48 protein-coding genes, 3 tRNA genes, 2 rRNA genes and 1 pseudogene (1 of these 54 only partly in view) are annotated in these 57,671 nt (G+C 35.1%); 28 read left to right on the forward strand and 26 right to left on the reverse strand.

Annotated elements, in window-relative coordinates:
• The 4 genes from A9D35_RS14735 to A9D35_RS14750 form a co-directional block, all read left to right on the forward strand.
• Positions 1 to 1,554: ribosomal RNA gene (locus A9D35_RS14735) — 23S ribosomal RNA — on the forward strand (it extends 1,279 nt beyond the left edge of the window).
• 167 nt (positions 1,555 to 1,721) lie between these two features.
• Positions 1,722 to 1,829: ribosomal RNA gene (gene rrf / locus A9D35_RS14740) — 5S ribosomal RNA — on the forward strand.
• A gap of 593 nt (positions 1,830 to 2,422) precedes the next feature.
• Complete coding sequence (locus A9D35_RS14745) at positions 2,423 to 3,313, forward strand: hypothetical protein (RefSeq protein WP_066224300.1); 891 nt, start codon at positions 2,423 to 2,425, stop codon at positions 3,311 to 3,313.
• Positions 3,314 to 3,421: 108 nt separating this feature from the next.
• Positions 3,422 to 4,618, forward strand: coding sequence for an IS256 family transposase (locus A9D35_RS14750; protein WP_038527458.1), 1,197 nt, complete (start codon positions 3,422 to 3,424; stop codon positions 4,616 to 4,618).
• 83 nt (positions 4,619 to 4,701) lie between these two features.
• On the opposite strand, the gene A9D35_RS18430 is transcribed toward A9D35_RS14750, so the two are convergent.
• Positions 4,702 to 5,646, reverse strand: coding sequence for a GNAT family N-acetyltransferase (locus A9D35_RS18430; protein ID WP_083191723.1), 945 nt, complete (start codon positions 5,644 to 5,646; stop codon positions 4,702 to 4,704).
• A gap of 492 nt (positions 5,647 to 6,138) precedes the next feature.
• Here A9D35_RS18430 and A9D35_RS14760 point away from each other — a divergent pair.
• Positions 6,139 to 6,211: transfer RNA gene (locus A9D35_RS14760), tRNA-Gly, on the forward strand.
• A gap of 31 nt (positions 6,212 to 6,242) precedes the next feature.
• Here the strand turns inward: A9D35_RS14760 and pepE are convergent.
• Entirely contained in the window at positions 6,243 to 6,950 is a 708-nt protein-coding gene (gene pepE, locus A9D35_RS14765) for a dipeptidase PepE (RefSeq protein ID WP_066226143.1), read from the reverse strand.
• Positions 6,951 to 7,061: 111 nt separating this feature from the next.
• On the opposite strand from pepE, the gene A9D35_RS14770 reads away from it, so the two are divergent.
• From A9D35_RS14770 to A9D35_RS14790, 5 genes are all read left to right on the forward strand, one after another.
• The gene (locus A9D35_RS14770) at positions 7,062 to 7,853 is read left to right on the forward strand and encodes a carboxypeptidase-like regulatory domain-containing protein (RefSeq protein WP_066224303.1); all 792 of its coding nucleotides are present in this window, start codon (positions 7,062 to 7,064) and stop codon (positions 7,851 to 7,853) included.
• A gap of 3 nt (positions 7,854 to 7,856) precedes the next feature.
• Positions 7,857 to 8,627 (forward strand): peptidase associated/transthyretin-like domain-containing protein, encoded by a 771-nt coding sequence (locus A9D35_RS14775; RefSeq protein WP_235817907.1) that lies wholly within the window; start codon positions 7,857 to 7,859, stop codon positions 8,625 to 8,627.
• 60 nt (positions 8,628 to 8,687) lie between these two features.
• Entirely contained in the window at positions 8,688 to 9,191 is a 504-nt protein-coding gene (locus A9D35_RS14780; RefSeq protein ID WP_066224306.1) for a DUF6702 family protein, read from the forward strand.
• Between the two features lie 63 nt (positions 9,192 to 9,254).
• Positions 9,255 to 11,561: a M1 family metallopeptidase gene (locus A9D35_RS14785; protein ID WP_066224309.1), complete on the forward strand. Its 2,307-nt coding sequence runs from the start codon at positions 9,255 to 9,257 to the stop codon at positions 11,559 to 11,561.
• Between the two features lie 76 nt (positions 11,562 to 11,637).
• Positions 11,638 to 11,937: a Sec-independent protein translocase subunit TatA/TatB gene (locus A9D35_RS14790; protein ID WP_066224311.1), complete on the forward strand. Its 300-nt coding sequence runs from the start codon at positions 11,638 to 11,640 to the stop codon at positions 11,935 to 11,937.
• Between the two features lie 56 nt (positions 11,938 to 11,993).
• Here A9D35_RS14790 and A9D35_RS14795 read toward each other — a convergent pair whose 3' ends face one another.
• The 5 genes from A9D35_RS14795 to A9D35_RS14815 all read right to left on the reverse strand — a co-directional run bounded on the left by A9D35_RS14795 (position 11,994) and on the right by A9D35_RS14815 (position 15,809).
• Positions 11,994 to 12,329, reverse strand: a complete 336-nt coding sequence (locus A9D35_RS14795; protein ID WP_174545275.1) for an avidin-fold protein — start codon at positions 12,327 to 12,329, stop codon at positions 11,994 to 11,996.
• 17 nt (positions 12,330 to 12,346) lie between these two features.
• The gene (locus A9D35_RS14800; RefSeq protein WP_066224317.1) at positions 12,347 to 12,988 is read right to left on the reverse strand and encodes an O-methyltransferase; all 642 of its coding nucleotides are present in this window, start codon (positions 12,986 to 12,988) and stop codon (positions 12,347 to 12,349) included.
• Positions 12,989 to 13,182: 194 nt separating this feature from the next.
• Positions 13,183 to 13,632: a hypothetical protein gene (locus A9D35_RS14805; RefSeq protein ID WP_066224319.1), complete on the reverse strand. Its 450-nt coding sequence runs from the start codon at positions 13,630 to 13,632 to the stop codon at positions 13,183 to 13,185.
• A 255-nt stretch (positions 13,633 to 13,887) separates the two neighbouring features.
• On the reverse strand, positions 13,888 to 14,556 hold the full coding sequence (gene msrA / locus A9D35_RS14810; RefSeq protein WP_066224322.1) for a peptide-methionine (S)-S-oxide reductase MsrA: 669 nt from the start codon (positions 14,554 to 14,556) through the stop codon (positions 13,888 to 13,890).
• Between the two features lie 110 nt (positions 14,557 to 14,666).
• Positions 14,667 to 15,809 (reverse strand): acyl-CoA dehydrogenase, encoded by a 1,143-nt coding sequence (locus tag A9D35_RS14815; RefSeq protein WP_066224325.1) that lies wholly within the window; start codon positions 15,807 to 15,809, stop codon positions 14,667 to 14,669.
• A gap of 95 nt (positions 15,810 to 15,904) precedes the next feature.
• On the opposite strand from A9D35_RS14815, the gene A9D35_RS14820 reads away from it, so the two are divergent.
• The 9 genes from A9D35_RS14820 to A9D35_RS14860 all read left to right on the forward strand — a co-directional run bounded on the left by A9D35_RS14820 (position 15,905) and on the right by A9D35_RS14860 (position 23,240).
• Entirely contained in the window at positions 15,905 to 16,975 is a 1,071-nt protein-coding gene (locus tag A9D35_RS14820; RefSeq protein ID WP_066224328.1) for an anhydro-N-acetylmuramic acid kinase, read from the forward strand.
• 65 nt (positions 16,976 to 17,040) lie between these two features.
• Positions 17,041 to 18,267 (forward strand): Glu/Leu/Phe/Val dehydrogenase dimerization domain-containing protein, encoded by a 1,227-nt coding sequence (locus A9D35_RS14825; protein WP_066224331.1) that lies wholly within the window; start codon positions 17,041 to 17,043, stop codon positions 18,265 to 18,267.
• A gap of 9 nt (positions 18,268 to 18,276) precedes the next feature.
• Positions 18,277 to 19,674 carry a sodium:proton antiporter NhaD gene (gene nhaD / locus A9D35_RS14830; RefSeq protein ID WP_066224333.1) on the forward strand — a complete coding sequence of 466 codons (1,398 nt, stop codon included), beginning with the start codon at positions 18,277 to 18,279 and terminating at the stop codon, positions 19,672 to 19,674.
• Positions 19,675 to 19,734: 60 nt separating this feature from the next.
• A complete protein-coding gene (locus A9D35_RS14835) occupies positions 19,735 to 20,436 on the forward strand; it encodes a MotA/TolQ/ExbB proton channel family protein (protein ID WP_066224335.1) in 702 nt (233 codons plus the stop codon).
• A gap of 1 nt (position 20,437) precedes the next feature.
• Complete coding sequence (locus tag A9D35_RS14840; protein ID WP_066224337.1) at positions 20,438 to 20,833, forward strand: ExbD/TolR family protein; 396 nt, start codon at positions 20,438 to 20,440, stop codon at positions 20,831 to 20,833.
• Position 20,834: 1 nt separating this feature from the next.
• Positions 20,835 to 21,719, forward strand: coding sequence for an energy transducer TonB (locus A9D35_RS14845; protein WP_066224339.1), 885 nt, complete (start codon positions 20,835 to 20,837; stop codon positions 21,717 to 21,719).
• 3 nt (positions 21,720 to 21,722) lie between these two features.
• The gene (locus tag A9D35_RS14850) at positions 21,723 to 22,940 is read left to right on the forward strand and encodes a bifunctional folylpolyglutamate synthase/dihydrofolate synthase (protein ID WP_066224342.1); all 1,218 of its coding nucleotides are present in this window, start codon (positions 21,723 to 21,725) and stop codon (positions 22,938 to 22,940) included.
• 64 nt (positions 22,941 to 23,004) lie between these two features.
• Positions 23,005 to 23,079 (forward strand) — tRNA-Val (locus A9D35_RS14855).
• Positions 23,080 to 23,165: 86 nt separating this feature from the next.
• Positions 23,166 to 23,240, forward strand: a tRNA-Val gene (locus A9D35_RS14860).
• A gap of 57 nt (positions 23,241 to 23,297) precedes the next feature.
• On the opposite strand, the gene A9D35_RS14865 is transcribed toward A9D35_RS14860, so the two are convergent.
• Together A9D35_RS14865 and gldJ are read right to left on the reverse strand one after the other, a co-directional pair.
• Positions 23,298 to 24,581, reverse strand: a complete 1,284-nt coding sequence (locus tag A9D35_RS14865) for a UDP-N-acetylmuramoyl-tripeptide--D-alanyl-D-alanine ligase (RefSeq protein WP_066224345.1) — start codon at positions 24,579 to 24,581, stop codon at positions 23,298 to 23,300.
• A gap of 70 nt (positions 24,582 to 24,651) precedes the next feature.
• Positions 24,652 to 26,331: a gliding motility lipoprotein GldJ gene (gene gldJ, locus A9D35_RS14870; protein ID WP_174545276.1), complete on the reverse strand. Its 1,680-nt coding sequence runs from the start codon at positions 26,329 to 26,331 to the stop codon at positions 24,652 to 24,654.
• A gap of 264 nt (positions 26,332 to 26,595) precedes the next feature.
• On the opposite strand from gldJ, the gene porU reads away from it, so the two are divergent.
• The 8 genes from porU (at position 26,596) to ctlX (ending at position 37,359) form a co-directional block, all read left to right on the forward strand.
• Complete coding sequence (gene porU / locus A9D35_RS14875; RefSeq protein ID WP_066226147.1) at positions 26,596 to 30,477, forward strand: type IX secretion system sortase PorU; 3,882 nt, start codon at positions 26,596 to 26,598, stop codon at positions 30,475 to 30,477.
• A 33-nt stretch (positions 30,478 to 30,510) separates the two neighbouring features.
• Positions 30,511 to 31,548, forward strand: coding sequence for a type IX secretion system outer membrane channel protein PorV (gene porV / locus A9D35_RS14880; protein ID WP_066224352.1), 1,038 nt, complete (start codon positions 30,511 to 30,513; stop codon positions 31,546 to 31,548).
• A gap of 107 nt (positions 31,549 to 31,655) precedes the next feature.
• Positions 31,656 to 32,138 carry a cytidine deaminase gene (cdd, locus tag A9D35_RS14885; RefSeq protein WP_066224356.1) on the forward strand — a complete coding sequence of 161 codons (483 nt, stop codon included), beginning with the start codon at positions 31,656 to 31,658 and terminating at the stop codon, positions 32,136 to 32,138.
• 89 nt (positions 32,139 to 32,227) lie between these two features.
• A complete protein-coding gene (pdhA, locus tag A9D35_RS14890) occupies positions 32,228 to 33,226 on the forward strand; it encodes a pyruvate dehydrogenase (acetyl-transferring) E1 component subunit alpha (RefSeq protein WP_066224358.1) in 999 nt (332 codons plus the stop codon).
• A gap of 2 nt (positions 33,227 to 33,228) precedes the next feature.
• On the forward strand, positions 33,229 to 34,872 hold the full coding sequence (locus tag A9D35_RS14895; RefSeq protein WP_066224363.1) for a pyruvate dehydrogenase complex dihydrolipoamide acetyltransferase: 1,644 nt from the start codon (positions 33,229 to 33,231) through the stop codon (positions 34,870 to 34,872).
• 156 nt (positions 34,873 to 35,028) lie between these two features.
• Positions 35,029 to 35,709, forward strand: a complete 681-nt coding sequence (locus A9D35_RS14900; protein WP_066224366.1) for an SDR family NAD(P)-dependent oxidoreductase — start codon at positions 35,029 to 35,031, stop codon at positions 35,707 to 35,709.
• A gap of 3 nt (positions 35,710 to 35,712) precedes the next feature.
• A complete protein-coding gene (locus A9D35_RS14905) occupies positions 35,713 to 36,360 on the forward strand; it encodes an HAD-IA family hydrolase (protein ID WP_066224368.1) in 648 nt (215 codons plus the stop codon).
• 63 nt (positions 36,361 to 36,423) lie between these two features.
• On the forward strand, positions 36,424 to 37,359 hold the full coding sequence (gene ctlX, locus A9D35_RS14910) for a citrulline utilization hydrolase CtlX (RefSeq protein ID WP_066224372.1): 936 nt from the start codon (positions 36,424 to 36,426) through the stop codon (positions 37,357 to 37,359).
• On the opposite strand, the gene A9D35_RS14915 is transcribed toward ctlX, so the two are convergent.
• Complete coding sequence (locus tag A9D35_RS14915) at positions 37,360 to 39,435, reverse strand: tetratricopeptide repeat-containing sensor histidine kinase (protein ID WP_066224375.1); 2,076 nt, start codon at positions 39,433 to 39,435, stop codon at positions 37,360 to 37,362. It abuts the gene before it with no gap.
• A gap of 457 nt (positions 39,436 to 39,892) precedes the next feature.
• Between A9D35_RS14915 and argS the strand changes: the two genes are divergently transcribed.
• Positions 39,893 to 41,671, forward strand: coding sequence for an arginine--tRNA ligase (gene argS / locus A9D35_RS14920; protein WP_066224378.1), 1,779 nt, complete (start codon positions 39,893 to 39,895; stop codon positions 41,669 to 41,671).
• Positions 41,672 to 41,758: 87 nt separating this feature from the next.
• Here argS and A9D35_RS14925 read toward each other — a convergent pair whose 3' ends face one another.
• The 16 genes and pseudogenes from A9D35_RS14925 to A9D35_RS14990 form a co-directional block, all read right to left on the reverse strand.
• On the reverse strand, positions 41,759 to 42,808 hold the full coding sequence (locus A9D35_RS14925) for a DUF481 domain-containing protein (protein WP_066224381.1): 1,050 nt from the start codon (positions 42,806 to 42,808) through the stop codon (positions 41,759 to 41,761).
• 159 nt (positions 42,809 to 42,967) lie between these two features.
• Entirely contained in the window at positions 42,968 to 44,551 is a 1,584-nt protein-coding gene (locus A9D35_RS14930) for a DHA2 family efflux MFS transporter permease subunit (RefSeq protein ID WP_066224384.1), read from the reverse strand.
• Between the two features lie 3 nt (positions 44,552 to 44,554).
• Complete coding sequence (locus A9D35_RS14935; protein ID WP_066224385.1) at positions 44,555 to 45,643, reverse strand: HlyD family secretion protein; 1,089 nt, start codon at positions 45,641 to 45,643, stop codon at positions 44,555 to 44,557.
• 14 nt (positions 45,644 to 45,657) lie between these two features.
• Positions 45,658 to 46,980, reverse strand: coding sequence for a TolC family protein (locus tag A9D35_RS14940; protein WP_066224386.1), 1,323 nt, complete (start codon positions 46,978 to 46,980; stop codon positions 45,658 to 45,660).
• Positions 46,970 to 47,590: a TetR/AcrR family transcriptional regulator gene (locus A9D35_RS14945; RefSeq protein WP_066224388.1), complete on the reverse strand. Its 621-nt coding sequence runs from the start codon at positions 47,588 to 47,590 to the stop codon at positions 46,970 to 46,972. The genes A9D35_RS14940 and A9D35_RS14945 overlap by 11 nt, the downstream gene beginning before the upstream one ends.
• Before the next feature lie 403 nt (positions 47,591 to 47,993).
• Positions 47,994 to 49,517, reverse strand: a complete 1,524-nt coding sequence (locus A9D35_RS14950; RefSeq protein ID WP_066224390.1) for a carbon-nitrogen hydrolase family protein — start codon at positions 49,515 to 49,517, stop codon at positions 47,994 to 47,996.
• A 74-nt stretch (positions 49,518 to 49,591) separates the two neighbouring features.
• The gene (locus tag A9D35_RS14955) at positions 49,592 to 50,044 is read right to left on the reverse strand and encodes a tRNA (cytidine(34)-2'-O)-methyltransferase (RefSeq protein ID WP_066224394.1); all 453 of its coding nucleotides are present in this window, start codon (positions 50,042 to 50,044) and stop codon (positions 49,592 to 49,594) included.
• A 65-nt stretch (positions 50,045 to 50,109) separates the two neighbouring features.
• On the reverse strand, positions 50,110 to 50,253 hold the full coding sequence (locus A9D35_RS18790; RefSeq protein WP_162841021.1) for a hypothetical protein: 144 nt from the start codon (positions 50,251 to 50,253) through the stop codon (positions 50,110 to 50,112).
• Positions 50,254 to 50,352: 99 nt separating this feature from the next.
• The gene (gene trpA, locus A9D35_RS14960; protein ID WP_066224396.1) at positions 50,353 to 51,117 is read right to left on the reverse strand and encodes a tryptophan synthase subunit alpha; all 765 of its coding nucleotides are present in this window, start codon (positions 51,115 to 51,117) and stop codon (positions 50,353 to 50,355) included.
• 258 nt (positions 51,118 to 51,375) lie between these two features.
• The gene (locus A9D35_RS14965; RefSeq protein WP_066224401.1) at positions 51,376 to 51,654 is read right to left on the reverse strand and encodes a GIY-YIG nuclease family protein; all 279 of its coding nucleotides are present in this window, start codon (positions 51,652 to 51,654) and stop codon (positions 51,376 to 51,378) included.
• A 403-nt stretch (positions 51,655 to 52,057) separates the two neighbouring features.
• Positions 52,058 to 53,239, reverse strand: coding sequence for a tryptophan synthase subunit beta (gene trpB, locus A9D35_RS19715; protein ID WP_066226151.1), 1,182 nt, complete (start codon positions 53,237 to 53,239; stop codon positions 52,058 to 52,060).
• 42 nt (positions 53,240 to 53,281) lie between these two features.
• Positions 53,282 to 53,881 (reverse strand): annotated as a pseudogene (locus tag A9D35_RS19720) (phosphoribosylanthranilate isomerase); the annotation flags it as partial.
• 1 nt (position 53,882) lies between these two features.
• Complete coding sequence (gene trpC, locus A9D35_RS14975) at positions 53,883 to 54,668, reverse strand: indole-3-glycerol phosphate synthase TrpC (protein WP_066224403.1); 786 nt, start codon at positions 54,666 to 54,668, stop codon at positions 53,883 to 53,885.
• A gap of 4 nt (positions 54,669 to 54,672) precedes the next feature.
• Complete coding sequence (gene trpD / locus A9D35_RS14980) at positions 54,673 to 55,665, reverse strand: anthranilate phosphoribosyltransferase (protein WP_066224406.1); 993 nt, start codon at positions 55,663 to 55,665, stop codon at positions 54,673 to 54,675.
• A gap of 2 nt (positions 55,666 to 55,667) precedes the next feature.
• Positions 55,668 to 56,234, reverse strand: a complete 567-nt coding sequence (locus A9D35_RS14985; RefSeq protein WP_066224411.1) for an anthranilate synthase component II — start codon at positions 56,232 to 56,234, stop codon at positions 55,668 to 55,670.
• Between the two features lie 23 nt (positions 56,235 to 56,257).
• On the reverse strand, positions 56,258 to 57,661 hold the full coding sequence (locus A9D35_RS14990) for an anthranilate synthase component I family protein (protein WP_066224414.1): 1,404 nt from the start codon (positions 57,659 to 57,661) through the stop codon (positions 56,258 to 56,260).
• Between the last annotated feature and the right edge of the window lie 10 nt (positions 57,662 to 57,671).

A 57,671-nucleotide genomic window follows, 5' to 3' on the forward strand; every position in this document is an offset into this window, starting at 1 on the left:
ATGTAGGCATAAGTAACGATAATGCGGGCGAGAAACCCGCACTCCGAAAGACTAAGGTTTCCTCAGCTATGCTAATCAGCTGAGGGTTAGTCGGGACCTAACGCGAACCCGAAAGGGGTAGTGGATGGACAACAGGTTAATATTCCTGTACCTGCTCTTACTAAAAGTGACGGAGGCGTAAATTTGGTGCGAACTGACGGAATAGTTCGTTGAAGCCAGTGGTAACACGGCGATAGTACACTGAGACTACGGTCAAGGTGATAATCCAGAGTAGCGACTTCCAAGAAAAGCAAAAGAAGCAGCCCGTACCCTAAACCGACACAGGTAGTTGGGATGAGAATTCTAAGGAGCTCGAGAGATTCATGGTTAAGGAACTAGGCAAAATAGACCCGTAACTTCGGGAGAAGGGTCGCCCATCTTCGGATGGGCCGCAGTGAAAAGGTCCAGGCGACTGTTTATCAAAAACATAGGGCTATGCTAAATTGAAAAATGACGTATATGGCCTGACACCTGCCCGGTGCTGGAAGGTTAAGTGGTGGGCTTAGCAGTAATGCGAAGGTCTAAAATGAAGCCCCAGTAAACGGCGGCCGTAACTATAACGGTCCTAAGGTAGCGAAATTCCTTGTCGGGTAAGTTCCGACCTGCACGAATGGTGCAACGATCTGGACACTGTCTCAACCATGAGCTCGGTGAAATTGTAGTATCGGTGAAGATGCCGATTACCCGCAGTGGGACGAAAAGACCCCGTGCACCTTTACTATAGCTTAGTATTGGTTTTGGATAAGTAATGTGTAGGATAGGTGGGAGACTTTGAAGCGGCATCGCCAGGTGTTGTGGAGTCATTGTTGAAATACCACCCTTTGCTTATCTAGAGTCTAACCTTCATTGAAGGGACAGTGCTTGGTGGGTAGTTTGACTGGGGTGGTCGCCTCCAAAAGAGTAACGGAGGCTTCTAAAGGTTCCCTCAGCACGCTTGGTAACCGTGCGTAGAGTGCAATGGCATAAGGGAGCTTGACTGAGAGACCTACAAGTCGATCAGGTACGAAAGTAGAGCATAGTGATCCGGTGGTTCCGCATGGAAGGGCCATCGCTCAAAGGATAAAAGGTACGCCGGGGATAACAGGCTGATCTCCCCCAAGAGCTCATATCGACGGGGGGGTTTGGCACCTCGATGTCGGCTCGTCACATCCTGGGGCTGGAGAAGGTCCCAAGGGTTGGGCTGTTCGCCCATTAAAGTGGCACGCGAGCTGGGTTCAGAACGTCGTGAGACAGTTCGGTCTCTATCTACTGTGGGCGTTAGAAATTTGAGTGGATCTGACTCTAGTACGAGAGGACCGAGTTGGACCAACCTCTGGTGTATCTGTTGTTCCGCCAGGAGCATTGCAGAGTAGCTACGTTGGGAAGGGATAAGCGCTGAAAGCATATAAGCGCGAAACCCACCACAAGATGAGATTTCTTTAAAGGGTCGTGGGAGATGACCACGTTGATAGGCTATAGGTGTAAAGGCAGTAATGTCATAGCCGAGTAGTACTAATAACCCATAGGCTTATTGTACGCCTGTTTTTTTAAAAGAGTACAAGATTTATTATATTATTATTTATGTTCAAGACGTTAATCGTCCTTTTTCAATATGTTAACTTATTAGAAGTGAGTAGTGAGAAATTAGCATTGAGATTAGACTCAATACTAATTACTAAAATCTCAATACTAGTTTAACAGTTTAAGGTGATTATAGCGATGGGGCTCACCTCTTACCATTCCGAACAGAGAAGTTAAGCCCATTAGCGCCGATGGTACTGCATTTGTGGGAGAGTAGGTCGTTGCCTTTTTTAGAAATCCTCAACATTTTTTTTGTTGAGGATTTTTTTTGGTTTATAATTATCTTCTTTTTCCTATGAATCAATTCCCCTTTTCTTTTATTCAAAAGGAAATTCCTCCAATTATATCCTATAGGTAGCCATATATACATTATCTACTACCGCTTGTATATAAGTTCAGTATTTAGTTAAATTATTTCTTATATTTATGTATATATGTTTAGAAGCTTTTAAAAGGTTATTATTTTAATGATGCTCTTATTAACATATCTTTTCTTTTGACTCCCTAAGTCAAACTGGTTTTTGCAACTAATTTTAAACATTAGATGTTATGAAATCAATAATCGGTACATTCCAATTTTTATTTTTTCAAACCGTTAAATTTTCAGAATAGTTTTCATGCATGTTTTCTGTTTTCAATGTTCAACTTGAAAGCATTTTTGAATTTAAGGATCTTTATAGAATAATATATTAAACCTAGATAAGAGCTAGTTATTAATTATTCAAAGTCTTCTAGATTTATTCAGAATCTATTTTTCTATTAGCAGAATGATATGATGTTTAAAAGAGTTAGTATTTATTAATATAATTAACACATAGAAATTATGAAAACAAGACATTTAGTATTAGTAATCATTTCTCTTTTTATAGGGAGTAATGTACAAGCTCAATTTTTAAAGAAATTGAAGAAAAAGGTTCAAGAAGTAACCGAGAATGTAGTGATACAGAAAACCGCAGATAATGTTGCTGAAAAGGCTGGTGATGGTGTAGATGGTATTTTTGATGCGGCATTTGGTAAAATGAATGGGAAAAATAGTGAAGCTTTAGGTGGATTTGCGGGCATGGAAATAGTAGATTCCAAAATCCTACCAGATATCTATGATTTTAATTGGAAATATGTCATGAATATGGAGATTCCGAACGGTAAAGCTATGGAATTGATTTATTATTTGAAGGAAGATGCTAAGTATTTTGGTATGAGTCCTAATTTAAAGTCATCTAAAAAAGATGATATGTTTATGGTTATGGATACAAAATTGGAAGTAAACGCTATGTTTACTAACAGTGGTAATAAAAAAGTAGGAATGGTGATGGGGCTGCCAGATTTTAATGATATGGATGATGAAGATGAAGATCTCATTTCAAACTATGATTTTGTAGAATTACCGGCTAAAGTGATTAATGGCGTAGAATGTCAAGGATTTAAAATGGAAAATTCATCGACAGAAATGGTTGTTTATGCTGATATGAATTCTCCCGTTAGTTTAAGTAGTGTTTATGGCATAAATACTAAGTCGTTACCAAAAGGCTTTAACCCAAAATGGTTAGACAAGGTTAAAAATAGCTTAGTAATGGAATTAACTTATACCGACAAAAAAAATAATCGGTCAACTAAAATGAATTGCGTTGCAATAGAAAAGGAACGTAAGATTATCGATGTTCAATCGTATACATTTAACGATTTTAATAAGGAAAGTCTAGCCGATAAAGATTAAGCTAGTTTTAAAAAAGGTAGTATCTCATAAACTGTGTAAGTTTTAAAATCTCAGGTTAAATATTAATCTGAGATTTTTTTATTCATTAATTTTAACTTTTACACACTTATGAAACCAGAAGATTTATTAAACGAAGACTTTTTAAAACAATTCAAGAATGCACCAGAGCTAACATCCTTTTTAGAACAGTTGCACAAACGTGGTATTGAGAAGTTACTAGAAGGGGAACTAGATGCCCATTTAGACTACGATAAGCACAAAAAAAGCAAAGCAGCCAACCTTCGAAATGGTTACACTAAAAAGAAATTAAAATCCGTTTTAGGAGAAACAGAGATTCAAGTTCCTCGAGACCGTGATAGTTCGTTTAATCCTTTAATTGTAAAGAAAAGAGAAAGTACAACAGAAGGCATCGAAAATATTATTATATCGCTTTATGCCAAAGGCATGAGTAACAGTGATATTGAAGAACAAATACGTGAGCTGTACGATTTTAATATTTCTACATCCACTATTTCAAGGATTACAGATAAGATTACAGAAGATGTTATTGCTTGGCGGAACAGGCCTTTGGAGGCCACTTACCTAATTGTTTGGATGGATGGCATCGTATTTAAAGTTAGGGAAAACTCTAAAGTCATAAACAAGACTATTTATATTGCAGTAGGCCTGAGAACAGATGGCAAAAAGGAAGTCCTAGGATTATGGTTAGGTAAAAATGAATCTTCAGCCTTTTGGATGAGTGTTTTAACCGATATTAAAGCTCGAGGAACTCAAGATATACTTATCACAGCTACCGATAATTTAAATGGATTTACGGATACTATTAAAACTATTTTTCCGAAATCAACGACTCAAATTTGTGTTGTGCATCAAATAAGAAATTCGTGTCGTTACGTGGTCTGGAAGGACAAAAAGGAATTTACTCGTGACATGAAGCAAATCTATACTGCTCCTACAAAAGAAGCTGCAAAAGCTGCTTTAAATGACTTCAAAACTAAATGGGATTCTAAATATTCTTACGCCATTAAAAGTTGGGAAAATAATTGGGATGAGCTTACAGTATTCTTTGATTTTCCTATTGAAATAAGAACCATAATCTACACCACAAATCTTATAGAAAACCTAAATGGAAAGATACGGAAATACACAAAAAACAAACTCTCGTTTCCAACCGATGAAGCAGTTATGAAATCCGTGTTTTTAGCTTTGAGAGAAAGCACTAAAAAATGGACCATGCCAATCAGAAATTGGGGAGTGATACTAAATCAATTTTTAGCTATATTTGAAAACAGGATTAAGTTATAAATAACCTAACCCTGAAATTTTGAACTTACACACTTTTTAGGATAGTGTCTTAAAAAAGCCCAGATTTAATATTGGGCTTTTTTTTAATCTTCTATTAATTTGTACATCATAAAATGTTGTCCAATTTTGGGGATATCGAAAGGTTGGCTCGAAATGGTATATCCATTATTTTTATAAAATTTTACGGCAACTTCTCTTGCATTTAGCCAAATAAGAGTCCCATTGTTTTGCTTTACTATAGATTCTCCAGTTTTCACTAATGCTTGTCCGTATTGTAAGCTACGATATTGCGGCAGAACAGCCATACCACGTAACTGAAATTGTCTGGTAGAATTAAAGGTTTCGTTTTTATTTTTCATGAAAGTAACAACCCCTACTATATCTGTTTTAAAATACATACCTAAATGGATCGTAGAAGGGTGATCGTCGTTTAAAAAGGCACAATCTTCTATAGGGCGTCCAGGACGTAATACGGGTTGTCGCACGCTATAGGTGTCTTTAGCACTTATTATTTTGATACTAATTAACGGGTTTCCTATTTTATACAATTTTGCGGGCATGCCGTCATAAATACCAGTATTACTTGGTAGTAAACCACATTTTAATAGGACCTTTTCTGAGGCTACATTATGTAGATGAGCATGTGCGTAAATAGTTGTTAGTTTTAGCGTGTTAAAACCATAGTCTAAAGCCGCATGAGTACTTTCTGTAGCGAATCCTTGTCCCCAGTATTTTTTATAGAATCTATAGCCTACTTCAACATAGTTGTCTTCGGGGTGAAATTTAAGTCCACACCAACCTATACATTCATCTGTATCTTTTAAACAAACCGCCCAACGCCCCATGTTGTGTTTGGCGTATTCGCTATAATTCTTTAAAAATATTTCAGCCTCTTTTATAGTGTTAAAAGTGGTATCACCTGTATATTTAATAACGTCAGGATCGGCATTCATTTTAAATAAATGAATGGCATCTTCAGGAATAAAGTGTCTTAAATATAATCTTTCGGTTTCTGTTACTAGATTCATAACTCAAACATAATTATTTTTAGGCATCCATTTCAAATTTAAACGCTATAAACATATAACTTTGGATTCGTTATGGAAAATCGGATAGATTATGGATGAAAATTAAAGGTTATTTTTCAGTTCGACCTAAAACTACATTATATTTTTTAAAAAATAATTTGAAATTTAGATTAAAAAAACAAATAATCTTACCTCATTTTGTGGTTTGTTTTATTCAGATGTACACTACTTTAATGGTTTTAAAAAGGTAACTGCAGAACCCATAAAAAAAACTATAGAGATGAAAGTGTTGAACTATAGGTTTTTAAGTTGAGTACTGATGATATAAGGAATGAAGTTTAGAAATGAATAATTATAAAATCCATAAAACAAATTATTATCACCTAATTCTTGTCAACTGAATTTGCTTAACTAAGGTGATATTATTTTTAAAAAATCTTTAATTTTTTCTTGGAAATAAATATTTAGTTTAACTATATTTGCACCGGTAATGCGAGAGTAGCTCAGTTGGTAGAGCGTCAGCCTTCCAAGCTGAATGTCGCCGGTTCGAACCCGGTCTCTCGCTCAAAAAGCTTCATCAAAAGATGAAGCTTTTTTTATTTTAGGCTATTTAGTTCAGAACCAGATGCTAACTCATAAGGAGTTTTGTTAAGTTCAAAAATTCGTGCACTTAAAGTCCCTTTTAAAGTAATAGAATCTCCTTTTACTTGTAACCAACTACCTTCTCTTATGCCCACTACAGGTTGTGTATTAAAACACATAAATTCCTTAATTCGTGTTTCTCGGGTTTCTCCCATATGTTTACTGTTTGTATCGGGGTCTAAATAATGCGGGTTTATATTAAACGGAACCAATCCTAAGGTTTTAAAACTTGGCGGATAAACAATAGGCATATCATTCGTGGTATTCATGGTTAAGCCACAAATATTACTTCCTGCACTTGTACCTAAATAAGGAGTTCCATGCTTAACCGCTGTTATAAGGGCTTGTAAGCTGTTTGTTTTATATAATTCGTTTACTAGGACGAAAGTATTGCCTCCACCAACAAAAATGGCTTCAGCTTGCTCTATAGCTGTTATTGCGTTTTTAAAGGTGTGGAGTCCTACAACGTCAATATTAATTTTAGAGAACGCTTGGCGAGCAGTTTCTGTATAAGCATCATGAGTCATCCCGCCGGGCCTAGCAAAAGGTACAAATAAAATTGTGTTTACATCTTTAAAATGTATTTGTAAATCCTTTAATATATATTCTAAGTACCCACTACCATAAATAGTAGACGTACTTGCTATAATCATATTTTTCATCATCGATAATTTATCGTAAATTTAGGTAATACATGGTTTTAACAAAAATTTAAATGCCACAAATATAGGAGTAACCCTCGAAGTCGTTAACTTTATTAAAAATTGATTTATATGAAAAAATTATTACTTATTCTTCTTATGTTGACTTCGGCGGCAGCCTTAACAGCCCAAAATATTAAACGCGTAGAAGTTTCAGGGCGTATTATAGTTGTAAACACCGAAGATGTTGAAGGTGTGACGGTATACAACACATCTACAAACGTAGGTACAGTTACAGATAGTAAAGGAGAGTTTAAAATAGAAGCCGGAATATTAGATGAAATAGAAATTTCAGCACTGCAATTCGACCCTATAAAAGTAAAAATAGATTTAGAGGTAATAGAAACAAAACAACTTACAGTGTTTCTGGTAGAACATATAAATCGTTTAAATGAGGTTGTTATTTTTCCTTATGGATTAACAGGGGTGTTGTATAAAGATTTAGATAAAATACAGACTTTTAGTCCAGATGTAGAATCGATAAATATGGCTTTTGGAGATATTACAGCCTACGAATTCTCGGATGATTACCATTCTAAAGTAGATAATAAAATAATGAGACAGGGCGAATTTTATAATGGTGTTAATCTAGTAACAATCGCCAATACATTTTTAAAACCCTTGTTTAAAAAGAAGGAAAGTAAGACTAGTCAAATTATAGATGAAACTGAAGCTGGTTTGGGGATTAGAGGAATTTATTCGCATTCATTTATCACCGAAAATTTTGGAATTCCTGGACCGCGCGTTGACGAGTTTATAAGCCATGTAGATGAAAATATCGATCCTAAATTACTTGAGCCGGGACAAGAAATGCAATTAATAGAATATCTTTCTAAAGAAAGTAAAGTGTTTTTAAATCAATAAGCATTGCAATTTAAAATCATTATTCTAAGTGTTTTATTCTTTTTGTTGAATATAATTAGAATACAAGCTCAAACCGTTAATATTCAAGGGAATGTTACTGGGGTTGACGACTTAGAAAATATACACGTTATTAATAAAACCTCTCAAACCTACACCATAACGAATGCTATTGGTGAGTTCGAGATTTCAGGAAAACTAAACGATACTTTGGTGTTTTCTGCCATTCAATATATTGGGGTAGAAGTACTCATAGATGAGACTGTTTTGATAAACAAAACACTAACTGTAAACTTACAAGAGCATGTAAATACTTTAGATGAAGTAATAGTTGGTAAAATCCTTACAGGAGATTTGCTTTTAGATGTCGGGAATTCTACGGCCGAACCCGAGATTAACTTTTACGATGTTGGTATTCCTGGCTATCAGGGGAAACGAAGAACACAACCCGAGCGCAGGTTGCATGAAGCACAAACAGGAGGTGGTTTTATTCCTTTAAACCCTATTTTAAATGGTATTTCCGGACGAACCAAAATGCTAAAACAACATGTAGCTTTCGAGCGAAACGATGCGCTTGTTACTAAAATAAAACAACGTTATGCAGAACATTTTTTTAAAGAACATCCTCTAGATGAGTCTAAACAGATGGATTTTTTATATTTCTGTTCAGACGATCCTAATTTTATGAAGCGTTGTAAGGGTAAAAACGATATCGAGATTGAAATGTATTTAAAAGAGAAGTACGTTCAGTATTTAAACAATATAAATGGCAATTAATCCGGTATAGCCTAAAACAACGCAAGGAAATTAATTACATTTGCCCACTAAATTAAATTCATGAAAGCGTTAAAATATCTTCTTGTATTAGTTTTAATACCTGTTTTCGCATTTACAGTGGTTCATAAATACTATGTAAGTATTACAGAAGTACAGTATGTTAAGGAAGAGAAATCTGTACAAATAATTTCACGTATTTTTATAGACGATTTAGAAAATGTGCTGCGTCAACGCTACGATAAAACGCTTACTCTAGCGGGAGAAAATGAATCTGAAAAGGTAGATGTTTATTTGGCCAAGTATTTAAAGGAAAAAATACATATCAAGATTAATGGAAAACCGGCCACGTTACATGTTTTAGGAAAAACCTACGATCTCGATGTGGCTGTATGTTATATAGAAATTCCAAACGTTGAAAATATTTCTGAATTCGAAATAAAAAATCAAGTCCTTTATGATCTTTTTGAGGAACAACAAAATGTGGTAAGACTAGATATTAACGATAAGAAAAAAAGTTTTATTCTTATAACACAAAATAATAAAGGGTTGTTAAAATTTGATTAAACAACCGTATAAAAGTTTAAAAGTATTAATTTTCGAACCAATTTTTAGCAAAGCAAACAAAATATGAAAAAACTAAAGTATCTATTTTTATCGGCTGTATTTATATCGGCAGGCGTCATGGCTCAAGAGCAAAAGCAGCCCGAGCGCAAACCTGGGCACACTAACACAAATAAATTTAAGCAGTTATACGACGAGTTCTCTACACCAAATATGTTTAGAACGGCTTCGGGAGCTCCAGGTCCAGCCTATTATCAGCAACAAGCCGATTATAAAATGGATATTACGTTAAACGATAAAGATGCTAAGCTTTCTGGTAACGAAACCATTACCTATACTAATAATTCTCCAGATGTTCTAACGTACTTATGGGTGCAGTTAGATCAAAATGTAAGAGCCAAAGATTCTAAATCGCCATTAATAGAAAGTAGTAATGTTTATGCGGCGCAACAACCAAAAGGTTTTGTGTCTAGTTATATGGAAGACCCTTTTGATGGTGGATTTAACATACAAGAGGTAAAAGATATTCATGGTAAAGATTTACCGCACATGATTAATAGAACCATGATGCGTGTAGAATTACCACAACCGTTAAAGTCGGGAGAAAAATTTTCGTTTTCTATTAAATGGTGGTACAATATAAATAACCATGTGGAAGGTCGCGGACGTTCTGGTTACGAATACTTTCCAGAAGATGGAAATAGAGCATATGTAATTGCCCAATTCTACCCAAGAATGGCAGTTTATAATGATGTTGAAGGCTGGCAAAATTCGCAATTCTGGGGAAGAGATGAATTTGCTTTACCATTTGGAAATTTTGAAGTCAATATCACTGTTCCTGCAGACCATATTTTAGATGGTACAGGAAAGTTAATGAATAGAAAAGAGGTGTTCTCTAAAGATATGATGAAGCGTTTTGAAAAAGCTGAAAAATCTTTTAAAGAACCTGTTGTTATCGTAACACAAGAAGAAGCTGAAGCAGCAGAAAAACAGTTTAGTAATAAAACAAAAACCTGGAAACTGTACGCAGAAAATGTTCGTGATTTTGGTTTTGCAACCTCAAGAAAATTTATTTGGGATATGATGGCTGTTAAAATTGGCGATAAGAATGTCATGGCCGTATCTATGTATCCTAAAGAAGGAAATCCGTTATGGGAGCAATGGTCTACCAAAGTGGTGGCTAGCACTTTAAAATCGTATTCTAGAATGACATTCGATTATCCATATCATAAAGCCATTTCGGTACACGCTAAAAATCAAGGCATGGAATATCCAATGATTTGTTGGAATTACGGTCGACCAGATAAAGATGGAAAATATAGCGACAGAACAAAATTTGGGATGATGAGTGTTATTATTCACGAAGTAGGACACAACTTTTTTCCTATGATTGTAAATAGCGACGAGCGCCAATGGACTTGGATGGATGAAGGGTTAAATACCTTTACCCAATATGTAGCCGAACAAGATTTCGGGAAGGAATATCCTTCGGCCTTATCTGCAGGACAAACCGCTTACCCGTCACGAAGAGGACCAGCAGCAAATATTGTACCTTACATGGGCGGTGATCAAGATTATATCGCTCCAATTATGACCAAAGGTTTAAATACATATCAGTTTGGAAATAATGCTTATGGAAAACCTGCTACAGCCTTAAATATTTTAAGACAAACGGTAATGGGGCCAGAATTATTCGATTATGCTTATAGAGAATATGCACAACGTTGGATGTTTAAACACCCAACACCAGAAGATTTCTTTAGGACTATGGAAGACGCTTCAGCATTCGATTTAGATTGGTTCTGGAGAGGTTGGTTTTATACTACAGATTATGTAGATATAGGAGTTAAAGATGTGAAGAAATTCTTTGTGTCTTCAGAAGTTAACGCGGAAACTAAAGCACAAGCTAAACGTTACGGAATGTCTGTAAACGATTTACCAGCTTATGTGTATATGGTAGAAGAAGGTAGCGAAGAGTTTAATGAGTCTCTTAAAAACGGAAATCCTATAGACAACTCGAAAACATTAAACGAGTACGTTATGGATAATTTTACACCAGACGAGCGTAAAAAATTAAAAAACCCGAAATACTTTTACGATGTAACTTTCGAAAAACCAGGTGGTTTGGTAATGCCAATCATTGTAGAGTACAAATATGCCGATGGTACTTCGAAAACCGAAACATATCCTGCTCAAATTTGGAGATTAAACGATAAGGAAGTAAGTAAATCTATAGCTTCGGAAAAAGAGATTGTAGGAATAACAGTAGATCCTAATCTAGAAACTGCCGATGTAGATACATCAAACAATTCTTGGCCAAGACAAACTAAGCCAAGTGAATTTGATGCCTTTAAAGCAAAATCTAAAAATTAATATAAAATTTTAAAGCCAACTTTTATAAAGTTGGCTTTTTTTTATTTTGTAACCAAACAGTTAGTATATTTGTAACGTGATACAGCAACCTATATTCTTATTTATTAGTGGCGCAGAAATAATGTTCGTATTATTTATTGTAGTCATGGTATTTGGTGCCGATAAGGTGCCCGAAATCGCACGTGGTTTAGGTAAAGGCATTAAGGAAATTAAAAATGCCACTAACGACATTAAAAACGAAATCACTAAAACGGCAGATAAAAGTGGTATAGATACCTCGTCTATTTCTAATGTTACAAAAGACGTAAAAGAAGAATTAGATAAAGTAAAAGACGATTTAAAAGATTTTACTGGTTCTGTACGCCGGAATATGTAGTGGCGATATTTCACCATCTATCTCCTATAAAGTTTAATACATAGTGATTTTTTGGTCTAGATTTCTTCTAACACAGAAGTTCCCGAAGTCTGGTCTCCCGAAGTCCATTTCCAATGCTCATAAAGGCGTATTTTCCCATTAGTCATAAGTTCTGGCACAGATTTACATATTCCAGTCATTAATTCACCCTTTGTATTTACTTGGTGATACCGCATGTCTATAACGCCATTGGCATCTACTAAACCTATTAAATGTCCTTTAACTATTTGACCACCGTGGTAGTTAGACGTTAAAATGTTACCCACCTGCTTATATTCAAAAATAGTATCGCTAGAAGTTCCACCGTTTTCAGAATTCTCAATAGGTCTAAATTTTTTATTGTTATAAAACATATTAATAATAAATAGCTTTATTTTTTTCTACTTATGGTTAATCCATCACGCACAGAAAGCAATACGGTTTCAATTCTAGAATCCTCCTTTAATAATGTATTGTATTCTAAAACGGCCTTTGTAGAAGTATCTTTTGGATTTAAAGGCTCGATCACTTTGCCGCTCCAAAGCACATTATCAGATAAAATTATACCTCCAGGATTTAGTTTTTCCAAAATCAAGTGAAAATAATTCGGGTAATTCTCTTTATCGGCATCAATAAAAACCAAATCGAAAGTTACATCAAGCTCTGGAATAATTTCTAAAGCAGGACCTAAATGCTGATGAATCTGATCACCATATTCCGAAGCATCAAAATATTTCCGCTGGAAATCGAATAATTCTTCATTCACATCAATCGTATGTAGCGCACCCGATTCCTGAAGTCCTTCTGCCAAACATAAAGCAGAATATCCCGTATACGTTCCTATTTCTAGAATGTTTTTTGGACGTATCATTTTCGAGATCATACTTAAAATTCGCCCTTGGTAATGTCCGCTTAACATGCGTGGCTGCAATATTTTCTGATATGTTTCTCGCGTTAATTGCTGCAACAATTGTGGTTCATCTTCGGTGTGTTGTACCACATAATTATCAAGTTCTTCCGGAATAAAATGCATGTTTAAAATGTTCTAAAGGTTGCTTTCTTTTCTATTTGGGCGTTACTTTTCTGTATTCTAAAAAAAAGAATACATAAAAGTCGGGCTTTCCGCTATATCTTTTTAAACCCCAAAAAGTTTAAAAAGGATGCCGCTGCAATCCCTAACGCAAAATTACCAATTGTTTTATAATAGCTTCAGGTAATACACTAAAATTAGTTATTACTGTAGTCTTGAATTTGAACTTTTTTCCCTCGCCTTAAAAATAAATCTAGAATTTCGTATGGCGATTTTGCTAAATCTATAGCTACATAAATCTGATAAGCCGGTTTTAATTTGTCTTTACGTTCTTTATAAATCACTCGGTCGTACCAAACAATAGTCGATGCATCTGATATTGTGGTTAAATCTTGTTTCGAAATTTTACTCCTAGGATACGCTCTAGAAATAGCTGTCGATTCAATATTTAAATAGGTTTTGTCTATAACTTCTCGAGAAAAAATGTTCGGATTAACCATATCTGGCTGATTGAATTGGATCCAATTGACCACTTGTTCTATAGTTTGTAATTCGTTAATAGCGGCATTTGTGTAGTTTTTAACTTGAAACTGGGCTAGTGTTTGTAGTCCAATCAATAAAAAAATACCACTTAAAAAATATTTCATAGCATCAGTTTTTCTTGTAGAGTCACAAGTTATTCGTGTCTCTTTTAAAAATCAAAAATACGCATTTATATAGGGAAATAAGAATGACTATTGAGGCCTATAAAAATCATATAAAATAAAAACGCTTCAGTACTATTAGTACTGAAGCGTTAGAAATATATATAGACGCGTATCGCGGATAATTCTTTATATTATATACGTGCGTTTTTATTATGTTAGATGTTAAGAAACTATTAAAATCTAATAAAATATAAGTTATTTGTGGTTTTCCTTTAGTAATTCAGGGAATTTCGCCTTGAAAGCGTTAAGTCTAGGTATAGATACATTTTGAATATAGCCATTATTTGGATGATGTTTCTTATAATCTTGGTGATAAGCCTCTGCTTTCCAGAATTTTAAAAACGGATATACTTCAGCATCAACTTTTTTATTTAATGTTTTCTCTAATTCCGATTTTTTCTGTGTTATAATTTGTTTCTGTTCATCGTTCTGATAAAAAATAATAGAGCGGTATTGCGAACCGTGATCCGGACCCTGACCATTAACTTGTGTAGGGTCTTGCGAGCCGAAGTACACATCTACTAAGGTTGAAAAAGTCACTTTTGCAGGATCGTAAATAACTTCAACAGACTCGGCATGACCTGTTTTTCCAGTATTACTTGCTTCGTAAGTTGGATTTTTTGTGTGTCCGCCAGCATATCCAGAAATAACCTCCTTTACGCCATAAACGCTTTCATAAATAGATTCTACACACCAAAAACATCCACTTGCAAAATACGCGCGTGCTTCATGCTTTGTAGAACGTACTTCTATAGGTTGTGCATTTATTATAGCATCTTGTTTCGGATTTGTCTGTGCCTCGTGCTTGCAACTAAAGGCAAACATTGTAATTAAAGTTAGTAAGGTGAGTTTTATAGATTTCATATCATTTTTTATAGTCTGTCGGAATAGTTTGGAAAACCTTAATGCCCTGATATAAAAAAAGCCTAACAGATTAGTGTTAGACTTTTAGGTATATTTAGTACTTATATGATTTATGCATCAATAAGGCGTCGTGAAATTACAATCTTTTGTATCTCGGAAGTACCTTCATAAATTTGAGTAATTTTAGCATCACGCATTAAACGTTCTACGTGATATTCCTTTACAAAACCATTACCACCATGTATTTGCACGGCTTCTACAGTTGTGTCCATCGCCACTTGAGAAGCGAAAAGTTTGGCCATGGCTCCAGAGTAGGTATAATCATTTTTATTGTCCTTATCCCAAGCCGCTTTCATACATAAATGGCGAGCCGCTTCAATTTGAGTAGCCATATCTGCCAATTTAAATGCTATAGCCTGATGGTTACATATTTCTGTGCCAAATGTTTTACGCTCTTTAGAATATTTTAAGGCCAATTCGTATGCGCCAGAAGCGATTCCTAATGCCTGTGATGCAATCCCGATACGTCCTCCAGCAATAGTTTTCATGGCAAATTTAAATCCAAAACCATCTTCACCAATTCTATTTTCTTTTGGTATTTTAACATCGTTAAATTGTAACGAGTGGGTGTCGCTACCACGAATTCCTAATTTATCTTCTTTTGGCCCTACGTGAAATCCTTCCCAACTTTTTTCAACTATAAAAGCATTAATACCTTTATGTTTTTTACCGATATGAGTTTGTGCCATAACCAAATAAAAATCGGCAGAATTTCCGTTAGTAATCCAGTTTTTTGTCCCATTTAAAAGGTAATAGTCATCATGTTCTATGGCAGTGGTTTTTTGTGATGTTGCATCGCTACCAGCTTCTGGTTCGCTTAAGCAAAAGGCGCCAATAGCTTGGCCTGTAGCTAATTTGGTAAGGTATTTTTCTTTTTGGGCCTCTGTACCAAATTGTTCTAATCCCCAACATACCAACGAATTGTTTACCGACATGACTACAGAAGCCGAGGCGTCTATTTTTGAAATTTCCTCCATTGCAAGCACATACGAAATAGAATCTAATCCGCTCCCACCATATTTGGGGTCTACCATCATACCTAAAAAACCGAGTTCTCCCATTTTTTTTATTTGTTCTTTAGGGAATTCTTGTTTATTATCGCGTTCTATTACGCCAGGTAACAATTCAGTTTGAGCAAAATCGCGAGCAGCATCTCGAATCATGATGTGTTCTTCAGTAAGGTTGAAATCCATAATAACTTGCAATTAATTGTTAATTTGTTAAAATTTGTTCTCAAATATATATTAATATTGGTAAATATTCAATAGAAGTGATTAAAATTTGAAATATGATAAAAAATAATTTTAAGGTTATTGGCGTGATGTCTGGGACATCTTTAGATGGAATAGACCTAATATATGCCAGTTTTAATAAATCTACACACTGGGAATATGCAATAATATATTCTGAAACAGTGGCTTATAGCTCGTATTGGTTATCGGTTTTAAAACAGCTTGTTTCAAATTCTAAAAAAGAACTTCAAGACATAGACCAAGCTTATACTGATTATTTAGCAATTCAAATTCAGCAATTTATCGGGAGGTATGAGATTACCGATATAGATGCGGTATGTTCTCATGGACATACAGCTTTGCATGAACCCGATAACGGATTTACGTACCAAATAGGAAATTTACCAAAATTAGCGAGTTTATTAAACGAAACCGTGGTTTGCGATTTTAGAGTTCAGGATGTAAAGTTGGGCGGGCAAGGCGCTCCCTTAGTACCGATAGGTGATGACATTCTGTTTTCAAACTACGATTTTTGTTTGAATTTGGGAGGATTTGCCAATGTGTCTACAGAAGTTTCGGGCGACCGTATTGCCTTCGATGTGTGTCCTATAAATATTGTATTAAACCATTACACACAAAAAATAGGATTAGCTTTTGATGATGGAGGGAAACTTGCTTCTACTGGGACGGTTAATACAAGTTTATTACAACAATTAAATGGATTAGCTTTTTATAAAGCAGAGTATCCGAAATCTTTAGGCTTAGAATGGGTTATACAAGAAGTGTTTCCGTTAATAGATAAGGAAGACCTTCCTGTTCAAGATATATTACGGACCTTTGTAGAGCATTTTGCTATTCAAATTTCAAACATTTTACCAAAATCTAAAGAAGCCACATTATTAATTACGGGAGGTGGTGCCTACAATACCTTCTTAATAGAACGCTTGAAAACTTTGTCGGGCTGTAAAATTATAATCCCAGAACCTGCATTAATCGAATATAAGGAGGCTCTTATTTTTGGTTTATTGGGTATTTTAAAATTACGAGGAGAAATAAATTGTTTAAAAAGTGTAACAGGAGCTAAAAAAAATCATGTTTCTGGAGTAATTTATTCTGGTTCAAAATAATTGAAAAATTAAATTTTTAGGTAGTTTAGTTTTTTATATTTGTTATTATATTTTTTATGTTATAAATGAAAGATTTACTTCAGAAGTACGAAAATAAGAGTCCGGAAATAGTTTTTCATTGGAAAGATCCCGAAACAGAAGCAGAAGGGTGGACTGTTATTAACTCGTTACGTGGTGGAGCAGCAGGAGGTGGGACGCGTATGCGAAAAGGCTTAGATATGAATGAAGTCTTATCCTTAGCGAAAACGATGGAAATAAAATTCACAGTTTCAGGACCGGCCATTGGAGGTGCAAAGTCTGGAATTAATTTCGATCCTAAAGATCCGCGTAAAAAAGGCGTGTTGGAACGTTGGTATAAAGTGGTGTCTCCTCTATTAAAAAGTTACTACGGTACAGGAGGCGATTTAAATGTAGATGAGATTCATGAAGTGATTCCTATTACCGAAGAAAGTGGTGTTTGGCATCCGCAGGAGGGTGTTTTTAACGGACATTTCAAACCAACAGAAGCCGATAAAATAAATAGAATAGGGCAATTACGACAAGGGGTTATTAAGGTTTTAGAAAATCCGAATTATTCGCCTTGTGTTTCTAGAAAGTATACGGTAGCTGATATGATTACCGGATTTGGAGTTGCAGAAGCTGCTAAACATTTTTACGATGTTCATAATTCATCAATTGTTGGAAAACGTGTCGTTATTCAAGGATTTGGAAACGTAGGTGCTGCGGCAGCTTTCTACTTCGCGAAAATGGAGGCTAAAGTTGTTGGTATTATCGATATCTCTGGCGGATTAATTAATGAAGAAGGGTTTTCTTTTGAAGCGATTCGCGAATTGTATTTAAATAAATCTGGAAATACGATTCAGAGTGCCGAGTTAATTCCTTTTGAAGAGATAAACGAGAAAATCTGGTCTATAAAATCAGAAGTTTTTGCACCTTGTGCAGCCTCACGTTTAGTTACCAAAGCTCAGATCGATAATTTAATAAATAGCGGATTAGAAGTTATTAGCTGTGGGGCAAATGTACCGTTTGCAGATCAAGAAATCTTCTTTGGGCCAATTATGGAATATACCGATAATAAAATAAGTTTAATTCCTGATTTTATCTCGAATTGCGGCATGGCACGAGTGTTTGCTTACTTTATGGAACGTAAAGTGCAAATGACAGATGAAGCCATTTTTAACGATACATCTCAAACCATTAAAAACGCCATTCACGGCGTACACAAAAATAATCAAACAAAAACCAAGATTAGCGAAACAGCTTTTCAAATAGCTTTAAACCAACTTTTATAAACAAAACCAATGGAAATTGTAATCATCTTAGTTTTCGTCTTAGGGTATTTAGCCATTACTCTAGAGCATAATTTAAAAATTGATAAACTGATACCGGCTTTGGTCATGATGGCCCTTTGTTGGGCTTTAATTGCATTAGGAATAGATAATTTTTCCCAGTGGTTTGATTCTGGTCAACATGCAATTTTAGACACCTTTGGCTTATTGAATCATGAAGAAAAGATTCATCTTATGGATGAAACTTTATTACATCATTTAGGAAAAACAGCCGAGATTCTAGTGTTTTTATTAGGTGCCATGACCATCGTAGAAATTATAGATTACTTTGATGGATTTTCAACCATAAAAACCTTTGTAAAAACAAAAAGCAAGCGTAAAATATTATGGATTTTTGCTTTCCTTGGATTTGGACTTTCTGCGATTATCGATAATTTAACAGCAACGATCGTACTTATTTCAATCTTACAAAAAATTGTAAAAGATAAGGAAGTAAGAATGTATTATGCAGGTTTAATTATTATAGCCGCAAATGCGGGAGGGGCATGGTCTCCAATTGGAGATGTAACAACAACCATGCTTTGGATTGGTAAAAAGGTTACTACAGGGCATTTATTAGCATATTTATTTGTGCCTTCATTTTTATGTATGTTTGTGCCTACTTTAATAGCATCTTTTTTACCTGCTTTTAGAGGTGATTTAGCGCCATCAACAGAGGAATTAGATAGCAAACCTAAAAGTAAATACAGTGCTAGAATGTTGTATTTAGGTCTGGCAGGAATAATTTCGGTTCCAATTTTTAAAACAGTAACGCATTTACCTCCGTATGTGGGAATGATGTTAGCCTTAGGGATTGTTTCTGTATTCGCCGAAGTTTATAGTAAAACCAAATTTTCTATTACAGAAATAGATTCGGAAAGTAATGACACTGTTGGGCATCATAGTCCAGTTCACAGTTCGTTATCTAAAATAGAATTGCCAAGTATTTTATTCTTTTTAGGAATTTTAATGGCTGTGGCAGCTTTAGAGTCCTTAGGTATTTTGTTCGATTTTGCCTCAGGTTTAAAATCAACTTTACCTATGTTAGGAACAGAGTTGCATCATTCAGGTGTATCAGATTTAGTAATATTGTTACTAGGAGTTGGGTCTGCAGTTATAGATAATGTACCTTTGGTGGCAGCGAGTTTAGGAATGTTCTCTGAACCAACAGATAATGAACTTTGGCACTTTATTGCTTATTCTGCAGGAACAGGAGGTAGTATGTTAATTATTGGTTCGGCGGCAGGAGTTGTTGCTATGGGAATGGAGAAAATTGACTTTTTCTGGTACCTTAAAAAAATATCATGGCTAGCCTTAATCGGATTTGTTGTAGGATCTGCAGCCTTCATGATAACAAGAACTTTATACTAATTATACTTAAGTAAAAATTAAATCGTTATATAATTTATCTAGTAAAATCTTAAAAAATTTATGTTAAACGCCCTTTTTCAAAACCCTACAGACGGAGTTGAAGTCCTTACAGACGCAGAACCTGTAAAGAAAACCCTTTCAATTGTCGAATTAATTAGCAGCGGAGGAGTAGCTGGTCAAGTTATTATAGGTGTCCTATTCATCTTGCTTGTTGTTGCTATCTATATTTATTTTGAACGTTTATTTGCGATTAAAGCAGCATCTCAAATAGATCGAAATTTCATGAACGAAATTAAAGACCATGTTAGTAATGGTAAAATTGACTCTGCCCAAAGCCTTTGTGCCCAGGTAAATACTCCAGTTTCTAGATTAATAGGAAAAGGAATCACCAGAATAGGAAAACCTTTGGAAGATATTAATACAGCTATAGAAAACGCTGGTCGATTAGAAGTTTACGGTTTAGAAAAGAATGTAAGTGTTTTAGCTACAATTTCTGGAGCCGCACCAATGATTGGATTCTTAGGAACGGTAATCGGGATGATTCTTTCTATTTTTGAAATTGCTAATTCTGGAGGACAAATCGATATTAAATTATTGGCCGACGGATTATATACTGCGATGACTACTACAGTAGCGGGATTAATTGTTGGTATTGTAGCTTATATTACGTATAATCATTTAGTAGTAAAAACAGACAAGGTTGTCTATCAAATGGAATCTAATTCATTAGAATTTTTAGATCACTTAAACGAGCCAATTTAATATGAATATTAGAGGAAGAAATAAAGTGACGCCAGAATTCAATATGTCGTCTATGACAGATATTGTATTCTTGCTACTTATCTTTTTTATGTTGGCTTCTACCTTGGTAACCACAAACGCTATAGATGTGTTGTTGCCAAAAGCAAGTGGAAAAACCGAAAATAAACAAACAATTGCCGTTAGCATTAAAAAGGATTTAACTTATTATATCGATCAAAAACGTGTTGGAGAAAGTGTTCTAGAATACGAAATTAAAAACGCGTTAGCCAAAGAAACGAAACCTACAATCGTATTACGAGCAGAAGAATCTGTGCCTGTAGAACACGTGGTTAAAGTGATGGATATTGCAAATAGAAATAAATTTAAAGTGATTTTGGCCGTAAGACCAAATAATTAATATGAAATACCTACAAACTAAACACGAGCGCAATTCTGCTAAAATTACACTATTAATTAGTGTAATCGTTCTGTTGTTATTGTTTGTAGTGGGGCCTCCTTATATGGATCCGCCCGAAGAATATGGTATTGCAGTTAATTTTGGTACTACCGACTTTGGTAGCGGTAACATTCAGCCCGACGCACCTATTAAATCTGAACCGGTTAAGGTGAATAAAATCCCAGAAGAAGTTGTTGAACCGGAACCCGTAAAACCAGCCCCAGCAGAAGCTTCGCAAGTAAAAGAAGAGGTTTTAACCGAAGATAATAGTGAAGCTGTAGCCATTAAAAAACAAAAGGAAGCAGAAGCTAAGGCTAAAAAAGAAGCCGAAAATAAAGCTAAAGCAGAGGCAGATGCGAAAGCTAAAGCAGAAGCCGAACGTGTTGCTAAAGAAGAACGAGAAAAAGCAGAGAAGAAAAAGAAATTAGATGCTTTAATGGGAGGTGTAATGAAATCTGAAGGCGCAGGAAAAGGTAGTGAGGGTAACGATGATAAAGTTGGCGATAAAGGTCAGTTAGACGGAGATCCTTATGCTGCAAGTTATTTTGGAGGGTCAGGTTCTGGAAGCGGAGGTGTTGGCTATGGATTAAACGGAAGAGGTAAAGCATCATTTAAAACGATTAAACAAGATTGTAACGAATCTGGTTTAGTGGTTGTTCGTATAGAGGTTAATAGACAAGGAGAGGTAACCAAGGCTGAACCAGGCGTAAAAGGTACCGAGAATAATAGTCCTTGTTTAATGGAGCCAGCCCAAAAAATAGCCATGTCTCATAAGTGGCGACCAGACCCTAATGCACCCGTAAGGCAAATAGGTTTTGTAAGTATAGATTTTAGTTTAGGTCAATAAATTATGACATATCAGGAAACCGTACAATGGATGTTTACACAACTTCCCATGTATCAACGTCAAGGAGAATCAGCGTTTAAAAAGGATCTTACAAATACCTTAAAACTTGCCGAACATTTAAATCATCCTGAAAGGCATTTTAAAACCATTCATGTTGCTGGTACAAACGGTAAGGGTTCTACCAGTCATATGTTAGCATCTGTTCTTCAAGAAGCAGGTTATAAAGTAGGCTTGTATACCTCTCCGCATTTAAAAGATTTTCGTGAACGGATTAGAATAAATGGTATCGAGGTGTCGGAGGACTTTGTTACAGAATTTATTGCATTAAATAAAACGTTTTTCACGACTCAAAATTTATCTTTTTTTGAAATGACCGTTGGTATGGCCTTCGATAATTTTAACAAGCAGCAAGTCGATATTGCAGTTATAGAAGTCGGTTTAGGAGGGAGAATAGATTCTACGAATATTATTACACCAGAAGTTTCTGTAATTACTAATATTGGATTAGACCACACACAATTTTTAGGAACCACCTTAGAAGAAATTGCTTCGGAAAAAGGTGGGATAATAAAACCAGGAGTTCCTGTTGTTATCGGAGAAACCCATAGAGAAACCGAAGCTGTGTTTAGAAAAATAGCCAAAGGAAAGTCTTCAAACATTCTATTTGCAGATCAAGCTATTCGACAAATTCCTATAAGCGATTTAAAGGGAATTTATCAGGCTAAGAATATTAAAACCGTATTACAGACCGTAGATGTTTTAAGAGAATTAGGATACACTATTACAGAAGATAGTGTGAAACAAGGGTTGTTATTTGTTACAAAAAATACCGGTTTAAAAGGGAGGTGGCAAGTATTGCGTGAGCATCCAAAAGTAGTTTGCGATACAGGGCATAATAAAGAAGGACTTTTAGAGGTAATGAAGCAGCTTCAAAATGAAGATTATAATGGCTTACATATGGTGTTTGGTGTTGTAAATGATAAGGATGTACCGTCTATTTTACCTTTATTACCAAAAGAGGCCATTTATTATTTTTGTAAACCCGATGTACCAAGAGGTATGGATTCTGAGGTTTTAAAAACTTATTTTTTAGAAGAAGGATTTAATGGTTCGAGTTATAATTCTGTAAATGAAGCTTATAAAGCTGCTTTAAAGGATGCTAAAAAAGACGATTTTATTTACATTGGAGGAAGTACTTTTGTAGTCGCAGAAATAATTTAAAAAAAAACAAAAAAAAGTTTTTGTAGTATCAAAAACAGGCTTATATTTGCACACCTATTAAATAGGGCGCATAGCTCAGTTGGTTCAGAGCACTTGGTTTACACCCAAGGGGTCGGGGGTTCGAATCCCTCTGCGCCCACAACAGCTTCTCGACATGAGAAGTTTTTTTATGATTTTTTAGCTAGTAAAAAATCAATTGGTATTGAAACACCTAATATAATATTAGGGCGCATAGCTCAGTTGGTTCAGAGCACTTGGTTTACACCCAAGGGGTCGGGGGTTCGAATCCCTCTGCGCCCACAAATAAATAAAAAAGCTTCTCATTTTTTGAGAAGCTTTTTTTGTTTTTAAAGGATTTTATATAAGATCGAGAATACGTTCTAATTTCATACCTCTAGATGCTTTTATCAATACGTTAGTATCTGTTATGTGTATTAGATTTAAAGTGTTTTTAAAATCTTCAAAGGTTTCAAACGATTCTATTTTACGCGAAGTGAATGTTGTAGTCTTAAATAGTTTACCAATAATATAAATCTTGTCTATGTGTAAATTGGTTACTAAATCCACAATAGCCTGATGTTCTACTTTGGCTGTGTTGCCTAATTCAAACATATCGCCTATAATTGCTATTTTATTGTTTGATTTAAGATTAGAAAAGCTCTCTAAAGCAGCTTTCATACTGGTAGGATTCGCATTATAGGCATCTAAAATTATTTTGTTAGTACCTGTTGTTATAATTTGAGAACGATTATTGGTTGGGGTATAGCCTTCGATCGCTTTTTTTATACTACCGGGATTCATTTTAAAATAAGTTCCTATAGCGATTGCAGCAGAAATGTTAGTGAAATTATAAACGCCAATAAGTTGACTTGTAATTTCATTACTGTTGTATTCTGAAACCACGAAAGGATCGGCAGAAACTAATTCTATTGTTGTGTTGGCGGTTGTGTTGTGGTTCCCGAATGTGTACCTGTTAAGTGTAGCTGTTAATTCTAATTGTTTGCTATCATTAGCATTTACAAAAGCAAGACCTTGAGTTTGCTCTAGGAATGCATAAAGTTCAGATTTTCCTTGTATCACGCCTTCTATACTCCCGAAACCTTCCAAATGTGCCTTTCCGAAGTTTGTAATATATCCAAAATTGGGTTTAGCGATGTTGCAAAGCAATTCAATTTCTTTAAGGTGATTAGCACCCATTTCTACAATTCCTATTTCTGTATTCGAATTCATAGAAAGTAAAGTAAGGGGCACCCCAATATGGTTGTTTAAGTTGCCTATGGTTGCGGTGGTTGAATATTTTTGAGATAGCACGGCATTTATGAGTTCCTTACTTGTTGTTTTTCCATTACTACCTGTAAGCCCAATAATAGGTATGTTTAAATACTCGCGATGAAAAGTGGCTAAGTCTTGCAAAGCTTTTAAAGTATCGTTTACTAAAATCGTTTTATTTTCTATGTGGTATGCTGCTTCATCGATAACGGCAAATTTAGCACCAGCTTTAATGGCTTTTAAGGCAAATGTATTTCCGTTAAAATTATCACCTTTTAAGGCGAAAAATAAATCGTTTTGTTTAACTGTTCTAGTGTCTGTACAAACCGCATTACAGTCTAAAAAAAGGGCGTGTAAATCTGATATTTTCATGATATAAATGTATAAAAAAAGTCCTAACACAGGGTTAGGACTTTTTTATAAAAAACAAATATTTTAATATTTAGTGTCTTGTTTTAGCTTTTGATTTTGTTTTAGAACCAACTCTAGACATTGCACATCTAAACCCGATATAGTCTGTTGCCATATCTTGAGGGAAGTAGCGTCTTTGTGCTGGATCTAACCAGAATTCTCTATCTTTCCAAGAACCTCCTTTATAAACACGAACCTCGTCGCTAATTAAAGATGTTTTATCGTTGGATTTGTCGTATTCTCTAATAATATTTCCAGCAGAATCTCTGCTAATAGTGTTTGATGGAGAGTGATACATTTTTCTAGTATTAGCATCTTCTCCACCTTCCATATCATCAAAATTTTCTGCGAAATAACGAGAAGAACGTCTGTCACCATCTCTAAAGTCACGGTTGTCACTAGAATCGAAATTCGATCTTAGGTAGGTTTCGTCTTCATCAACAGGAACTTGTAGGATGTCTCCAGGTAAGTTTCTTGCAACCACTCTACCATTACTTAAAGTGTCGTAAACGATATTGTCTGTCGTTACAATTTTTACGGTCCCGTCTTCATTAATTGCATTTTTAGTATAAACGTTTCCACGGTAGTAGTTAAAGTCGTTAAACTCATCGTCTACAATTGGTCTGTATACATCGGCAACCCATTCGGCAACGTTTCCAGCCATATCGTATAAACCGTAATCGTTAGGGGCATACGATTTAACTTTAGCCGTAATATCTGCATTGTCATCAGACCAACCAGCGATTCCACCGTAATCTCCTTTTCCTTGTTTAAAGTTCGCCATTTGGTCACCTAAAGTTCTACGTTTTCCAGAACGGGTGTATTGTCCGTCCCATGGGTATTTTTTTCTACCTCTATAAACGTTATACTCTCTTAATTCAGAAAGACCTAGAGCAGCATATTCCCACTCCGTTTCTGTTGGTAGTCTGTATTGTGGAGAAAGTATCCCTGTTTCTCTAGTAGCATAAATGTTAGTTTCGTTACCATCGGCATCGGTTCTTACATTTCTGTTTTTCCCCGTTGTTTTAATTTCTTCGTTTCCAGAATAGGTCTGAGAAGGAGCATTAATATAGGTATCTGTACTAAAGTTAGAATCTGCAGTAACGTCTGTACGTAATGCTTTTTTGTCTAAGTAACCAGATTTAGCCAAATTGTGTTCGTTAACACGATCTGTTCTCCATTTTGCAAATTCAACCGCTTGAATCCAACTAACACCAACAACAGGATACTCTGCGTATGCTGGGTGACGTAAGTAGTTATCGGTCATTACTTCGTTATATCCTAAACGGTTTCTCCAAACTAAAGTATCTGGTAAAGCACCATTATAAATGGCTCTAAAACCATCTTGAGCAGGAGGGAAGATACGCTTTAGGTAATCTAAATATTCAAGATACATGATATTAGTAACTTCCGTTTCATCCATATAAAAGGATTGTACGTGTTGTTGTGAAGGTGTATTATTCCAGTCGTGCATAACATCGTCCTGAACGCGACCTTTGGTATAAGTTCCTCCTTCAATAAACACCAAGCCAGGTGCTGTCTCTTGTTCTTTATACTGCGTGTTATATTGGAAACCTCCATCTTTAGAGTTGATTTCCCATCCTGTGGCTTTCGAACTGTTTTTCGAACCAGAATTTTTACAGCTAATCGCGGATAAAGCGAGCGTTATTATTAACAAGCCCTTTACGGTTACTATGTTTTTCATATCCATACTTTTAGGTAAGCAAATGTTGTTTTTGGTGTCGCAATATAAGAATTTAACCTTATACCGCAAGCGATTTTATCAATTTTGAGTCAAAAAAAATGTATTTCATCCTATTTTTTAATCATTATACCGATGTTTTTCCCGTTTTTCCTCATGTTTTAGTGTTTTGTATAAACGGATAATTTCATAAAATATTATTGTACTTTTGGATCAATTCTGAAAAAAAACGAGACTTTATACTAATAAATGGCATTAAACGTTATTCAAATAATGAAAAAAACACTAGTATTTATATTCTTATTAACCGTTATGTTAGGGTTTTCTCAGCAAAAACAATTTCAGATTGCTTGGGAAGGTTATGAAACAATTTCTGATGGAACATTTGCTTTTCAGGTGCCAGCGTTTAATAAAGATAATTTTGATTATAATCTAGAAGACGGATTAAAGTTTGTCTCGCAATGGAAAATTAGTAGCTCGATTAATGAAACGTCTGCGCGATTAGAAAACGTCTCGTATACCACAATTTCGAACGCAGAATTAAAAGGTTTAGATGTTTCAACCATTCCAGATGAATTAGAATTTAAATTGACAAAATCTGTAGCGCGGCAAGTAACCTATGCTTTTCTGGAAGTATCTCCTATAATTAAAGACGGCGCAAATTCTTATAAAAAAATCACCTCATTTAATTTGGTATACACTACGGTCAATACAAATCGTACGGCAAATACGAATACAACGCCAGGAATATCTAGCTCTGTTTTAAAAAATGGAGAATGGTTTCAATTTTATGTAGATACTACGGGTGTTTATAAATTATCGAAGACCTTTTTAAGAGATTTGGGGGTAAATGTAAATAGTGTAAACCCGAAACGGTTTAAGATTTTTGGCTACGGGGGGCAAATGATGCCCTATATGAATTCTGAACCTCAATATTTCGATCTTGTTGAAAATGCCATTAAGGTTGTAGGAGAAGAGGACGGTAGTTTCAACGATAGCGATTATATTTTATTTTATGCCACAGGGCCTAAGGGGTATAACGAAAGCAGCAACACAAATATAAATTGCTATACTACAAGAACCTCTTATTTTTTACAAGTTGGAGGTGAAGAAGGAAAGCGTATTCAGCCTTTTGTGAGTTCAGATCTGGCTACAGATTTTGTTGTAGATACGCATCAGACCTATTTATTTCATGAAAACGACGACTATAATTTAGTGCAATTAGGGAGGCGATGGTTTGGAGACCGATTTGATGTATCGCTTCAAAAGACCTTTACATTTAATGTGCCAGACTTAGTAACCTCGGTACCCATACAATTTAAAACTGTTGTTGCCTCTACCTCAGATAGTGCCTCTAGTTTTGGAGTGTCTGTAAACGGAACTTCTGTAGCTACTTTAAATATTTCTGCGGCTACCGATTCTAATTTAGCCAACGACCGAACGTTAAATACTAGTTTGCTAAGTACTAGTTCTAGCATTGCGGTAAGTTTAACCTATAATAAAAATGGAAACCCAAGTGCTTTAGGCTATTTAGATTATATTTCGTTAGAGGCCACACGCGATTTGAGGTTCTACGGAAAGCAATTCGGATTTTACAATACCCAAGTAGCTCAAACCAGCGGAACTGTAGAATACCAATTATCGAATGCATCAAACGTAGACGAGATTTGGAATGTAACCAACCCATACGCTGTGTCAAGTCTGTCCAATTCAACAGCTCAAGCAACTCTTAACTTTAAGCGACCAGCAGGACGTTTGGAGACTTTTGTGGCGGTAACAAGTTCAGATTATTATGAGCCTCAGCGTGATTCTCAAACTACAATCGATAATCAAGATTTAAAAGGGACGGTATTTTTTAACGATAATGGCGAATTTCAAGATGTAGACTACCTTATCGTAACGCCTACAAATTTCTATTCGCAAGCCGTACGATTGGCAGAAATTAATAAACAACAATACGGTTTAAATGTAAAAGTGGCTACTTTGGGAGCTATATATAATGAGTTTAGTTCCGGAAATCAGGAAATTGTTGCCATTCGAAATTTTGTAAAATATATATACGATAATGCAAGTAGTCCTGAGAAGCGAATAAAATATCTATGTATGTTTGGCGATGGGTCTTACGATTATAAAAATAGATTAACTAATAACACCAATATTGTACCCGCGTGGCATGCCTATTCTAGTTTTAATTTGACTAATGCATTTGTATCTGATGATTTTTATGGAATGATGGATGAAAACGAAGGTGCTATGGAAACTAGTGATAAATTAGATATAGCTTTAGGAAGAATTATTGCCGATAGCCCTAGTCAGGCCAAAGAAATGGTAGATAAAATTGCGCGTTATTATAACGAAGGGTCTTACGGAAGTTGGCGTAATAGTGTGGTTATGGTTTCCGATGATGTCGATGAAGCTTGGGAGGTGAGTTTGGAACAAACTACCGATAAAATTGCTGATGAAGTTTCTGATAAAAAACCATTTATGAATGTGACTAAAATTCATTCTGATGCTTATAAACAGGAATCCTCTGCCGGAGGGAATCGATATCCAAAAGTAAACGAGGCTATGGTAAATGCCATGCAAACCGGAGCATTGGTTGTTAATTATTTTGGACACGGAGGCGAAGATGGTTTAGCTCATGAACGTATTTTTATGAAACCCGACGCCCTCTCGCTAACTAATAATTATAGAATGAATTGTTTTGTTACGGTGACTTGCGAGTTTACTCGTTTCGATAATCCATTACGGGAAACGGCAGGAGAAGTAACCTTTTGGAATCCTAACGGTGCTGCCATTAGTTTAATAACAACTACACGACAGATATTTGTAAGTGTTGGTATCACTTTCAATACAGTATTAAGCGAGTATTTATTCTCATATAATAATAACGATGAATATGCAGATGGTGAATATCCTTCAATGGCGGAAGCCTTACGTTTAACTAAAACCAATTCGTCTATTGCAAATACAAGTCAGAGGCACTTGGTGTTTTATATTGGAGACCCAGCCATGAAATTAGCTATTCCTAAACCTAATATTAGACTTACGGCAATTAATGGAAAACCGATTTCGGGAGAAGTCGATCAATTAAAAGCTTTAGGGCGTGTTAATTTAGCCGGAGAAGTTACCGATGCTGCAGGCCATGTTTTAACCGATTATAATGGTGTTTTAACTTCGATAATTTATGATAAAGAAATAAATCGAAGCACGTTAGGTAACGATGGGACCGTAGTAAATGGTAGTGTGTATATTATGGATTTTAAAACCCTTGGCGAAATTATTTTTAGAGGTCAAGCTTCTGTAAAAGATGGGGCCTTTAATTTCGATTTTGTTGTGCCGCGTGATATTGGTATTCCTGTGGGCTATGGCCGGGTTAGTTTTTATGCGAAATCCGATACGGCTTTAGAAGATCAGACTGGTGCGAGTATAGATATTATAAAAGTAGGAGGGATTAACGAAAATGCAGCAGAAGATAATACGGGGCCGGTGATTAATATTTTTATGAATGATGAAAATTTTGTGACGGGAGGAATTACTAACGAATCACCTTCATTATTGGTAAAGTTAGAAGATGAAAATGGAATCAATACGGCGAGTGGTATTGGGCACGATATTGTTGCAATAATTGATGGAGACGAAACAAATCCGTATGTTTTAAATGATTATTATCAGACTGAAGTGGATGATTATCAGCGTGGTATTGTTAATTATCCGTTCAGGGATTTAGAGCCAGGTTTGCATACTTTAACGGTAAAAGCTTGGGATGTTTATAATAATTCTTCAACCTCCGAAATTCAGTTTGTTGTACATAACGAAAATGAAAATTTAGTGATCTCGAATGTGTTAAATTACCCAAATCCGTTTGTAAATTACACAGAATTTTGGTTTAACCACAATAGTTCGGGGCCTTTAGACGTTTCTATACAAATCTTTACTGTTTCCGGTAAATTGGTTAGAACGATAAATGCACAAACAAATACATCAGAATGTTGTATTAGTGGAGCTTCATCGTTATCTAGAGATATTGTCTGGGACGGGAGAGATGATTTTGGAGATAAAATAGGAAAAGGAGTTTACGTTTATAAACTAAAAGTACGGTCTGCCGCACTAAATAAAACAGTTGAAAAAATTGAGAAACTTGTTATCCTATAATAAACATATATATTTGTAAACTAAATTAAATTCATGAAAACAACACAACTAGCCATTCTATTTGTATTATTTGCTTTTAATATTCATGCGCAAACCAGCACAACGATAATTCCAAACCCTAACGATTCTAGGGTAATAACCACAGGAGTTCCGTTTTTATTAATCGCATCCGATGCAAGAGCTGGTTCTCTAGGAGATATTGAGTTTACTCAAGATGAGTTTTCAAATCCATTAGTACAACGTCCAAATGAATTTGCTTTAGACGCCTCTTATGCACTTAAATTAAACGATCAGTTCTCTATGGCTGTAACCATGCGTTACCTACGTTCAGATTTAAAATTAAATGTAGGCGATATTGATGCCGAGGCAGCAGGAACATTTGGAGTAGATATTTCAGGATATTACCAAAGTGAAGAAGAAGCTTACAACGATTTTAATGGTCGTTGGAGAGGAGGTTTTGCGATTCAAAATATCGGACCAAAATTTAAATACGATGAAGGTGGAGTTGAAAACTTTCAGCCAACAACCTTACGTTTAGGAGGAGGTTTCGATTTTATTTTAGACGATTATAATAAAATAGCTATTACAGGAGAAGTAACTAAATTATTAGTGCCAACACCTCCAATTTTAGGAACAGAGTACGAGTATGAAGATATTGATGATAATGGTGAGTACGATGAAGATGTAGATGTTTTAGGTGATCAAATTTCAACAACCAATGGGCTTATTTATGAAGGAAAGTCTAATGACGTGAGTTTCTTAAAAGGAATGTTCCAGTCTTGGGCAGATGCTCCAGGTGGTTTTAGCGAAGAAATGCAAGAATGGACTTGGGCTTTAGGTGCAGAATATACCTATCAAGATTCTTTTGGGTTTAGAGCAGGATATTTTCATGAAGCAGAAGATAAAGGGGCTAGACAGTTTTTTGCTTTAGGGGCAGGATTTAAATATAATGTTATCAATATTGATTTATCTTATTTATTCTCGACGTCAAAAGTTCAAAGTCCTTTAGAAAACACATTACGTTTCTCATTAACGTTCAACCTGGGGCCTGGAACGTATACCGAATATTAAAAATAGATTTCACAATAAAATAAAGTATAAAAAAACGGTTGCCTATGGCAATCGTTTTTGTTTTAAATAGTTTTATATCTTTAGTAGCATCTTAAGCATTTTTAATAATGGAGAAAATACAAATAGAAACAGAGTTCGAAGTTTATAAGGAATTGGCAGAACTTCCAGAAACCGTTTCAAAATTAATGGCTCAGGCCACAAAAGCAAGGCTAAGAGCTTATGCGCCTTATTCTAATTTTTTGGTAGGAGCTGCAATTTTATTAGACAATGGCGAGATTATAACCGGAAATAATCAAGAAAATGCATCCTACCCATCTGGACTTTGTGCAGAACGTACAGCTATTTATTATGCAGGATCACAATATCCAAAAGCTAAAATCCTTCAAATGGCACTAATTGCAGGATCCACAAAAAGTAAAACCACAACACCTGTTCCGCCTTGTGGAGCATGCCGGCAAGCTATTGCAGAGTACGAAATAAAACAAGATGCTCCAATCGATATATATTTTATGGGAGAGACAGGGACGATAATGCGATCGAAATCTTTAAGGAATTTGCTGCCTTTCATATTCGAAAAAGAGATATTGTAAATTTTTTTATGTAATTTTTAGTAGATTCGGTTTTTCCATTAAAGTGTAATGTGTTACTTTTGTTATTCGTTTTTAAATTAACGTTACTCATGCAAAAAATCACAAAGGAAACATACATTAAATGGTATGAAGACATGTTGTTTTGGAGAAAGTTTGAAGATAAACTAGCTGCAGTATACATTCAACAGAAAGTAAGAGGGTTTCTACACTTATACAATGGTCAAGAAGCCGTACTAGCAGGTGCCTTACATGCTATGGACTTGACAAAAGACAAAATGATAACCGCGTATCGTAATCACGTACAACCAATTGGTATGGGCGTAGATCCTAAACGTGTTATGGCAGAATTATATGGTAAAGGAACAGGAACGTCTCAAGGACTAGGAGGTTCTATGCACATATTTTCTAAAGAACACCGTTTTTACGGAGGTCACGGTATTGTAGGTGGACAAATTCCTTTAGGTGCTGGTATCGCTTTTGGTGATAAATATCACGGTAGCGATGCGGTAACACTTTGTTGTTTTGGTGATGGTGCTGCTCGTCAAGGGTCACTTCACGAAACATTCAACTTAGCTATGTTATGGAATTTACCTGTAGTTTTTGTTTGTGAAAACAATGGATACGCTATGGGAACTTCTGTTAAGCGTACTGCAAACCACGAAGAACTTTGGAAACTAGGTTTAGGTTACGAAATGCCAAGTGGACCAGTAGACGGGATGAACCCTGTTAAAGTTGCTGAAGCTTTCGACGAAGCTATTCAAAGAGCTCGTAAAGGAGGTGGACCAACATTCTTAGAGTTAAAAACGTATCGTTATAGAGGACACTCAATGAGTGATGCTCAACATTACCGTACAAAAGCTGAAGTAGAAGAGTATAAGAAAATTGACCCAATTACTCAGGTTAAGGATATTATTCTTGATAAAAAATATGCTTCAGAAGCAGATCTTAAAGCAATAGATAAGCGAGTGAAACAGCGAGTTAGCGAATGCGAAAAATTTGCTGAAGAATCTCCATTCCCAGAATTAAACGTTATGTACGACGTTGTTTACGAACAAGAAGATTATCCATTTTTAAAAAATAACATATAGCTATGGCTGAAATTATTAATATGCCACGCCTAAGCGATACCATGGAAGAAGGTACCGTTGCAACGTGGTTGAAAAAAGTTGGAGACAAAGTATCGGAAGGTGACATTTTAGCCGAAATCGAAACAGATAAAGCTACGATGGAGTTTGAATCCTTTCATGAAGGAACTTTACTTTATATTGGAGTTCAAGAAGGAGAAACAACCAAAGTAGACGAATTACTTGCCATTATTGGTGAAGAAGGCGAAGATATTTCTGGAATTGTTAGTGGAGGATCGGCACCAGCTGCTACTGAAACTAAAACAGAAGAAGCTCCGGCTCCTGAAGCAGAGGCTGAGGCTCCTGCTGCACCAGCTGCAAGTGCAGAACTTCCTGAAGGTGTTGTGGTGGTTACCATGCCACGTTTAAGTGACACTATGGAAGAAGGTACTGTTGCTACATGGCTTAAAAAAGAAGGCGATACTGTAGAAGAAGGTGATATCCTTGCGGAAATCGAAACTGATAAAGCGACTATGGAATTTGAATCTTTTAATTCAGGTACATTATTGTATGTTGGATTAAAAGAAGGAGAAACTGCAAAAGTAGATTCATTATTAGCTATTATTGGTCCTGCAGGAACAGATGTATCTGCTGTGGCTAGTAATTTTGGTACGGCTGCTCCGGCACCTGCTGCTAAAACTGAAGCACCTAAAGCCGAAGCTCCAAAAGCAGAAGCTCCTAAGGCTGCAGCTAAACAAGAAGCTCCAAAAGCTGCTGCGCCAACTGCAGCGCCTAAGGTTACTAAAGATGGCGGACGTTTATTTGTATCTCCTTTAGCTAAGAAAATTGCAGACGAGAAAGGAATAAATATTGCCGACGTTAAAGGAACAGGAGAAAGCGGACGTATCATTAAGCGTGACGTAGAAAACTTTGTGCCACCTGTAGCTGCTCCTGCCGCTGCATCTGCTGCCGGTTTTGCTGCTTCTGAAGAGAGTTTTGAAGAATTACCAAACTCTAACATGCGTAAAGCAATTGCTAAAAACTTAGCGAAATCTAAATTTACTGCACCTCACTATTACTTAAATGTTGAGTTCGATATGGATAACGCTATTGCGTTCCGTAAAGAAGTAAATGCAGTTCCAGATACTAAAATTTCATTTAACGATATCGTGGTTAAAGCTTGTGCTATGGCATTAAAGCAACACCCACAAGTGAACTCGCAATGGTTCGATGATAAAATGAGATTAAATCATCATGTACATATCGGTGTTGCCGTAGCTGTAGAAGATGGTCTTGTTGTACCTGTAGTGAAATTTGCAGACGAACAAAAGTTAACTCAAATTGGTGCTGCTGTAAAAGAATTTGCAGTTAAAGCTAAAACTAAGAAGTTATCGCTTGCAGAAATGGAAGGAAGTACCTTTACTATTTCTAACTTAGGTATGTTTGGTATAGATAGTTTTACTTCTATTATTAACCAACCTAATTCAGCAATTCTTTCTGTTGGAGCAATTGTACAAAAACCAGTTGTTAAAGACGGAGCTATTGTTGTAGGAAATACTATGAAACTTTGTTTAGCTGCCGACCACAGAACGGTTGATGGTGCAACAGGAGCTCAATTCCTTCAAACATTAAAAGGATTTATTGAAAATCCAATTTCGATGTTGTTATAATCGAAGTGTATATATATTATAAAAAAAGCCATCCTCGAGATGGCTTTTTTTGTTAATATAACATTCTCAAAACAGATAAAGTCTTATTAAAAACTATGTCAATTCATTATGGGCAATTATATTTGTTTTTTAAATCTTAAATGAAAATTTACACGCATGAAAAACGTTATTATAACAGGGACAAGCCGTGGTATTGGTTTTGAATTAGTAAAGTGTTTTGCTAAAGCAGGACATCAGGTATTAGCATTATCTCGAAATGATATACCTGTTAGCGATTTAAACCTTAAAAATGTCACGACCTTTAAATTCAATTTAGAAGAGGATAACGATTTTATTCGTGTTCAAGATTTTGTGAAAAGCAATTGGAAACAGGTGGATATTTTAATTCACAATGCAGGGATTTTAATTAATAAACCGTTTTCAGAATTATCCAAATCCGATTTTCAAACGGTGTATAATACTAATGTCTTTGGTGTTGCCGAACTCACAAGAATTCTATTGCCGTTTATGGTAAAAGGGAGTCATATGGTTACTATAAGTTCTATGGGGGGTATTCAAGGCAGTATGAAATTTCCGGGATTGGCAGCCTATAGTTCAAGCAAAGGAGCCGTAATTACCTTGTCAGAATTACTTGCCGAGGAATATAAAGACTCGGGAATGGCGTTTAATGTGTTGGCTTTAGGAGCAGTGCAAACCGAAATGCTAGAAGAAGCTTTTCCTGGCTATCAAGCTCCAACAACAGCAGAAGCTATGGCCGATTATATTTTTAATTTTTCATTAACAAGCAATGCGTATTACAATGGGAAAGTGTTGCAAGTATCATCAACAACCCCTTAAATTATGAGTAAATATAAATGTGTCATTTTCGATTGCGATGGAGTACTTGTAGATAGTGAAGCCTTAAGCAATGGTATTTTAGCTAATTTAGCCAATCAGTATGGGGCTAATTTAGATATAGATACCGCTATTAAAATTTTTAAAGGTTGTTCTATGACCATGTGTATCGAAAAGATTAAAACCTTGGTTACCTCTCCAATTCCAGATGATTTTGAAGCGACCTATAGAAAATTAAGTGTAGAAGCCTTTAAAAAACAAATTAAACCTATAGAAGGAATCGCTGAGGTTTTAGACGAATTAGAGTTGCCCTTTTGTGTAGCATCTAGCGGACCAGAAGATAAAATGCGGTTAAATTTAAAATTAACAGGGTTGTTAGAACATTTTGAAGGTCGTTTGTTTAGTTGTTTCACTATTGGCAAATGGAAACCCGATCCTGCTGTGTTTTTATGGGCAGCAGAAACTATGGGCTTTAAACCCGAAGAATGCCTTGTTGTAGAAGATAGTTATTCTGGCGTTTCGGGAGCTTTAGCTGGTGGATTTGATGTGTTTGGGTATACGGCTCACGATGTTCATAATCAATTAAAAGGATATCCAACCTTGGAATTTGATAATATGAATCAATTAATTTCATTAATTAATCAAGCAAAATAATAAATTGCTTCTCGTTTTTATACCGTAAAATTGTATTAATTTTACTCGAAATTTTCTTCCATCATGCAACAAACAACGAATACCATTTTAATGATTCGTCCGGTAAATTTTAGGATGAACGAACAAACGGCTGTTAATAATTACTATCAAAAAGCAATGAAGGGTGTTTTGCCAGATACCGTGAATGCAAAAGCACAACAGGAATTTGATGCTTATGTGGAAAAATTAAGAGCTATAGGAGTACAAATTATTGTTGTTAACGATTCTGAAGAGACTGATACACCAGATTCTATTTTTCCAAATAACTGGATTTCTTTTCATGAAAATGGAACGGTGGGCTTATATCCTATGTTTGCCGAAAATCGTCGTTTAGAGCGCCGTGAAGATATTTTAGATGTGTTAGAGGATAACGGGTTTATTATTCAAGATGTGCTGGATTATACTAGTGCAGAAGACGAAGGTGTCTTTTTAGAAGGAACTGGAAGCTTGCTGTTAGATCGTGCGAATGGGAAAGCTTATTGTGCCTTATCTCCGAGAGCAGATGAAGATTTATTTATAGAGTTTTGTGAAGATTTTGATTATTTCCCTGTAGTATTTACCGCTTATCAAACCATAAATAATCAAAGAAAACCTATCTATCATACCAACGTAATGATGTGTTTGGCAGAGACCTTTGCTGTGATTTGTTTGGAATGCATAGACGATAAGAAGGAACGCAAGCAGGTGGTTGAGCATTTAAAAATGAGTGGAAAAGAAGTAATAGCGATTACAGAATCTCAAGTGCAGCATTTTGCTGGTAATATGCTTCAGGTAAAAGGTGCAAATGATGAATTGTTTTTAATTATGAGTACGTCTGCATTCGAATCTTTAAACCAAAATCAAATTAATGCTATAACTAAGCATTGTAAAATAGTGCATAGTTCTTTAGATACTATTGAAGCTTGCGGCGGCGGAAGTGCACGTTGTATGATGGCCGAGGTATTTTTACCACAGCAATAATTAGGTTAAAACAGGAGTAGCTTGTTTCGCTTTAGGGAGTTCTACATAAAATGTGCTACCGGAGTTCATTATGCTTTCAACCCAGATTTTTCCATTATTAAGTTCTACTAATTCTTTGCAAATAGAAAGGCCTAGACCTGTACCTTTTTCATTCTTGGTTCCCACTGTGGTAAAAGAATTACACTTAAATAATTTTTGAATATTTTCTTTAGAAATACCAACACCTGTATCTTGAATACTTATGATTGTTTTGCCGTTACTAACATGATTGGCAATAGTAATACGGTCTCCAGATTTACTAAATTTTACGGCATTTGTAAGTAGATTTTGAATAATAATTTCAATCATACTATAATCTGCATAAACAAAATCGCGCAGAGTATTATCTACGAGTTCTATATTTTTGTCTATAAGTTTATGCTCTATGAGTTTTAATTTATCATGAAAAACTTCACGAATATCAAACATGGTTGCGCTAGGTTCTAAAGACTCCATTTGCGATTTAGACCAGTTTAGTAAGTTGAACAACAATAAAGATGCATTATTAGCATTTTCGCTTAATTCAGGAATGAGTCGGTCGAACTCTTGTCGTGTTAGCGAGCCATCTTTAAGTAAATCGATAAACCCATTTATAGAGGTTAGAGAATCTTTTAAATCGTGAGATACTATAGAAAACAGTTTATCTTTTACATTATTTATGTTTTCTAAATGTGCAGACTGTTCCAGAATGGCTTCGTTTTGAAGTTCAATTTTCTTAGTTTTTGCTTCAAGGTCTAGCGTGTATTTATTACGTCTGTCACGGTTTCTATAGATAAGCACGAGGAAGGTAGAAACAATAACGAAAGCGGCTAAAAGCGCGTAAGTAATAAGCTGAAGTTTATCGAAATCTTTTTTATTTGTGCCAAAGGTTACCAGATCTGTTTGAGGCGTATTAGGCAGTGGTATGGCTTGAGCTTCTTGGAAATGGTCTAAGTTTAGCATTTTATTTTGCTTAGCAGCAGCTTCGGTAATTTTAGCTTGTTCTAAACTGTCTTTTAAATTGTAATATTTGTTTTGCCACATAAAGGCCCTTTGGTAATCCTGCTGTATAGAATCGACAGTTTTTAAAAGCCAATAATTTTTAAGTTCTTCAGTTTTGTTCGGGTTACTAAGTAATAAGGCATGAGCTTCTATTAATTGTCTCTCTGCTAAATGTGTTTTGTTTTGTTTGTAGTTTAATTCGCCAGTGGTGTTTAAAGCTTCAATTAAACTGGGGATATGTTTTGTTTTCCGCGATAAGAGTAAGCTTTTAGAGAGATAGGCTTGTGCTTTGTCAAAATCTCTAAATTGTAAATATTCATGACCAATTTTAGGAAGAATATCGGTTAATATAGAATCGTTTTCAGGATTAAGGAATAAAATACGTTCGTAATAATCAATCGATTTTCGATGTTCTTTTTCAATAGAATATAGGCCAGCTAAATTTTTATTAATCTCTATAATTTGGTCTTTATTTCCAAATTGTTCTTCAATCTTTAAACGTTTCAGATTAAATTCTATCGCTTGTTCGTATTTTTCATTTTTAAAATAAGCACTAGCTAAACCTTTATAAGCATTTTTAAGTTCTTTGTTTAGATTTCTTTTTTCTAACTCTTGTATAGCCGATAGAGTGTGATTTAATCCCTGTTCATAATAGCCACGAGAAATTTCGATTAAACCAATTTGATTATTGATACGTGCAATAGCTAAGGTATCTTGAAGTGTTTTAAAGAGATTTTTTGCTTCATAAAAATGATTAATTGCATTTAAGTAATCTTCTTTTTGAGTGTAGAGTAAAGCTTTTAAATATGCTATTTTACTTAGTCCAGGGGTATAATTAAGTTTAGTTGCTAATTTTTCGGACTCATAAATATATTTTAAGGCTAAATTATATTCATTTTCATCATATAATTCCTGAACTAACTTAATAGATGTCGAAATTTTAGAGGTATCTGTTTTCTGAAAAGCTAACTGCACAGTTAAACTATCTATCGCTTTGGTTTGGGCAAAACCAACAGATAGGTATAAAAGAATAATTGTAGAAATTATCTTTTTCATATAGGTGCAATGGTATCATACTATATGGTTCTGTGCTAAAAAATTAGCCCATATAATAAGAATCCGTAGTTAAGTTTAGTTAGTTAAATCTTCTCCCTCACAAAGAAGACAATTAATTATAATAGCATTACATAACCAAAGTTATAAAATGTGGTTTATAAATCTAATTTAAGCGGTTTAATACCAATTTATTAGTTAAAATGTTAAAGCTATTGTGGTGTAAATTTTAAATTATCGATAAATAACCAATATCATAGAAAAACGACAAATGCTGCTCATTCTGCATCTGCACCGTTTTTTTTATTTTTTAAACGTTGTATGTAATGGTTTTAAGTAGTTGTAGCCATAATTTTTTAAGGTAGTATAAGCTTCAGTTATTAATAAAGTATCGCAGGCTAAACCTTCCTATTAAAAGGATAAAAATAGTATCTTTGCGCTCTTAATAAAATCAATTGTAATGAGTATTCAAGAGTCTTTATCACAACATGTCAAACAAGCGGTTAAAACCCTATATAATGCCGAATTAGAATCAGTAGAATTTCAATCGACTCGTAAAGAGTTTGAAGGTGATATTACGGTAGTTGTTTTTCCAATGTTACGCGTTGTAAAAGGAAATCCGGTTCAAATTGGGGAAGGTATTGGAGCCTATTTACTAAAAGAGGTCGACGATGTTACTGGCTATAATGTTGTTAAAGGGTTTCTTAATATTGTAATTTCAGATAGTTATTACCAAAACTGGTTTAACAGTATTAAGGCTGAAGAGACTTACGGGTATGTCTCGCCAAAGGAAGGCGATAAGGCAATTATGGTTGAATATTCTTCGCCAAACACCAATAAACCCTTGCATCTTGGGCATATTAGAAATAATTTATTAGGCTATAGTGTTTCCGAAATTTTAAAAGCTTCAGGGAAACACGTATATAAAACACAGATTATTAACGATCGCGGGATTCATATTTGTAAAAGTATGTTGGCCTGGAAACGTTTCGGGAATGGAGAAACTCCTGAAAGCACAGGATTAAAAGGCGATAAATTGGTTGGGAATTATTACGTAAAATTCGATCAAGAATATAAAAAGGAAATAGAAGCCTTAAAAGCAGATGGATTATCGGAAGAGGAGGCTAAAAAACAAGCTCCAATACTTCTAGAGGCTCAAGACATGCTTTTAAAGTGGGAAGCAGGAGATGAAGATGTCGTTGCGTTATGGAAAACCATGAACCAATGGGTTTATGATGGTTTCGATGTAACGTATAAAAATCTAGGAGTAGATTTCGACTGTTATTATTACGAAAGCGATACCTATTTATTAGGAAAAGAATTTGTTGCTGAAGGATTAAAATCTGGGGTATTTATTCAGAAAGAAGATGGTTCTGTTTGGTGCGATTTAACCGAAGAAGGTTTAGATGAAAAAATCGTATTACGTGCCGATGGTACAGCGGTTTATATGACGCAAGACATAGGAACCGCAATTCAGCGTATAAAAGATTATCCAGATGTTGGTGGTTTAGTGTATACGGTAGGTAACGAACAAGATTATCACTTTAAAGTATTATTTTTAATTCTTCAGAAACTTGGTTTTGACTGGGCCAAAAACTTATTCCATTTAAGTTATGGTATGGTCGATTTACCTAGCGGAAAAATGAAGAGTAGAGAAGGAACAGTTGTAGATGCCGATGATTTAGTTTCGGAAATGGCTGAAACGGCTGGTGAAATTTCGGAAGAATTAGGAAAATTAGACGGCTATTCTCAAGACGAAAAAGAAGTGTTATTTAATACAATTGGTCTAGGGGCTTTAAAATATTATATCTTAAAAGTAGATCCTAAAAAACGTATTTTATTCGATCCTAAAGAATCTATAGATTTTCAAGGAAATACAGGCCCATTTATTCAATATACCTACGCTAGAATTCAGTCTATAATTAGAAAAGCAGATTTTGATTTTTCGGGTGATACTCCAAAAATTGAATTACACGAAAAAGAAAAATCACTATTAAAACAATTACAATTATTTCCTGAGACGATTCAGTTGGCGGCCGCACAATTTAGTCCGGCATTAATAGCAAACTATACTTACGATTTAGTAAAGGAGTTTAATTCGTTCTATCAAAATGTATCCATATTAGGAGCGGACGATATGAATGAAAAAATATTTAGAGTACAATTGTCGCAAGCCGTGGCAAATACTATTAAAAATGCATTTCGTTTATTAGGAATTAATGCTCCAGAGCGTATGTAATGTTAAAACACAATATTTATAAAACTAAAAAGCCTTCAGTATATAGAGTTACTGAAGGCTTTTTTATGTTGTAATTTTAGCTGTAGATTAGTCTAACTCCCAACCGAAAGTAGTTTGGAAAACATAATCTGTTCGTGCGGCACCTTCTGCAGGTTGACTATCGAAGTTATGTGTTAAACCAAGCTGAATAAAGAAGTCTAACGGTAAATCGTATTTAACATTGATGTTTAAATCGGTTCTTACACGATCTTTTTGTGTTAAACTTGGGTAGACAACAAATTTAGAATATAGGCTAATATCGTCGTAATCGAACATGTTAAGTTCTAAAGATAAAAAGGCCTCTAAACTGTTTTGGGTACTTAAAGTAGGATCTATATAATTTTCATTAGTCCAAGCTAAACCAGTACCAGTAGCAAAATAAACACGATTGCTATGAACAAAATATTTACCAATACCCCCTTGGGTTGAAGTTCTTAATTTTAATAACTGTTCATCGTTAGAAAGGAAATCTATGTTTACTAAAGAGAACCAATCCCGTTTTAAAAAGTACTTTCCACCAATACTTGCATCTGTTCGATGGGTTTCATCAACATCGTCTTGATTACTTCTTACCGAGTTATAACTCGCTGTGGCACCCCATTTGTCGGCTGTATAAGCAAGGTTACTTAAAATAGAAAACTGCGTTAAGTTATTGGTTTTAGCAAAATTGAAACCAATAGATAAACTCGCATCTAAACGAGATAAAAAACCTTGTTCTATGGCTTTAATGTATACCACGTCGTTAATAGGAACGTTAATGGTTTCACCATGATGTGCTAAAGAAACATTGGTAGAATCTCCTGGTTTAGTTTGAAGCGTACTGTTAATTCGGCGACCATCAGAAAGTGTCATTAAATACATTTGCTGACTGTGAACAATTACGACATCCTTCCAAGAAATTTTAAAGTCGCTATCACTATAATCTGTTTCAAAAGTTAATACACCCTTATTCATTTCTTTTATGTCCCCAATAATTTTGTCTTTGTTTTTCAAGACTAAAGTATCTTTTTGGGCAAAGGTATTTGTAAAGGAGAACATGGTGAGCGCTAAGAACAGGATAAATGCGCAACAATTGGGTTTCTTAATTTGATTTACCATAAGAAGGTTGTTTAGTTGTTGTTTTTCAAGCGTGATCAAACGAGTTGATTTCTGTATAAAACGCGAAGATAATAAACTTTCTTAAAATATGTTAAATCCCCTTAAAATCCAAGGTAGACAATAAGGGGACGATTTGAGGGTTGAAAAAAAAATTAAAGTTTAATGTACAGCGCTCATATCTACCTTTCCAGCTCCTTTTTTTATAAGAAGTACAAAAGGTACGCATAACAGAAATAGCACCCCTAAATATAAAAAGATATCCATATAAGAAAGTACAATGGCTTGTTTACTAACCGATAAATCTAATATCTGATAGGCTTTGTCTAAAGATTCGTTTACCGAAAATCCTTTCCCCATAAACATATGCTGTAAACCATAAATGCGCTCTTGAACGTTAAATCGGGTCGCATCTATGTTAGGAATTAAATCGACACGATGTTGTTGGCTCCATCTTGAAATCATAGTGGTTATAATGGCAATTCCAAAAGAGCCTCCAAGTTGTCTAGTCATTCCCGTAAAGGCAGCACCATCACCTATATCTTTTCCTATTAAGGTTGAAAGCGATAAAGTTGTAATGGGTACAAAAAGTAAACCTAAACCAACTCCTCTTAATACCAATGGCCAAAAGAAATGTTCTACACCTGTATCTGGCGTCATTTCTAAATACATCCATACGCTATAGAAAAAGAAAATGGCAAACCCTGCCGTAACGAGGTATTTTTGTGGTACACCTTTCTGTATCATTTTACCAATTATAGGCATCATTATCCCTGTTGTTATCGAACTCGGAATAAGTAATAATCCCGCATCGGTGGCTGTAAAGCCAAGAACAGATTGTGTGTAGATAGGAATTATAAAGGTAGAGCCATAAAGACCGAAACCTAAAATAAATGTCATAATGGTTCCTATTCTTAGATTACTATCTCGCAAAACGCGGAGGTTAACAATAGGGTTTTCGTAAACCAGTTCTCTCCAAATAAACAGTATCAATCCAAATAATGAGGTTACACTCAAGGTTACAATTAGTGAGTTTTCAAACCAATCGTCTTGTTGACCATGTTCTAATACAAATTGTAAGGATCCAATAAATGTGGCTAAAAGGACAATACCCCACCAATCGACTTGACTTGCTTTTAGTTTTTCTCCATACTTCGGACTTCTAACATATAAAATGGTTAAAAAGGTGGCGATAATTCCTAAAGGAATATTGATGTAAAAAATATAAGGCCAAGAATAATTATCTACAATGTACCCTCCTAAAGGGGGCCCTAGGGTAGGACCAACAATAACGCCCATACCGTAAATGGCTTGAGCCATACCACGTTTTGCCATTGGATAACTCTCTGTAATAATAGTTTGAGCGGTTACCAATAGCGCACCTCCACCTAGACCTTGAATAAATCTAAAAGCAACGAGTTCCCAAATATTGGTAGCGTTACCACATAAAAAGGAAGCGGTGGTGAAAATTACGATAGAGGTAGCGAAATAATTTCGTCTTCCAAATTGTTTAGACAGCCAGCTCGTCATAGGAATAACAATAACGTTTGCTATAGCATAGGCCGTAATTACCCAAGCCACATCGGTTAGTGTCGCTCCTAAACTCCCTTTCATATCGTTAAGGGCTACGTTTACAATAGTAGTGTCTACAATTTCTAAAAGCGCACATAACACTGCTGTTATGGTAATAATTACGCGTCTAAAGCCGTATTCAACTAAACTGTTTTCGTCTTCTTTATTTTGCATAATTTACTTTAAATGCACGTCGATAGTTACATTCATTCCTGAACGTAATTTTTTAAATTGTTCGGCATTGTTATTCTCAGTGAAATCAATTTTTACAGGTAAACGCTGAATGGTTTTAACAAAGTTTCCTGTGGCGTTATCTGGTGGTAGTAAGGAAAACCTAGAACCAGTTGCAGGTGAAAAATTTGTTACTGTACCTTCAAATTCATGGTCGGGATAAGCATCTACACTAATACTTACTTTTTGGCCGATATTCATTTTAGCCAATTGCGTTTCTTTAAAGTTAGCAATCACCCATTTATCGTTGGTATTTACTAAATAGAATAACGATTGTCCTGGTTGCACAAATTGTCCGGCTTGTATTCTAACACTCGATAATTGCCCGTCTATAGGAGCGGTTATAAAAGTGTAACTTAAATTTTGAAGTGCTGCATCTACACGTGCCTGCGCTAATTTTATTTGAGCCTCGGCCACTGTAACTTGTTTTTTAGAAATGGTGGTTTGGTGTGCAGCAGCGTTACTCTGACTATTACTAGCTTTTTGTTGATTTTGTAAAAGTTCTAATTGTTTTTCGGCTTCTTGTTTCCCAGCCAGAGCTTGTTCGTACTGTTGTGCCGTAATGGAGTGATTTTCATATAAATTCTCGTAACGTGTAAAATCGTTTTGAGCACGCCATAGTTTAATTTTTGCAGCTTCAATAGTAATTCCAGCAGAATTTGCCTGCGCATTGGCGGCATTAGAATTTGCAGTATACGAACCAATACTTGCTTCAGAAACGGCTAATCCACTTTCGGCAGCAGCTAAATTTGCTTGGGCCTGACTCAATTGAATCATATAATCGCGGTTATCTATAATTAAAAGGGTATCTCCTTTTTTCACCATAGCATTGTCCGATACCAAAACACGTTCTATATACCCGCCTACATGCGGAATTATAGGCGTCATATTGGCTTCTATTTGTGCATCGTCTGTTTCTTCATGACTTAGGGAATGCATGAATTTATATCCACCGTAAACAATTCCGATAAGAAGTATAAAAGAAATTATGATTACGAATTTTTTATTGGTCTTTTGTTTTTGTTCCTGTTCCATTTTATGTGTCCTTACTAGTTGTTTATTAATGATGTTAATTGACCTTGAGCGGTTAATAGTTCGTAATATTTTTGAGAGATGTCTGCTTTAGCAAAAGCCAGATTTATTTTAGCTTGAAGTTGTTCTAAATCGGCTTCAAGGGTATCGTTAGTATCGGCTAAGCCATTATCAAATTTATCTTTTACAATACGGTAATTTTCTATAGCTTGTTCTTCAGACTTGGCATAAAGCGCTAATTTTTTATATGCTAATTGATATTCCTGACTAGCATTTTCAATTTCAATCTTAATATCATCTGTGGCTTTATCAATCGTATATTTTAATTCATCGGCTTTGCTTTTAGCGACTTCAACTTCACTTTTGTTTTTAAAAATATCCGATAGGTTATAAGTCACTCCAACCCCAATATTCATGGCGTTTGTTAGCGTGAATGCATTCGGAATATCTACAGCCATATACCCACCAACAAGACCTATAGACGGATAGTAATTTCCTTTTGCAATTTTGATTTGATTTTCGGTAGCAAGCTCTTGGTATTTTAGAGCTTCTAAATCGCTACGGTAAATCGAGTCGGTTTCTACAGAGGTTGGCGCCATACCGAAATTATCGGATATGGTTTCTACAATGGTTTGCTCTGGTAGTTTAAGTAGAGTAACTAAGCGGTAGTTTAAAATGTTTTTGGTTTTCTTAGCATTTTCTAAAGAAATGGAAACTTGCGATTCTTGAAGCTGAGCTTTTAATAAATCGTTTCGAGCCAAAATACCGTTTTCTTCCATGTTTGTAAAGTCGGTAACACGTTGTTTGGCACTAATTAAATTGTCTTCGAATAGGTGTATAGATTGTTCCGCTTTATATAAATTGATATATAAATTTATGGTTTGTAGCGCTAGTTTTTCGTTATTGTTTTTCGCTTTATAGGTGCTCGCAGTATGTAAGTTTTTACTAGCTTCTATGGTGTTTTTAATTTTAAAACCAGAAAAAATAGGCATAGAAATATCTAAATTTCCCATCATTAATTGGTTCACGTTTGGTATGCTTACACCTTCGGTGGCTTCAATTTCCGTACTGGGATCCATATTAATTTCCGAAGCAAAATCTATTCGTGTTAAATGTCTGTATTGTCCGCCAACTGTAAAATCTGGATATTGTAAGGCTTTGGCAACTTGCACTTCATGTTCTGAAGTTGTTACCTGACTATTAATAATTTTGGCACCATCGCTATTTTCTAGAGCTAAATGTACCGCTTCTGGTATAGAGAGTAGCTGCGTTTCTTGAGCTAAACAGAATTGAAGGCTGAATAAGCAGAGAGCAGAAAGTATTAAAAATCTACTTTTCATAAGTTAATAATGCTTTTATAGTTTGTATAATATGTGTTGTTAATTCGTTATGAACGTAATCCTCAATCTCGGCTTCGGTGTTAAGATTTAGTAGGGTTTTATAAAATTGATTATTAGAATAAAAATGAATATAAGTACCTAAAATGGTAGGGATAATCATTTGAATATTAATCTCTTTATTAAAAACACCTGCTTCTTGTCCGGATTTTACAAAGTTTGAAATGATGTTGAAATTTTGAGTTTTGTAGTTTTCATAACTGTCAAAATTTATTTTTCTAAAGGGGTTAGAATACTCGGCACTAACAATTTTATGAATCCTACGATTTTTGTGAATACGTTTTATAAGTAAGGTTATAAAGGCTTCGATTTTATTTGTATAAGATTCGTCGCCTATAATTATAGATTCTAATTCTACTCCAAAATCTGAAATACGATAGACTAAAAGTGCATCTAATAGTTTTTCTTTTGAGCCAAAATAATACGAAATCATAGCGATATTGATGCCAGCTTCCTTAGCGATTTGCCTGACTGATGTTCCGTCGAAACCATTTTCGGCAAATAATTTTTCTGCCGCTGTTAATATTTGAATCTGTTTATCGTTTAATTCCATGTACCCCTTTTCTTTTAAAATCGGGGACAAATTTAAACACTTGTTTAAATTAAACGTTTGTTTAAATGTTAAATTTTATGATAATTTATGAGTTTGAAGATTAAGAAGATGTAGTTTTACTGTGTATTGTTTGAAATACAGTTGATTAAGTATAGGCTTTGTGATTAGCTTTTAATCGAAATTTTGCGATATCGAGCGCAGTCGAGATAGTGCATATAGGTGCTCAAGCTGACTATTATCCTTATTAGGTTAGAAGGTGGGTGTAAAATAATCTTTGTAATTCTTAAGCATAAAAAAGAGGATGACTAAAAAGCATTCAAAATCGTTATTCTGAATTCAATTCAGGTTAACGACAATCTAACTTTGTAGTGATCCTCTTTGTATCTGGTTTAAGAAATGGAATCTACTTTTTACGTAATTCAAAAATATCTTTACGTCTGTCTTTTAAGTTTTTTACGCTACCAAATTGGTTGAGGTTTCTCAATAAATCGATATCCACATCGGCAATTAAAATCATTTCGGTATTGGGTGTGGCTTCTGCTTTTATTCCATTTGCAGGAAACGCAAAATCGCACGGTGTAAATACCATAGATTGCGCAAATTGAATATCCATGTTATGTACTTTTGGTAAATTCCCGACACTTCCGGCTATGGCTACATAACATTCGTTTTCTATAGCACGCGCTTGGGCACAATGGCGCACTCGAGAATATCCGTTTTGCGTATCGGTTAAAAAAGGAACAAATAAAATGTCCATACCTTCATCTGCTAACAAACGGCTTAACTCTGGGAATTCAGAATCATAACAAATTAGTATTCCAATTTTACCACAGTCGGTATCGAAAGCTTCTAGTTTGTATCCGCCTTCCATACCCCAAACTTTAGCTTCATCGGGGGTTACGTGTAATTTTTCGTAACGTTCTGTTGTGCCATCACGTCGGCATAGATACCCTACGTTATACAAGCGGTTATCTGCCGCAATTTCGGGCATACTTCCCGTAATAATATTAATGTTATAGGAGATTGCCAATTTAGAAAAGCGCTGTACAATTTCCGAGGTGTATTCTGCCAATTTACGAATGGCGTCTGGCTCAGACAAATGGTTGTCTTTGGCCATTAATGGGGCATTAAAAAACTCTGGGAACAGGGCGAAATCGCTACGGTAACCCGACACAGCGTCTATAAAATATTCTGCCTGTTGCATCACATCGTCCAGATCTATATAAGGGCGCATTTGCCATTGGATCAATCCTAAACGGACTATCTTTTTTGTAGTAGCTGCTTTTTCAACCTTTTTTTCGTAATAAATATTATCCCACTCTAAAAGCACGGCATAATCTTCAGAATTGCTATCACCTTCTAAATAGTTTTTTAAAATTCGGGTAGGGTGGAAGTCGTTAGAAATTTGAAAGTTTAATACTGGATCGTGAATTTCCTTACGCTTCACCTTCTCTATATACTGTTTTGGTGTTAACTCGCTAGAGTATTTATGGTAATTAGGTATACGTCCGCCAAAGGCCAAACCTCTTAAGTTAAGACGTTCGCATAATTCTTTTCGGTAATCGTAAAGGCGTCTACCTAAGCGTAAGCCTCTAAATTCAGGTTTTATAAACACATCGACACCATAAATAACATCGCCATTTTTATCGTGGGTGTTAAACGTGTAATTTCCAGTAATATCTTTATAAGTATGTGCGTGGTCGAACCTATTATAATTCACAATAATAGATAGAGCACAACCGGCAATCTGATTGTTTATTTTAATAACAACTTGTCCTTCTGGAAAGTGTTTTATAAGGGTTTCTATTTGGTGCTCGCGCCAATAAGAGTCTGGCATACTTGCATACGACTCAATCATAGCGGCCTTTAGCTCTTGGTAATCATCTAGACTTAAATAGGCCAATTCAATATTTTCAATATCTTCCATGGGTATGCTATACTTTAAATTTTTATGTGCGAAATGTACAAATTAATTAGTCAGCTTTTAAAAAATTAATCGGGCTATTTTAACTGCCTTAAACCTTCGTAAATGATGATGCTCACGGCGTTAGAGAGGTTTAGACTGCGTACATGCTCGCTGAATAATGGGATTTTAAACAAATCGTTTTTACGCTGGTTTATGAGTGTCTTTGGAAGACCAACCGATTCTTTTCCGAAGACTAAAAATAAATCATCCTCATAGTTGATTTCCCAATGAGATTTCTCGCCGTGACTCGATAAAAAGGCCATTTTTTTGTCGGCATTTATACTGAAAAATTCCTCGGCAGATTCATAATAGGTTACATTAAGATGTTGCCAGTAATCGAGTCCAGCACGTTTTAAACGTTTATCGTCGATTTCGAAACCAAAAGGCTTTACTAAATGAAGATTAGAACCTGAGGCTAAACTTAATCGACCAATATTTCCGGTGTTATTCGGGATTTCAGGTTCAATAAGGACAATATTTAATGGCATATTTTAAGGGGTTGAAAAACAAGAAAAAGACTTTTCAAATCTTGAAAAGCCTTTTTAGATTTTAATTATTTTTTGTTTTGCTGTTTTTTAATCGTTTTGCTATCTATGTCGAATGTATTGGTTTCCTGATTGGTATTTGCCGTAGGGTTTGTTGGATTCGACTGTTTTTCTTTCGGTTTAAATTTCTTTTGATCTTTAATAATTCCCATAATTTTCATTTTTATTGATTCAACTATAAGATAAAAAAAGTAGGGTTTTAGGGTGTCAAAATCATCTTAAATCCTTGTTAACAAACGTTAAGCATTCGATTACGATCTAATTTTTGATGTAAATCCGTCTATATTCGAAATGCCATTTTCGGTAATATATTTTATAAAAGCACTTCCTATAATCGCACCTTTAGTGTACGAGGTTGCCTGATTAAAAGTTTCAGAATCACTAATTCCGAACCCAATAATTTGTGGGTTTTTCAATTTCATTTCGGCAATACGGTTAAAATATTTGGTTTGTTCTTCTCCAAAACCTGATTGGCTACCGGTAACACTAGCACTACTAACCATATAAATAAATCCGTTAGAAATAGAATCTATAAAATTAATACGTTCTACAGATGTTTGTGGCGTAATTAAAAAGACGTTTATAAGCCCGTATTTTTCAAAAGTAGCCTTGTAGTGATCGTTGTATTCGTTTACAGGTAAATCTGGAATAATCAATCCGTCTATTCCAATTTCCTGACATGTTTTGCAGAAATCTTCTACCCCATATTGAAGTATCGGGTTAAAGTATCCCATAATGATTAAAGGAATGGAAACCGTTTTACGGATATCTTTAAGCTGCTCGAACAAAACTTTTGTAGTCATACCATTTTTTAAAGCTTGTGTAGAGCTTGCTTGTATGGTTGGTCCGTCGGCCAAAGGATCGCTAAAAGGTAAGCCAATTTCAATCATGTCGACACCTGCTTTTTCAAGGTCTTCAATTATGCTAACAGTGTCGGTTAAACTTGGGTAACCAGCGGTAAAATATATAGATAAAAGCTTTTTATCTTCTTGGAGTTTTGAGTTTATTCTATTCATGATAATTACAATTTTTTCGTCATCTTGACTTTATATTAGAATCACATTATTTTGTTTTTTTCAATGTTAATGAAACCTAGGTATAATTATTTATTGCCTATTCAATTTACTTCAGAGATTTAATATTTCTTGTTTGATGCTGAAACGAGTTCAGCATGACGTTTTATACTTGTTTTAGTTTGCATTAATCATCCTGAATTTATTTCAGGATCACATTATTCTCATTTTTTATAATTCATAAAAATCTTTATCGGTTTACTAAATTACCAATGCTTTAAGAGTAGGATTGGTCTCTTTAATTAGATTTAATTTCCAAGATCTTTTCCAGTTTTTTAATTGTTTTTCTCTTGCAATAGCTTGGTTTATATCCGTAAATTCTTCAAAATAGACGAGGTCTTTTAAATTATATTTTTTGGTAAATACAGACCCAACATTATTTTGATGTTCATGTATTCGTTTTAATAAATTAGTTGTTACGCCTACGTAAAAAGTCGTTCTGTACGAATTTGTTAGTATGTAAACGAAACTTGTCTTCATTTCAGAATTTTATTTGTCTTGTGGGATGCTGAAACAAGTTCAGCATGACGTCCTATTCTTATTTTGGTTCACAATCGTCATCCTGCTTATTTCAGGATTACATTATTTTGTTTCTTCAATGTTAAAGAAATCTAGGTATAATTTTTTATTGTTTATTCAATTTACTTCAGAGTTTTAATATGTCTTGTGGGATGCTGAAACGAGTTCAGCATGACGTCCTATTCTTATTTTGGTTCACAATCGTCATCCTGAATTTATTTCAGGATCACATTATTTTGTTTCTTCAATGTTAATGAAACCTAGGTATAATTATTTATTGTCTATTCAATTTATTTCAGAATTTTAATTTTCTTGTGTGCTGCTGAAACAAGTTCAGCATGACGGCAGCTTTAAAAAAAAATCATTATAAATTAAAATATTTAATATAGGTATCTAAATCTTTATCACCACGACCAGATAAACTAACAACAACAACCTCTTCTGGATTGAATTTTCGTTTATTAAATACCGCCAATGCATGAGAACTTTCTATAGCAGGGATAATACCTTCTTGTTTACATAATTCAACTCCGGCCTTCATAGCTTCATCATCGGTTACCGAAATAAATTCAGCACGACCGGTTGCGAATAAATTAGCATGCATTGGGCCTACTCCAGGGTAATCTAAACCTGCAGAAATAGAATACGGCTCTGTAATTTGCCCGTCGGGAGTTTGCATCAATAAGGTTTTGCTACCATGAATGATTCCTTCTTTCCCTAAAGCCGAAGTCGCAGCACTTTCTCCAGAATCGACACCTAATCCAGCGGCTTCTACAGCAATTAAATTGACATCTGTCTCATCTAAATAATGATAAAAAGCACCAGCAGCATTACTTCCACCTCCCACACAAGCAATCACATGGTCGGGTTTAGTGCGGCCTTCTTTTTCTTCTAATTGCCATTGCATTTCTTCGGAAACTACGGCTTGAAAACGAGCTACCATATCTGGATACGGATGCGGACCAACTACACTTCCAATAATGTAATGGGTGTTTACCGGGTTATTAATCCAATCGCGAATGGCTTCGTTTGTGGCATCTTTTAAGGTTCTACTTCCCGACAGAGCAGGAATAACTGTAGCCCCTAACATTTTCATACGCGCTACATTTGGCGCTTGTCTGGCTATGTCAATTTCACCCATGTATACAATACATTCTAAGCCCATAAGTGCACAAACTGTAGCAGTGGCTACACCGTGTTGACCAGCCCCTGTTTCTGCGATAATTCGTTTTTTGCCTAAACGTTGTGCCATTAAAATCTGCCCAATAGTATTATTGATTTTATGAGCTCCTGTATGATTTAAATCTTCACGTTTTAAGTAAATTTTGGTGTTATATTTTTCACTTAAGCGTTTGGCAAAATAAAGCGGAGAAGGACGCCCAACATAATCTTTTAATAACAAATCGAAAGCTTCCTTAAAAGACGGGTCGTTCATTACTTTAATATAATTCTGGCGTAATTCTTCTACATTTGGATAAAGCATTTCAGGGATATAAGCGCCGCCAAATTCGCCATAATAGCCTTTGTCGTTTATATTATAACTCATAGTGTGTTGTGTTGTATTTTCAGCTAATTGCTGTTTAAATTGTTTTAGTTGATTAAAATCTTTTAACCCGGGCATGGTTTCAAATTTACTGTTTACATCAATAGCATAACAGTGTTTTGAGGCTTCACTTTTAAAGAAATTCGATAAATTTTCTGTTTCCGAAAGTCCGATGCCGCCACTTAAAAAATAAGGTTTGCTTGAGGGGTAATCTTTAAGAATATTCCAATTAAAGGTATATCCATTTCCTCCAGGCAAATGCCCTTTCGTATCGAAAAGGAAAAAGTCGCAAACCGATTCAAAAGGTTTTAGTATTTCAAAATTGAATTCATTTTTAATTGAAAACACTTTTATAATTTCAATCTCTGGAAGATATTTTCGAAGTTCAGAACAATAGTCTACAGACTCATGACCATGTATTTGCACGGCTTGTAAATTGTAAGCAAGCGCCGTGGTTACAACATGGTCTAGGGTTTCATTGACGAAGACGCCTACTTTTTTTATGTCTTTTGAAAGAGGTGGTAATTCCGCAGTTATAAAACGCTCTGATTTTTCATAGAAAATGAATCCCAAATAGTCGGGTTGAAGGCTTGAAATTTCTTCAATATTTTCTCGGAATTTCATGCCGCAAACTTTTAGTTTCATGCTATTGGTTTAAGGTATTTATAAATTTGGTAGCACTAGCACCTGCATTATCGGTTTTCATGAAATTTTCACCAATTAAAAAGCCTTTATATCCAAAAGGTTGTAAGCTTTTGATGGCTTCTACAGTACTTATTCCACTTTCTGAAACCTTAACAAAATCGTTAGGAATAAGTGTGCTTAAATCCCTGCTTATCTCTAAAGAGACATCGAAGGTTTTTAAATTCCTGTTGTTTACACCAAGCATATCTAAACTTGGCATTAAGGATTTTTGAAGTTCTTCTTCGTTATGTACTTCAAGTAGGACATCAATATTTAAACTTTTGGCAAATTCTGAAAACGTCTTGATTTCCTCTCGCGTTAGGATGGCAGCGATTAATAAAATAACATCGGCACCGTAGGCTTTGGCTTCAATAATCTGGTATGTATCAATAATGAATTCTTTGCGGAGTAGAGGCAAGTCGCAACTTGCTCTTGCGGTAAGTAAATCGTCTAAACTTCCGCCAAAATATTTACCATCGGTTAACACAGACATTCCACAAACGCCCGCATCTTGATAGCCTTTGGCAACATCGAACACATTTAAGTTATGGTTGATAACCGATTTTGATGGCGATCTGCGTTTGTGTTCGGCAATAATACCCGAAGTACTTGCTTGTAAAGCTGCTGCTAATGACTTTGTTTCACGAGTAAATAATACCGATTGTTCTAATTGTTTTATTGGAATTAACGATTTTCTTAGCGCTACTTCCTGGCGTTTATCGGCTACAATTTTATCTAAAATATTCATGATGTTATGCGCTTAAATCTACTAAAGTTTTAAATCGTTTTAAGGCTTCTCCAGATTGTAAAGATACTTTGGCTGCGGCAAAACTATCTAAAGTCGATGTGTTTTTTACCGTTTTTATGGCCATGGCCGCATTGGCACAAACGGCATTGTTTTGTGCTTCGGTGCCTTTACCTTCTAATATATTTACGAAAATATTGGCAGCGTCTTTAACTGTATCGCCACCAAAAATATCGGATTGTTTAATTTTTTCAACCCCAAAATCTTGAGGGCTTAGCATGGTTTCAGACTGATTAGAAATGACTTTTGTATCGCTAGTTAATGAAATTTCATCATAACCATCTAAAGCATGTAAAATGGTGAAATTCTTATCGGTATTTTCATATAAATATCCATATAAACGGGCTAATTCTAAATTGAAAACACCTACCAATTGGTTTTTAGGAAATGCAGGATTTACCATAGGCCCTAACATATTAAAGAACGTTTTTACACCTAGTTCTCTTCTTATTGGTGCCACGTTTTTCATTGCAGGATGAAATAATGGTGCGTGTAATACACAAATACCAGCTTGTTCTAAGCAGCGCTCCAAGAAGCCGGCATCGTTAGTGAATTTTATGCCTAAATGTTCCATAACATTACTCGATCCGGAAACCGAAGACACCCCATAGTTACCGTGTTTGGTTACATGTACTCCTGCACCTGCCGTAATAAATGAAGCGAGGGTAGAAATATTAAATGTGTTTTTTCCGTCACCACCAGTACCACATAAATCGATCGTGTTGTAGCCAGAGAAATTTACTGCTAAACACAATTCTAAAAGGGCATCTCTAAATCCTTCTAACTCGTCTGTCGTAATGCTACGCATCATATAAACGGTTAAAAATGAAGCCACTTGACTTTGGTTATAATCGCCTTTCGAGATGTTTACCAACACACGTTTTGCTTCTTCTTTCGAGATGTGTTCGTGGTTTATAAGTCTATTAAGTATTTGTTTCATAATTAACTATTTATCCAGTTTTTTAGCATTTGTTTTCCGTTAGGTGTTAACACCGATTCTGGGTGGTATTGTACCCCACGCACATCGAAAACCTTATGACGAAGCGACATAATTTGTCCGTTTTCATCAAACGAAGTCGCTTCTAAAACATCGGGTAATTGATTTGAAACGACCCAAGAATGGTAACGCCCAACAGGAAAAGTTTTATTGAAACCTTCAAATAATTTTTCATCATCGACAGCCAAAGTTACTTCGGTGGCCACGCCGTGATATACATTTTCTAAATTTTCTATTGTACCGCCAAATACTTCACCTATGGCTTGTTGCCCTAAACAAACTCCTAAAATACTTTTTGTAGGCGCATAAGTTTTAATAATGTCTTTTAATAAACCGGCTTCATCTGGAATTCCAGGACCTGGAGACAATACTATTTTATCGAAAGCATCAACGTCTTCTAACTTTATTTTATCATTTCGTTTTACTGTGACTTGGCATCCTAGATCTTCTAAATAATGCACTAAATTATAAGTAAAACTGTCGTAATTATCTATAACTAATATGTGTTTCATAGTGTGATATTGTATTGTCACTATTATATATTTTTGGCTAATTGTATGGCTTTTGTTAAGGCGCCAAGTTTGTTGTAAACCTCCTGTAATTCGTCTTCAGGTTTGGATTTTGAAACGATTCCTGCCCCCGCTTGCCAATGTAATTTATGGTCTTTACTTAAGAAGGTTCTTATCATAATCGCGTGATTGAAATTCCCACTAAAATCCATAAATCCGATAGCGCCACCGTAAAACTCACGACTTGTTTTTTCGTATTTTTCAATAAGTTGCATGGCTTTATGTTTTGGGGCTCCGCTTAATGTTCCTGCAGGAAAAGTGTCGGCAACTACTTGCATGGTTATGGTGTCTTCGTGCTTTTTACCAATCACTTTACTTACCAAGTGAATAACATGCGAGAAGAATTGGACTTCGCGATAAGTATCTACTGTAACGCCACTTCCGTGACGACTTAAATCGTTTCTAGCTAAATCAACCAGCATCACGTGTTCGGCATTTTCTTTATCGTCTTTGGCTAATTTTTTAGCTAGTTCGGCATCTTGCTCATCATTTCCGGTACGTTTAAAAGTTCCGGCTATGGGGTGAATTTCGGCATTTCCGTTTTTTACTACAAGTTGAGCTTCAGGAGAACTACCAAAAATTTTAAATGTTCCGTAATCGAAATAGAATAGGTACGGTGAAGGATTAATACTTCGTAATGCGCGGTATACATTGAATTCGTCTCCTTTAAACTCTTGCGAGAATTTTTTTGATAAAACCAGCTGAAACACATCGCCACGAGCACAGTGTTGTTTGGCTAAAACCACACTTTTTTTATAGTCTTCATCGGTTAAATTTGAAGATAAATCGGCTTCTGGAGAAAACTGATAGGTTGCAAATTGATTAGATTTTATAAGCTGATGTAGATCGTCTATATTATTTTCGGCATCGTAACAATGTGCAAAAATATAAGCTTCGTTATTAAAGTGGTTTATAGCGATTATATTTTGATATACAGCATAATAAATATCTGGAATATCTAAGGCATCTTTCTTTTTGCTGATTGATATGTCTTCAAAATAACGCACTGCATCGTAACCAATATATCCAAATATACCATTGTTTATAAATTTAAACGCGTCGTTATCATCGGTTTTAAAACGCTTCGTAAAGTTGTGAATTTCTTCGGTAACAAGACCGCGTTCTTCGATTTCTTTTGTAACAATTTCTCCATTAGGAAATTCCTGCGTAATACTTTCGTGTTGTACTTTTATAGATGCAATAGGATTACAACATATATAAGAGAAGGTATTATCGTTAGCATGGTAATCGCTACTCTCTAACAATATACTATTAGGGAATTTGTCTCTAATTTTTAAATATATACTTACCGGCGTAATGGTGTCGGCTAATATTTTTTTGTAATGGGTGGTGAGTTTAAATTGTTTCATTTTTTTTGCA

This window comes from Formosa haliotis, from assembly GCF_001685485.1.
GTDB lineage: Bacteria > Bacteroidota > Bacteroidia > Flavobacteriales > Flavobacteriaceae > Formosa > Formosa haliotis.

Coding starts and splice junctions, on each gene's coding strand:
- A9D35_RS14770 (WP_066224303.1), top strand. CDS start 7,062: ATGAAAAAATTATTACTTATTCTTCTTATGTTGACTTCGGCGGCAGCC.
- trpC (WP_066224403.1), bottom strand. CDS start 54,668: ATGAATATTTTAGATAAAATTGTAGCCGATAAACGCCAGGAAGTAGCG.
- trpB (WP_066226151.1), bottom strand. CDS start 53,239: ATGAGTTATAATATAAACGACAAAGGCTATTATGGCGAATTTGGCGGC.
- A9D35_RS14990 (WP_066224414.1), bottom strand. CDS start 57,661: ATGAAACAATTTAAACTCACCACCCATTACAAAAAAATATTAGCCGAC.
- A9D35_RS14835 (WP_066224335.1), top strand. CDS start 19,735: ATGTTAAACGCCCTTTTTCAAAACCCTACAGACGGAGTTGAAGTCCTT.
- nhaD (WP_066224333.1), top strand. CDS start 18,277: ATGGAAATTGTAATCATCTTAGTTTTCGTCTTAGGGTATTTAGCCATT.
- A9D35_RS14850 (WP_066224342.1), top strand. CDS start 21,723: ATGACATATCAGGAAACCGTACAATGGATGTTTACACAACTTCCCATG.
- porV (WP_066224352.1), top strand. CDS start 30,511: ATGAAAACAACACAACTAGCCATTCTATTTGTATTATTTGCTTTTAAT.
- A9D35_RS14940 (WP_066224386.1), bottom strand. CDS start 46,980: ATGAAAAGTAGATTTTTAATACTTTCTGCTCTCTGCTTATTCAGCCTT.
- porU (WP_066226147.1), top strand. CDS start 26,596: ATGAAAAAAACACTAGTATTTATATTCTTATTAACCGTTATGTTAGGG.
- gldJ (WP_174545276.1), bottom strand. CDS start 26,331: ATGGATATGAAAAACATAGTAACCGTAAAGGGCTTGTTAATAATAACG.
- A9D35_RS14745 (WP_066224300.1), top strand. CDS start 2,423: ATGAAAACAAGACATTTAGTATTAGTAATCATTTCTCTTTTTATAGGG.
- A9D35_RS18790 (WP_162841021.1), bottom strand. CDS start 50,253: ATGGGAATTATTAAAGATCAAAAGAAATTTAAACCGAAAGAAAAACAG.
- cdd (WP_066224356.1), top strand. CDS start 31,656: ATGGAGAAAATACAAATAGAAACAGAGTTCGAAGTTTATAAGGAATTG.
- A9D35_RS14780 (WP_066224306.1), top strand. CDS start 8,688: ATGAAAGCGTTAAAATATCTTCTTGTATTAGTTTTAATACCTGTTTTC.
- argS (WP_066224378.1), top strand. CDS start 39,893: ATGAGTATTCAAGAGTCTTTATCACAACATGTCAAACAAGCGGTTAAA.
- A9D35_RS14930 (WP_066224384.1), bottom strand. CDS start 44,551: ATGCAAAATAAAGAAGACGAAAACAGTTTAGTTGAATACGGCTTTAGA.
- A9D35_RS14905 (WP_066224368.1), top strand. CDS start 35,713: ATGAGTAAATATAAATGTGTCATTTTCGATTGCGATGGAGTACTTGTA.
- A9D35_RS14985 (WP_066224411.1), bottom strand. CDS start 56,234: ATGAAACACATATTAGTTATAGATAATTACGACAGTTTTACTTATAAT.
- A9D35_RS14900 (WP_066224366.1), top strand. CDS start 35,029: ATGAAAAACGTTATTATAACAGGGACAAGCCGTGGTATTGGTTTTGAA.
- A9D35_RS14785 (WP_066224309.1), top strand. CDS start 9,255: ATGAAAAAACTAAAGTATCTATTTTTATCGGCTGTATTTATATCGGCA.
- A9D35_RS14845 (WP_066224339.1), top strand. CDS start 20,835: ATGAAATACCTACAAACTAAACACGAGCGCAATTCTGCTAAAATTACA.
- A9D35_RS14825 (WP_066224331.1), top strand. CDS start 17,041: ATGAAAGATTTACTTCAGAAGTACGAAAATAAGAGTCCGGAAATAGTT.
- A9D35_RS14935 (WP_066224385.1), bottom strand. CDS start 45,643: ATGGAACAGGAACAAAAACAAAAGACCAATAAAAAATTCGTAATCATA.
- A9D35_RS14815 (WP_066224325.1), bottom strand. CDS start 15,809: ATGGATTTCAACCTTACTGAAGAACACATCATGATTCGAGATGCTGCT.
- A9D35_RS18430 (WP_083191723.1), bottom strand. CDS start 5,646: ATGAATCTAGTAACAGAAACCGAAAGATTATATTTAAGACACTTTATT.
- trpD (WP_066224406.1), bottom strand. CDS start 55,665: ATGAAACAAATACTTAATAGACTTATAAACCACGAACACATCTCGAAA.
- A9D35_RS14865 (WP_066224345.1), bottom strand. CDS start 24,581: ATGAAAATATCAGATTTACACGCCCTTTTTTTAGACTGTAATGCGGTT.
- pepE (WP_066226143.1), bottom strand. CDS start 6,950: ATGAAAAATATGATTATAGCAAGTACGTCTACTATTTATGGTAGTGGG.
- A9D35_RS14925 (WP_066224381.1), bottom strand. CDS start 42,808: ATGGTAAATCAAATTAAGAAACCCAATTGTTGCGCATTTATCCTGTTC.
- A9D35_RS14820 (WP_066224328.1), top strand. CDS start 15,905: ATGATAAAAAATAATTTTAAGGTTATTGGCGTGATGTCTGGGACATCT.
- msrA (WP_066224322.1), bottom strand. CDS start 14,556: ATGAAATCTATAAAACTCACCTTACTAACTTTAATTACAATGTTTGCC.
- A9D35_RS14895 (WP_066224363.1), top strand. CDS start 33,229: ATGGCTGAAATTATTAATATGCCACGCCTAAGCGATACCATGGAAGAA.
- trpA (WP_066224396.1), bottom strand. CDS start 51,117: ATGAATAGAATAAACTCAAAACTCCAAGAAGATAAAAAGCTTTTATCT.
- A9D35_RS14795 (WP_174545275.1), bottom strand. CDS start 12,329: ATGTTTTATAACAATAAAAAATTTAGACCTATTGAGAATTCTGAAAAC.
- ctlX (WP_066224372.1), top strand. CDS start 36,424: ATGCAACAAACAACGAATACCATTTTAATGATTCGTCCGGTAAATTTT.
- A9D35_RS14840 (WP_066224337.1), top strand. CDS start 20,438: ATGAATATTAGAGGAAGAAATAAAGTGACGCCAGAATTCAATATGTCG.
- A9D35_RS14750 (WP_038527458.1), top strand. CDS start 3,422: ATGAAACCAGAAGATTTATTAAACGAAGACTTTTTAAAACAATTCAAG.
- A9D35_RS14965 (WP_066224401.1), bottom strand. CDS start 51,654: ATGAAGACAAGTTTCGTTTACATACTAACAAATTCGTACAGAACGACT.
- pdhA (WP_066224358.1), top strand. CDS start 32,228: ATGCAAAAAATCACAAAGGAAACATACATTAAATGGTATGAAGACATG.
- A9D35_RS14800 (WP_066224317.1), bottom strand. CDS start 12,988: ATGCATTTTATTCCGGAAGAACTTGATAATTATGTGGTACAACACACC.
- A9D35_RS14805 (WP_066224319.1), bottom strand. CDS start 13,632: ATGAAATATTTTTTAAGTGGTATTTTTTTATTGATTGGACTACAAACA.
- A9D35_RS14915 (WP_066224375.1), bottom strand. CDS start 39,435: ATGAAAAAGATAATTTCTACAATTATTCTTTTATACCTATCTGTTGGT.
- A9D35_RS14950 (WP_066224390.1), bottom strand. CDS start 49,517: ATGGAAGATATTGAAAATATTGAATTGGCCTATTTAAGTCTAGATGAT.
- A9D35_RS14945 (WP_066224388.1), bottom strand. CDS start 47,590: ATGGAATTAAACGATAAACAGATTCAAATATTAACAGCGGCAGAAAAA.
- A9D35_RS14955 (WP_066224394.1), bottom strand. CDS start 50,044: ATGCCATTAAATATTGTCCTTATTGAACCTGAAATCCCGAATAACACC.